Source organism: Roseicyclus salinarum, assembly GCF_029624655.1.
Lineage (GTDB): Bacteria > Pseudomonadota > Alphaproteobacteria > Rhodobacterales > Rhodobacteraceae > Roseibacterium > Roseibacterium salinarum.
The window spans coordinates 1-57,671 of the sequence record NZ_JARRSA010000020.1; the positions used below are offsets into that span (position 1 = coordinate 1).

General features: G+C 67.0%; 46 protein-coding genes and 1 tRNA gene. 26 read left to right on the forward strand and 21 right to left on the reverse strand.

Annotation, left to right across the window (positions count from 1 at the left end; all coding sequences use genetic code 11):
- The 7 genes from P6F26_RS13355 to P6F26_RS13385 all read right to left on the reverse strand — a co-directional run bounded on the left by P6F26_RS13355 (position 1) and on the right by P6F26_RS13385 (position 6,034).
- Positions 1–77: transfer RNA gene (locus P6F26_RS13355), tRNA-Pro, on the reverse strand.
- A gap of 46 nt (positions 78–123) precedes the next feature.
- Positions 124–1,128 (reverse strand): DMT family transporter, encoded by a 1,005-nt coding sequence (locus tag P6F26_RS13360; protein WP_278029188.1) that lies wholly within the window; start codon positions 1,126–1,128, stop codon positions 124–126.
- Positions 1,129–1,229: 101 nt separating this feature from the next.
- The gene (leuB, locus tag P6F26_RS13365; RefSeq protein WP_278029189.1) at positions 1,230–2,330 is read right to left on the reverse strand and encodes a 3-isopropylmalate dehydrogenase; all 1,101 of its coding nucleotides are present in this window, start codon (positions 2,328–2,330) and stop codon (positions 1,230–1,232) included.
- Positions 2,331–2,394: 64 nt separating this feature from the next.
- On the reverse strand, positions 2,395–3,333 hold the full coding sequence (locus P6F26_RS13370) for an endonuclease/exonuclease/phosphatase family protein (protein ID WP_278029190.1): 939 nt from the start codon (positions 3,331–3,333) through the stop codon (positions 2,395–2,397).
- Between the two features lie 98 nt (positions 3,334–3,431).
- A complete protein-coding gene (locus P6F26_RS13375) occupies positions 3,432–4,286 on the reverse strand; it encodes a hypothetical protein (protein WP_278029191.1) in 855 nt (284 codons plus the stop codon).
- Positions 4,287–4,542: 256 nt separating this feature from the next.
- Positions 4,543–5,148: a 3-isopropylmalate dehydratase small subunit gene (leuD, locus tag P6F26_RS13380; protein ID WP_278029192.1), complete on the reverse strand. Its 606-nt coding sequence runs from the start codon at positions 5,146–5,148 to the stop codon at positions 4,543–4,545.
- Between the two features lie 58 nt (positions 5,149–5,206).
- Positions 5,207–6,034 carry a DUF4198 domain-containing protein gene (locus tag P6F26_RS13385; protein WP_278029193.1) on the reverse strand — a complete coding sequence of 276 codons (828 nt, stop codon included), beginning with the start codon at positions 6,032–6,034 and terminating at the stop codon, positions 5,207–5,209.
- A 189-nt stretch (positions 6,035–6,223) separates the two neighbouring features.
- Between P6F26_RS13385 and P6F26_RS13390 the strand changes: the two genes are divergently transcribed.
- A complete protein-coding gene (locus tag P6F26_RS13390; RefSeq protein WP_278029194.1) occupies positions 6,224–7,432 on the forward strand; it encodes an MFS transporter in 1,209 nt (402 codons plus the stop codon).
- Between the two features lie 32 nt (positions 7,433–7,464).
- Here the strand turns inward: P6F26_RS13390 and P6F26_RS13395 are convergent, their stop codons facing one another.
- The 3 genes from P6F26_RS13395 to P6F26_RS13405 form a co-directional block, all read right to left on the reverse strand.
- Complete coding sequence (locus P6F26_RS13395; protein ID WP_278029195.1) at positions 7,465–8,157, reverse strand: THxN family PEP-CTERM protein; 693 nt, start codon at positions 8,155–8,157, stop codon at positions 7,465–7,467.
- Between the two features lie 244 nt (positions 8,158–8,401).
- A complete protein-coding gene (gene leuC / locus P6F26_RS13400; protein ID WP_278029196.1) occupies positions 8,402–9,808 on the reverse strand; it encodes a 3-isopropylmalate dehydratase large subunit in 1,407 nt (468 codons plus the stop codon).
- Between the two features lie 185 nt (positions 9,809–9,993).
- Positions 9,994–11,616, reverse strand: coding sequence for a thiamine pyrophosphate-dependent enzyme (locus P6F26_RS13405; protein ID WP_278029197.1), 1,623 nt, complete (start codon positions 11,614–11,616; stop codon positions 9,994–9,996).
- Positions 11,617–11,669: 53 nt separating this feature from the next.
- On the opposite strand from P6F26_RS13405, the gene P6F26_RS13410 reads away from it, so the two are divergent.
- A complete protein-coding gene (locus P6F26_RS13410) occupies positions 11,670–12,212 on the forward strand; it encodes an NADPH-dependent FMN reductase (RefSeq protein ID WP_278029198.1) in 543 nt (180 codons plus the stop codon).
- On the opposite strand, the gene P6F26_RS13415 is transcribed toward P6F26_RS13410, so the two are convergent.
- Positions 12,209–13,243: an NAD(P)/FAD-dependent oxidoreductase gene (locus P6F26_RS13415; protein WP_278029199.1), complete on the reverse strand. Its 1,035-nt coding sequence runs from the start codon at positions 13,241–13,243 to the stop codon at positions 12,209–12,211. The two genes, P6F26_RS13410 and P6F26_RS13415, sit on opposite strands and share 4 nt — an antisense overlap.
- Before the next feature lie 69 nt (positions 13,244–13,312).
- Here P6F26_RS13415 and mnmC2 point away from each other — a divergent pair, with 69 nt between their 5' ends.
- On the forward strand, positions 13,313–13,990 hold the full coding sequence (gene mnmC2, locus P6F26_RS13420; RefSeq protein ID WP_278029200.1) for a tRNA (5-methylaminomethyl-2-thiouridine)(34)-methyltransferase MnmC2: 678 nt from the start codon (positions 13,313–13,315) through the stop codon (positions 13,988–13,990).
- A complete protein-coding gene (locus P6F26_RS13425) occupies positions 13,987–14,862 on the forward strand; it encodes a DMT family transporter (protein WP_278029201.1) in 876 nt (291 codons plus the stop codon). The genes mnmC2 and P6F26_RS13425 overlap by 4 nt, the downstream gene beginning before the upstream one ends.
- Here the strand turns inward: P6F26_RS13425 and P6F26_RS13430 are convergent.
- On the reverse strand, positions 14,859–16,799 hold the full coding sequence (locus P6F26_RS13430; protein ID WP_278029202.1) for a lytic transglycosylase domain-containing protein: 1,941 nt from the start codon (positions 16,797–16,799) through the stop codon (positions 14,859–14,861). The genes P6F26_RS13425 and P6F26_RS13430 overlap by 4 nt on opposite strands.
- Before the next feature lie 138 nt (positions 16,800–16,937).
- On the opposite strand from P6F26_RS13430, the gene dapA reads away from it, so the two are divergent.
- The 9 genes from dapA to P6F26_RS13475 all read left to right on the forward strand — a co-directional run bounded on the left by dapA (position 16,938) and on the right by P6F26_RS13475 (position 24,734).
- Positions 16,938–17,810 carry a 4-hydroxy-tetrahydrodipicolinate synthase gene (gene dapA, locus P6F26_RS13435; RefSeq protein ID WP_278029203.1) on the forward strand — a complete coding sequence of 291 codons (873 nt, stop codon included), beginning with the start codon at positions 16,938–16,940 and terminating at the stop codon, positions 17,808–17,810.
- Positions 17,791–18,282: a TrmO family methyltransferase domain-containing protein gene (locus P6F26_RS13440; protein WP_278029204.1), complete on the forward strand. Its 492-nt coding sequence runs from the start codon at positions 17,791–17,793 to the stop codon at positions 18,280–18,282. Before dapA ends, P6F26_RS13440 begins: the two co-directional genes overlap by 20 nt.
- A 68-nt stretch (positions 18,283–18,350) precedes the next feature.
- Positions 18,351–18,827: an SsrA-binding protein SmpB gene (smpB, locus tag P6F26_RS13445; protein ID WP_278029205.1), complete on the forward strand. Its 477-nt coding sequence runs from the start codon at positions 18,351–18,353 to the stop codon at positions 18,825–18,827.
- An 86-nt stretch (positions 18,828–18,913) separates the two neighbouring features.
- Positions 18,914–19,777 carry a 3-mercaptopyruvate sulfurtransferase gene (gene sseA, locus P6F26_RS13450; protein WP_278029206.1) on the forward strand — a complete coding sequence of 288 codons (864 nt, stop codon included), beginning with the start codon at positions 18,914–18,916 and terminating at the stop codon, positions 19,775–19,777.
- On the forward strand, positions 19,774–20,343 hold the full coding sequence (locus P6F26_RS13455; protein ID WP_278029207.1) for a GNAT family N-acetyltransferase: 570 nt from the start codon (positions 19,774–19,776) through the stop codon (positions 20,341–20,343). Before sseA ends, P6F26_RS13455 begins: the two co-directional genes overlap by 4 nt.
- A gap of 5 nt (positions 20,344–20,348) precedes the next feature.
- A complete protein-coding gene (locus P6F26_RS13460; RefSeq protein ID WP_278029208.1) occupies positions 20,349–21,533 on the forward strand; it encodes an amino acid aminotransferase in 1,185 nt (394 codons plus the stop codon).
- Positions 21,534–21,612: 79 nt separating this feature from the next.
- Positions 21,613–22,233, forward strand: a complete 621-nt coding sequence (locus P6F26_RS13465; protein WP_278029209.1) for a queuosine precursor transporter — start codon at positions 21,613–21,615, stop codon at positions 22,231–22,233.
- Positions 22,234–22,471: 238 nt separating this feature from the next.
- Positions 22,472–22,885: an alternative ribosome rescue aminoacyl-tRNA hydrolase ArfB gene (arfB, locus tag P6F26_RS13470; RefSeq protein ID WP_278029210.1), complete on the forward strand. Its 414-nt coding sequence runs from the start codon at positions 22,472–22,474 to the stop codon at positions 22,883–22,885.
- Between the two features lie 73 nt (positions 22,886–22,958).
- On the forward strand, positions 22,959–24,734 hold the full coding sequence (locus tag P6F26_RS13475; protein WP_278029211.1) for an ATP-dependent nuclease: 1,776 nt from the start codon (positions 22,959–22,961) through the stop codon (positions 24,732–24,734).
- Here the strand turns inward: P6F26_RS13475 and pncB are convergent.
- Together pncB and epmA are read right to left on the reverse strand one after the other, a co-directional pair.
- Positions 24,731–26,023 carry a nicotinate phosphoribosyltransferase gene (gene pncB / locus P6F26_RS13480; protein WP_278029212.1) on the reverse strand — a complete coding sequence of 431 codons (1,293 nt, stop codon included), beginning with the start codon at positions 26,021–26,023 and terminating at the stop codon, positions 24,731–24,733. The genes P6F26_RS13475 and pncB overlap by 4 nt on opposite strands.
- A gap of 68 nt (positions 26,024–26,091) precedes the next feature.
- On the reverse strand, positions 26,092–27,111 hold the full coding sequence (gene epmA / locus P6F26_RS13485; protein ID WP_278029213.1) for an EF-P lysine aminoacylase EpmA: 1,020 nt from the start codon (positions 27,109–27,111) through the stop codon (positions 26,092–26,094).
- Between the two features lie 89 nt (positions 27,112–27,200).
- On the opposite strand from epmA, the gene efp reads away from it, so the two are divergent.
- Genes efp through P6F26_RS13500 form a run of 3 tightly spaced genes read left to right on the forward strand, consistent with a single transcriptional unit; the run spans position 27,201 to position 29,960 of the window.
- On the forward strand, positions 27,201–27,767 hold the full coding sequence (gene efp / locus P6F26_RS13490) for an elongation factor P (RefSeq protein ID WP_278029214.1): 567 nt from the start codon (positions 27,201–27,203) through the stop codon (positions 27,765–27,767).
- Between the two features lie 12 nt (positions 27,768–27,779).
- On the forward strand, positions 27,780–28,916 hold the full coding sequence (locus P6F26_RS13495) for a THUMP domain-containing class I SAM-dependent RNA methyltransferase (RefSeq protein ID WP_278029215.1): 1,137 nt from the start codon (positions 27,780–27,782) through the stop codon (positions 28,914–28,916).
- A 60-nt stretch (positions 28,917–28,976) separates the two neighbouring features.
- Positions 28,977–29,960 (forward strand): NAD(P)H-binding protein, encoded by a 984-nt coding sequence (locus P6F26_RS13500; RefSeq protein ID WP_278029216.1) that lies wholly within the window; start codon positions 28,977–28,979, stop codon positions 29,958–29,960.
- A 74-nt stretch (positions 29,961–30,034) separates the two neighbouring features.
- Here the strand turns inward: P6F26_RS13500 and pncA are convergent, their stop codons facing one another.
- Positions 30,035–30,640 carry a bifunctional nicotinamidase/pyrazinamidase gene (gene pncA / locus P6F26_RS13505; protein WP_278029217.1) on the reverse strand — a complete coding sequence of 202 codons (606 nt, stop codon included), beginning with the start codon at positions 30,638–30,640 and terminating at the stop codon, positions 30,035–30,037.
- A 79-nt stretch (positions 30,641–30,719) separates the two neighbouring features.
- Here pncA and trhO point away from each other — a divergent pair, with 79 nt between their 5' ends.
- Positions 30,720–31,622, forward strand: coding sequence for an oxygen-dependent tRNA uridine(34) hydroxylase TrhO (gene trhO, locus P6F26_RS13510; protein ID WP_278029218.1), 903 nt, complete (start codon positions 30,720–30,722; stop codon positions 31,620–31,622).
- A 40-nt stretch (positions 31,623–31,662) separates the two neighbouring features.
- Complete coding sequence (locus tag P6F26_RS13515; protein WP_278029219.1) at positions 31,663–32,229, forward strand: hemerythrin domain-containing protein; 567 nt, start codon at positions 31,663–31,665, stop codon at positions 32,227–32,229.
- A 128-nt stretch (positions 32,230–32,357) separates the two neighbouring features.
- Here the strand turns inward: P6F26_RS13515 and P6F26_RS13520 are convergent, their stop codons facing one another.
- On the reverse strand, positions 32,358–33,248 hold the full coding sequence (locus P6F26_RS13520; protein WP_278029220.1) for a hypothetical protein: 891 nt from the start codon (positions 33,246–33,248) through the stop codon (positions 32,358–32,360).
- Between the two features lie 210 nt (positions 33,249–33,458).
- Between P6F26_RS13520 and P6F26_RS13525 the strand changes: the two genes are divergently transcribed.
- Positions 33,459–34,379: a peptidoglycan-binding domain-containing protein gene (locus P6F26_RS13525; RefSeq protein WP_278029221.1), complete on the forward strand. Its 921-nt coding sequence runs from the start codon at positions 33,459–33,461 to the stop codon at positions 34,377–34,379.
- A 36-nt stretch (positions 34,380–34,415) separates the two neighbouring features.
- On the opposite strand, the gene ppk2 is transcribed toward P6F26_RS13525, so the two are convergent.
- From ppk2 to P6F26_RS13545, 4 genes are all read right to left on the reverse strand, one after another.
- Positions 34,416–35,390, reverse strand: coding sequence for a polyphosphate kinase 2 (ppk2, locus tag P6F26_RS13530; protein ID WP_278029222.1), 975 nt, complete (start codon positions 35,388–35,390; stop codon positions 34,416–34,418).
- 109 nt (positions 35,391–35,499) lie between these two features.
- Positions 35,500–36,213 (reverse strand): DUF5765 domain-containing protein, encoded by a 714-nt coding sequence (locus tag P6F26_RS13535; protein WP_278029223.1) that lies wholly within the window; start codon positions 36,211–36,213, stop codon positions 35,500–35,502.
- A 190-nt stretch (positions 36,214–36,403) separates the two neighbouring features.
- Complete coding sequence (locus P6F26_RS13540) at positions 36,404–38,065, reverse strand: alpha/beta hydrolase (RefSeq protein ID WP_278029224.1); 1,662 nt, start codon at positions 38,063–38,065, stop codon at positions 36,404–36,406.
- Positions 38,066–38,246: 181 nt separating this feature from the next.
- On the reverse strand, positions 38,247–39,302 hold the full coding sequence (locus P6F26_RS13545; RefSeq protein ID WP_278029225.1) for an alpha/beta hydrolase: 1,056 nt from the start codon (positions 39,300–39,302) through the stop codon (positions 38,247–38,249).
- Between the two features lie 357 nt (positions 39,303–39,659).
- Here P6F26_RS13545 and P6F26_RS13550 point away from each other — a divergent pair, with 357 nt between their 5' ends.
- From P6F26_RS13550 to P6F26_RS13565, 4 genes are all read left to right on the forward strand, one after another.
- Positions 39,660–40,460, forward strand: a complete 801-nt coding sequence (locus tag P6F26_RS13550) for a bifunctional DNA primase/polymerase (protein ID WP_278029226.1) — start codon at positions 39,660–39,662, stop codon at positions 40,458–40,460.
- Complete coding sequence (locus P6F26_RS13555; RefSeq protein WP_278029227.1) at positions 40,457–41,524, forward strand: AAA family ATPase; 1,068 nt, start codon at positions 40,457–40,459, stop codon at positions 41,522–41,524. Before P6F26_RS13550 ends, P6F26_RS13555 begins: the two co-directional genes overlap by 4 nt.
- Before the next feature lie 177 nt (positions 41,525–41,701).
- Positions 41,702–42,358 (forward strand): hypothetical protein, encoded by a 657-nt coding sequence (locus tag P6F26_RS13560; protein ID WP_278029239.1) that lies wholly within the window; start codon positions 41,702–41,704, stop codon positions 42,356–42,358.
- A complete protein-coding gene (locus tag P6F26_RS13565; RefSeq protein ID WP_278029228.1) occupies positions 42,258–42,467 on the forward strand; it encodes an HGGxSTG domain-containing protein in 210 nt (69 codons plus the stop codon). The genes P6F26_RS13560 and P6F26_RS13565 overlap by 101 nt, the downstream gene beginning before the upstream one ends.
- A gap of 42 nt (positions 42,468–42,509) precedes the next feature.
- On the opposite strand, the gene P6F26_RS19700 is transcribed toward P6F26_RS13565, so the two are convergent.
- Positions 42,510–42,749 (reverse strand): HNH endonuclease, encoded by a 240-nt coding sequence (locus P6F26_RS19700; RefSeq protein WP_430736748.1) that lies wholly within the window; start codon positions 42,747–42,749, stop codon positions 42,510–42,512.
- A gap of 503 nt (positions 42,750–43,252) precedes the next feature.
- Here P6F26_RS19700 and P6F26_RS13570 point away from each other — a divergent pair.
- The 3 genes from P6F26_RS13570 to P6F26_RS13580 are packed head-to-tail and all read left to right on the forward strand — an operon-like array spanning position 43,253 to position 57,590.
- A complete protein-coding gene (locus P6F26_RS13570; RefSeq protein WP_278029229.1) occupies positions 43,253–46,354 on the forward strand; it encodes a hypothetical protein in 3,102 nt (1,033 codons plus the stop codon).
- Positions 46,351–51,291 carry a DEAD/DEAH box helicase gene (locus P6F26_RS13575; protein ID WP_278029230.1) on the forward strand — a complete coding sequence of 1,647 codons (4,941 nt, stop codon included), beginning with the start codon at positions 46,351–46,353 and terminating at the stop codon, positions 51,289–51,291. The genes P6F26_RS13570 and P6F26_RS13575 overlap by 4 nt, the downstream gene beginning before the upstream one ends.
- 23 nt (positions 51,292–51,314) lie before the next feature.
- Entirely contained in the window at positions 51,315–57,590 is a 6,276-nt protein-coding gene (locus tag P6F26_RS13580) for a hypothetical protein (RefSeq protein ID WP_278029231.1), read from the forward strand.
- Positions 57,591–57,671: the final 81 nt, after the last annotated feature.

Genomic DNA, 57,671 nt, shown 5'->3' on the forward strand with positions numbered 1-57,671 from the left:
TGGTCGGAGTGAGAGGATTCGAACCTCCGGCCCCTGCCTCCCGAAGACAGTGCTCTACCAGGCTGAGCTACACTCCGACCGTGCCGCGCGGGATAGCGCCGGTTGCGCGGCAATGCAAGAGCGTCAATGGGCCGGATGCGTTGCGTCCGGGGCGCTTCGGTGCTGCGCTCCGCGCTGGCTGTCCGGGAGGAAGGGGGCGACCCTCGGCGCTGACGGGGATCCGATCCGCGACCGGGTGCGAAGGACGGGCGTGGTGCGCGACCGGCCGCCGCGATCCTCGCGAATGACGATGTAGATCCCCGAGGCGACGATGATCGCGGTCCCGATCACGGTCGGCGTGGAAAGCCCTTCGTCGAAGAAGACGATCCCGAAGACCGACGCCCAGATGATCTGCGAATACTGCATGGGGGCCACGGTCGCGGCGGCGGCCGCACGATAGGCGAAGATCAGGAGGTTCGTGGCCACAAGCGCGAGCGCCGCGATGACCGCCAGAAGCGCGAGGTCCTGCCCGGACATCGGCCGGTAGACGAAGGGCAACGCGAGGCCCATGACCACGAAATTCGCCATCATCGGATAGAGGATGAGGACGACCGTCCGTTCCTCCCGCCCGATCCGGCGCATGATGACGGCCCCGAATGCGCCACAGACCGCCGCCACCAGCGCCGCGACATGCCCGGGCGTGAGGGCGGTCGCGCCGGGCTGCAGAACGACGAGGACGCCGCCCAGCCCCACGAGGACCGCACCGGCGCGGCGGATGCCGACGCGCTCGCCGAGGACGGGAACGGCGATCACCGTGATCAGGAGCGGGGCGGCGAAGAGGATCGCGTAGACCTGCGCCAGGGGCAGCGCGCTGAAGGCATAGAAGGCGGAGGCGCCCGTGACGACGACCAGCGCCGTTCGGAACGCGGTCCACCACGGATGGACCGGCCGAAGGTTGCCGTGCGACGGGTCGCGCATCAGGGTGAACGTGACCATCGGAAAGCCGAAGAGAACGCTGAAGAACACGATCTGGAACGGCGACAGGCTGCCGCCCAGATACTTGATGATCACGTCATGCGTCGCGAACACGCCGAAGGCTGCAAGCGCAAGCAGGACGCCGCGAAGGTTCGCGTTCTCTCTGAGGGGCATCGGCTTTCCGGTCCTTCGAGTGTGGGCCGTTCCGGTTTCGCGGCGAAGTTAGCCGAGAATTCCTTGAGCGAACACGTCGCGCGGGCGTCCCGTGGCGCGGCTCAGCCCGCGGCGAGCTTGGCCACGATCGCGTCTCCCATCTCGGCGGTCGAGACCGGGGTCATGCCTTCCTCGCCGAGCAGGTCCGCGGTCCGCAGACCGTCGGCAAGCACCGCCTCCACCGCCTTCTCGAGGCGGTCGGCCTCGGCGCCGAGGTCGAAGGAATAGCGCAGCGCCATGGCGAAGGAGAGGATGCAGGCGATCGGGTTGGCCTTGCCCTGCCCCGCGATGTCGGGGGCCGAGCCGTGCACGGGCTCGTAGAGCGCCTTGGGGCGCCCGTTCTCCATCGGCGCGCCGAGCGAGGCCGAGGGCAGCATCCCGAGCGATCCGGTCAGCATCGCGGCGAGGTCCGAAAGCAGGTCCCCGAAGAGGTTGTCGGTCACGATCACGTCGAACTGCTTGGGCCAGCGCGTCAGCTGCATGGCGCCCGCGTCGGCATACATGTGGCTGAGTTCCACGTCGGGATACTCGGCGTCGTGCACCTCCTGGACCACCTCGCGCCAAAGGACGCCCGATTCCATGACATTGGCCTTCTCCATCGAGCAGACCTTGTTCGACCGCTTGCGCGCCAGCTCGAAAGCCGAGCGCGCGACCCGGGCGATCTCGCTTTCGGTGTAGCGCTGCGTGTTCACGCCCACGCGCTCGTTGCCTTCGGTATGGATGCCGCGCGGCTCGCCGAAGTAGACGCCCGAGGTCAGCTCGCGGATGATCATGATGTCGAGGCCGGCCACGACGTCCTTCTTCAGCGAGGAGAAATCGGCCAGCGCGTCGAAGCACTGCGCCGGGCGGAGGTTGGCATAGAGGTCCATCTCCTTGCGCAGGCGCAGAAGTCCGCGCTCGGGCTTCACCGAGAAATCGAGCACGTCGTATTTCGGGCCGCCCACGGCCCCGAGCAGGACGGCGTCGACGGCTTGCGCCCTGGCCATCGTCTCGTCCGTCAGCGGCGTGCCGTGCGCGTCGTAGGCGGCCCCGCCCACGAGGTCCTCGCTCACGTCGAAGGCGATCCCCTGCGTGCCGAACCAGTCGATGACCTTGCGCACCTCGGCCATGACCTCGGGGCCGATCCCGTCACCGGGCAGGATGAGCAGTGAACGATCGGTCATGGTCTTGGTCCCTCGCGTTGAACGGAATCTTCAACGGATCGCCTAGTCCGCCGCCCCGGAAGGGTCAAGGTCGCGTCGTTGCGCCATCCGCAAGCGACAGGTCCATCCAGACCAGCCGGTGATCCGACGCGGCGGCCGCGGTCGCCGGGGAGACGCCCATCAAGGTCCCGCCATCGGACGGCCACAGCACCCCGGAGGCGAGGACGCGCATCGTGCGAGAGGGCAGGATGTAGTCGACACGCAGATCGCCGGGCCACGGATCCTGCCAGTCGGCCGTGGCCGGGCTGCCCGACGCCCCGGCGGGGACGGCGTCCCGCAGCGCCGGGTGTCCCAGAAGCGCGCGCAGGGAGTCGCGCCGCCCCTCGCCGCGCGAGGGGTCCACGTTGAACGTCCCTGCGACCGCGAACCGCGCCGCGGTGAAAGGCGCTCCGCCCGGCGTCCAGCCGTCGAGGTAGAGCGTCCAGAACCGAAGCTCGTCCGCGTTGCGCCTGCCGTTGCGATCCTCGGGGCCGTCGAAGACCGGGGGCGAGGCGTGGCTGCCAAGCAGGTGGACCGGCCCACCCGGCGCCAGGATCTCGACATCCCACGCCCCGACCGAATGCAGCGCCAGCACGTCAAGGGCCTCGGGGGGCGTGACCTCGGCCGCAGAGGCTTCGGGAAGCGCCACCCACGGCAGGTCGGTGAAGTCCCGCACCGCGCCGACGGGATGCCGGGACAGAAGCGCCATGCCGCCGTCACCCCGGAACAGCCCGTAGCCCTGCGCGTCCCGTGCCCTGTAACTTCTTCCGTCGCCATCGAGGTCGATGCCCGTCGGACGCCCGGTGTTGGGCGCCGCCGCGAAACGGTGCGGGTAGTCGAGGCCCGCCTCAGCGAGCGCCCCGGCAAGAGCCTGCAGCGCGGCGAGGCCCACGTCGTGGTCCATGTCGAGCAGAAGGAGCACATCCGCCCTCGCCGCCACGATCACGTCGCGGGCCGCGAGCACCTGCGGATCGTCGCCCGACACGATGTCCGCCAGCAGCAGGCCGGGCCCGTCGCGGGAAAACGCGGTGTGATAGACGGCAAGGCGCAGGGTCTCTGCGAAGGCCGGGAAGGCTGGAAGCGTTACCGCGACAAGGCCGGCGAGGGCGGCCCGTCCGAGGCGATGCCGGCCGTCAGACGCGCGCGGCGCTGGCCGATCATGTCGGCGATCCGCCCCATTGCGAGGCCACGCATCAACATGCTCAGCGGGATGAACATCCACAGCGTGATTCCCCAGACCTGCGCATGTGGCGATGCAAGCAGCGCGATCTCGATGTGGTTCGCCGCCACGACGGCGACGACCGGAAGCACGAATGGCGCGAAAACCCCTAAGATCACGTTAACGAGGGAGTCGCGCCGCAACCTTTTGACGACATCTCCTCCGGTGGTCGGGTCGAAGGTCGGCAGGTTGATCCAGACGTTGAACGAGCTTCCCCGGTTCGGCCATTGGTGCAGACGGATCAGGAGCGCGAAGATGAAGATCGAGGCAAGCATCACGACGGTCGCGATGCCCGTCATGGCCTGGATCCTGTTCACGAGGGACGGGTCGAGGCCGGCCGGCAGGTGAACCTCGATCATCTGGACAGGGCTGAACGGGAAGTCGAGCGCCGTTGCCGCGAGGATGCCGAAGGCGCTGACGACGAGCGACAGGCTGGACCCGGAGGTGGGTTCGGCGTTGCCAACAAGGCTCAGCAGGAACAGCGTGACGAACAGGGTCAGGATGCGGACGCGGTTGAACGGTGGCGCGTCGCGGAATTCCACGAGACCGGGGTAGGTCGCCGCGTATTCGATGCCGACGAACAGGCCGAGTGCGAGCGCGACAAGCGTCACGACCTGCGTTCCCTCGGGACTGGTCCCTGGTATCAGAAGCGACGGCGTCGCGATCACCACGACGACGATCAGCGCACGCGCAATGGCACCTACGAGCTGGGTCAGCACAGACTCTACCTCAATCTCGAAGCCGGTTGTCCCGACTCCTTTAGTTTTTGAATCAGTCCGCCGAGTGTCCCGCTCGGTCCAAAATTACGAAAATTGGCACCGTTGCGGACGATCCGCGCCCGATTTTTGCCACAAAGCTGCCCAGATTGCCCCAGCCGCGCAAGCGTTGGGGCCGCGTGTCCGGGCACGGGGCAGCATATTGGGCACACAGGTGTGCCGCAATTGCATCAGTTGGTGAAGCCCGAGTGGAGGGCGGTCAGACCCAGGGACGCGCCTGGTCGGCCTGCGCCTCGAAACTGTCGATGGCGGCGGCCTTTTCCAGCGTCAGCCCGATATCGTCGAGCCCGTTCAGCAGGCAGTGCTTGCGGAACGGGTCGACGTCGAACGTGATCTCTCCGCCGTCCGGGCCGGTGATCATCTGGTTCTCGAGGTCGATGGTGACGACGGCGTTCGCCCCGCGCTCGGCATCGTCCATCAGCTTGTCCACGTCTTCCTGCGGGAGGACGATGGGCAGGATGCCGTTCTTGAAGCAATTGTTGAAGAAGATGTCGGCGAAGGACGGCGCGATCACGCAGCGGATGCCGAAGTCCAGAAGCGCCCACGGCGCGTGCTCGCGCGACGAGCCGCAGCCGAAGTTCTCGCCCGCCACGAGGATCTGCGCATCGCGATAGGCGGGCTTGTTCAGCACGAAATCGGCGATCTCGTTGCCATCGTCGTCATAGCGCATCTCGTCGAACAGGTTCTTGCCAAGTCCCGATCGCTTGATCGTCTTCAGGAACTGCTTGGGTATGATCATGTCGGTATCGACGTTGATCAGGGGCAGCGGCGCGGCGACGCCCGTAAGCCTGTTGAACTTTTCCATCGCGGCACTCCTTCGTCCGGCCTTCCGATAGCGCGGAGGCGCGCCGGGGGCAAGCCGCTCAGGGCGTGGTCTCGGGACGCGGGACCTCGAAGGTGAGACTGGCCCGAAGCGTGCGCCAGTGCGACCCCGGCGCTGCGCCCTCCGCCGCAGGCTCGAGGATGACGGAGGTCACGAGATACTCCATTCCCGCAGCCACCGGCAGCACGACGATGCCGTTGCCGTCGGTCTCGTAGCGCTCGAATACGGCGTCTCCGCCCTCGACCGGACGCGCGGTGACGTCGACCTGCACCGCGCGGCGCGGCGCGTCGTCCAGCCAGAACTGCACCGGAAGCACGCTGGCGAGACTGTCCGTATAGGGATTTGCGAGGGCGAGGAATTCCGCGCGCATCCCGACGCGCACGTCGGCGCCGCGCGCATGGCCGACAGCGACGAGCGACTTGGCGTAGCGCACGCAATCCTCGCGCACCGGGGCATCGGCGGGCTGCGCCGCCTCCGTCGTCTCGGCCAGGATCGCGGCCAGCCCGTTCTCCTCGGCGAAGGCGACGAAGCTCGGCCAGTCGTCCCATGTCAATCCGTATGACGTCGTCTCGTGGACGATCACCGCCAGGCCCTCGGGCAGACCCGTAGCGCTGAGCGCGGGGATGTCGCCGTTCTCGCCCTCGATATCGAACGCGCCCTCGGGGGTGATGATCTCGAAGCGCTCGATCTCCTGGCGGGCGAATTCCTGCGAGGCGCCCATGAAGCGCTGGCCCAGCCTCAGATCGGCGCGCAAGGTTTCTTCCGCCGGCCACCTGTAGGCGTGCGGCGAGATCCAGAATTCGTTCGCGAGGACGGGCCCCGCCGCAATGGACAGTGCGAGCGTCGCCGCGACCGCGAAACGAGGCATGAGACGTGTCCTTTTCCTTCCCTGAACACTCCTCTGTCCGATGGCTGGCCATGTCAATGGCATTGCGGCTCGGGTTCGCCCTTGTGCGGCCAGCGAAAAAAGCGGCCGGGCACCTGTCCGGGCGCACTGGCCAACGCCTTGAAGGGGGCATATGGGAGGGGTCAACGCGCGTCTTCGGTGGCTTCCGCAATGCTCCGTTTCCTTGCCGACAACCGGCGCTGGCTCGCCACGGGCCTGCTGCTCGCGTTCGGCTCCTCCTTCGGACAAACGTGGTTCATCTCGCTCTTCGCCGGCGAGATCCGGGCGGAATACGGCCTGAGCGACGGCGACTGGGGCCTGATCTACACCGTCGCGACACTGTCCTCGGCCGCCCTGCTGCTTGGGCGCGGCTCGTGGGCGGATACCGTGAAGCTGTCGCGCCTCGCCCCGCTGATCGCGGCCACCTTCGCGGGCGCCGCGCTGCTGATGGCGTTCGGAACCTCGGTCTGGATGCTCGGTGTCGCGGTGTTCCTGCTGCGCTTCTGCGGCCAGGGCATGTTCAGCCACATCAAGATGACGGCGATGGCGCGCTGGTTCGTCGCGACGCGTGGCCGTGCGATGGCTCTCACCAACCTCGGCTATCCGCTGGGCGAGGTGCTGCTGCCCCTGCCCGCGGTCCTCGTTCTCGGGGCGATCGGGTGGCGGGCGTCGTGGCTGGTGGTGGCGGCGGTGATCGCGCTGGTGGTGCTGCCGTCGCTGGTGCGCCTTCTGGCGCAGGACCGCGCGCCCCAGGGTACGACCGGGACCACGGGCGCGCCGGGGATCGGCGGGCTGCACTGGACCCGCCGCGAGGCCCTGCGGCACTGGCTGTTCTGGGCGTTGGCGCCGCTCATGCTGACGCCGGGTTTCATCGGAACGGTGATCTTCTTCCACCAGGTCCACATCGCCGAGGTGAAGGGCTGGAGCCTCGTGTCGATGGCGCCGGGATACCCGGCATATGCGGCCAGCACGGTCGGCATGGCCTTCGTGACGGGATGGGCGGCGGACCGGTTCGGCCCCGCCCGCCTCCTGCCGGTCATGGTCCTGCCGATGGCGCTTGGCATCGCTTTGATCGGCCCTGCGGAAACGCCGCTTGGCTGGATCGTGGCGCTGGCCATCATCGGCGTCACGCAGGGCATGAGCACGACCACATGGGGCACCTTGCTTCCGGCGATCTACGGCACGAACCACCTCGGGTCGGTGCGGTCGCTGGCCACGGCGCTGATGGTGGTCTCAACGGCGATCGGCCCGGGGCTGACCGGCGTGGCGATCGACTGGGGCATTCCGTTCCCCGATCAGGGCATCGTCATGGCGATATGGTGCGTCGCGCTCAGCGCGGGAATGGTCGCGGTCCTGCGCAAGCTGGCGCGCGAGGCGTAGCGGCGGCATCTAGCGAAGGCGATGTCGTGGGGTCAGTCGGCGCGCGACTGGCGGCGGCGCATCATCGCGAGGCCGCCGAGGCCGGCCAAGAGCATCCATCCGGCGGCAGGCAGCGGAACCGGCGTCATCGTGATCGACCCCAGAATGTCGATGCCGTTCCGCGTTCCTTCGGCCGAAAGAAACGACCCGTCCTCGAGCACGAACCCGTTGAGGATGTCGAAGTCGTCGACCGCGATCGTGTATCGCGTGTCGCCGACGCGGATCGTCTCGGTCAGGCCGCTCGCCGCGGTGACCGTGATCACGTCGGGGCAGCCAGGAGTGCAGAGGGAGTTGATCGTCTCGTCGTGGGTCAGGGAGAAGCGGGGCGCGAATGAAAAGCTGACACCGCCGATCTCGCCCGAAATCGAAATGCTGAGGTCGGTGGAGGAAAGGGCGTCGCCGCGAATGGGGGTGTTGTCGTGATAGAACGTGCCGACGCGGAACGTTCCCGGCGCCGTCGCGGTATCCCCGCCCTCGAACGCGTATCCGGCGCTGGTGTCGAATTCGCCCCAGGTGATCGTGTCGGTCCCGGCACCGGCGGCGACACTGCCGCCTTCCAGAGCCGGGTTCAGCCAGACGCCGTCCACCGTAAGGCCGTTGACCGTGATGGCGCTTGCAGCGCCTGCGCAGAACATTCCGGCCGCGACGGCGGCAGCTGCCGCGATGTTCCTCGATCTGATCGCCATCGGTTCTGCGCCCCCAATCGGTACTATACGCCCGGCACGGCACCGCCGTTCCGGTTGATTCCCGAGACGTAACACATATCCGACAAGATTTTGCCACGTTTTTCGAAGCCCGCGCCAATTGGCGGCTTCACTCCGAAACAGTTTCCGGCTCCATTCCGATCTGTTCGGAAATAGGCGACAAATGCGCGAACAGCCGCTCCGTGACGCCGGAAGCCTGCCCCGGCATCGCGGCGCGGCCGCCCGATCACATCAGTTCGCGCACATCGGTCAGGCGTCCGGTCACCGCCGCCGCCGCCGCCATCGCGGGGCTCATCAGGTGAGTGCGCCCGCCCCGTCCCTGCCGCCCCTCGAAGTTGCGGTTCGAGGTCGCCGCGCAGCGCTCGCCGGGGCTCAGCTGGTCGGGATTCATGGCGAGGCACATGGAACAACCCGCGAGGCGCCACTCGAAGCCCGCCTCCTTGAAGATGTCGGCCAGCCCCTCTTCCTCGGCCTGCGCGCGCACCAGGCCCGATCCCGGAACGACCATCGCGCGGAGGCCTTCCTTGATCTTGCGGCCCTTGAGGATCGCGGCCGCGGCGCGCAGGTCCTCGATCCGGCCGTTGGTGCAGGAACCGATGAAGACGGTGTCGATCTCGATCTCGCTGAGCGGGGTTCCCGGCTTCAGGCCCATGTAGTCGAGCGAGCGGGTCGCAGCCGAGACCTTGCCACCCTTGAAGTCCTCGGGCGCGGGCACGACCGCCGTGATCGGCAGGACGTCCTCGGGCGAGGTGCCCCAGGTCACGACCGGCGCGATGTCCTCGCCGCGAAGGGTCACGACCTTGTCCCAATGGGCGTCATCGTCGGATTGGAGCGTCTTCCACCAGTCCATCGCTGCCTCCCACTGCGCGCCCTTCGGCGCGTGGGGGCGGCCCTTGACGTAGTCGAAGGTCGTCTGGTCCGGCGCGATCAGGCCCGCGCGCGCGCCGCCCTCGATCGCCATGTTGCAGACCGTCATCCGGCCTTCCATGGACAGCGAGCGGATCGCCTCGCCGCAATACTCGATGACGTAGCCGGTTCCGCCGGCGGTGCCGGTGGCGCCGATCACCGAAAGCGTGATGTCCTTGGCGGTGACGCCGGGCGCGAGCTGGCCCGTGATCTCCACCTTCATGTTCTTCGACTTCTTCTGGATCAGCGTCTGGGTCGCCAGGACATGTTCGACCTCGGACGTGCCTATGCCGTGGGCCAGCGCCCCGAAGGCGCCGTGCGTGGCGGTGTGGCTGTCGCCGCAGACGACGGTCATGCCGGGCAGCGTCCAGCCCTGCTCGGGGCCGACGATGTGCACGATCCCCTGCCGAACGTCGCTGACCGGGTAGTAGTGGATGCCGAATTCCCGCGCGTTCGTGTCCAGCGCGGCGACCTGGATGCGGCTGTCCTCGGTCATGTTCGCGGGGTCCTCGCGGCCCGGCGTCGTCGGCACGTTGTGGTCGGGGACGGCGATCGTGCGATCCGGCGCGCGCACCGTGCGCCCGGCCATGCGCAGCCCCTCGAAGGCCTGCGGGCTTGTGACCTCGTGCACGAGATGGCGGTCGATGTAGAGAAGGCTGGTGCCGTCCTCGGCCTCGTGGACGAGGTGGGCGTCCCATATCTTGTCGTAGAGCGTCTTGCCGGTCATGGGGGTCTCTTTCGGTTCGGTCGTGTTCGGGAAACGGGACTGGTCGCGCCGCCTAGCCGAGCGGCGGCGCTGCGCGCAGCCGCCCATGGAACCTCCAGGGCAGGCGCGCGGGATCCCCGATGTCGAAAACGCCGGTCATGCCCGTGCCATATATCAACGCGGCAGGCCTTGCCAAGAAGGTGCGGCTAGAGGCTGCGGGTGGTCGAGAGCATATGCGGGTCGAGCACCAGCTCGATCAGGTGCAGGCCGCCCCTGCGCGCGGCCTCGAAGGCCTCCGCGAATTGCGCGGTCCCTGTGACGCGGTGCCCGGTGCCGCCATAGGCCGCCGCAAGCTGGACATAGTCGGGATTGAACAGGTCGGTCCCCGACACCCGGCCCGGATACTCGCGTTCCTGGTGCATCCGGATGGTGCCGTAGCGTCCGTTGTTGGCGATCACCACGCAGATGTCCGCGCCATGCTGCCGGGCGGTCGAAAGCTCCTGCAGGGTCATCTGCAGGCAGCCGTCGCCGGCAAGACAGACGACCATGCGGTCGGGGTGGCGCAGCTTCGCGGCCACGGCGGCGGGAAGGCCATAGCCCATGGAGCCCGAGGTGGGCGCAAGCTGCGTGCCGTGGCGGTGCCAGCGAAAGTAGCGGTGCAGGAAGGCCGCGTAGTTCCCGGCGCCGTTGGTCACGATCGTGTCGGGCCCGGCATTCTCGCGCATCCACGCCACGACCTGTTCCAGCTTCACCGCGCCCGGCGTTTCCTGCGGGATCTGCCATCGTTCGTAGTCGGCCCGCGCCTCGCGGGCGCCACGGTCCGGCCAGTCCTCCTCGGGGAGGACGTCGAGCAGGCGGCGCAGCACCTTGGACGGGCGCGCGGTCAGTGCGAGCGTCGCGGGATAGACCCGCGAGGCGTCGTCGTGATCGGGTCCGACCTGAACGATCGCGGGCGGACGCGCGGTATCCACCAGCGCGAAGTCCTGCGTTGTGATGTCGTTCAGCTCGGCGCCCAGAAGCAGGATGGCGTCGGCCTGCGACAGCCGGCGGCCCAGCGCGGGGTTCATGCCCACGCCAAGATCGCCCGCGTAGTTCGGGTGGTCGTTGTCCACGAAGTCCTGCCGCCGGAACGTGACGGCAAGCGGCGCGCCGAGCGCGTGGGCAAGCTCGCCCGCCCGCGCACCGTCCTCCGCTCCCCAGAGGGACCCGCCTGCCACGATCATCGGGCGCTCGGCCTCGGCCATGATGTCGAGGATGCGCGACAGCGCGGTGTCGTCGACGCCGGCCTCGGCGATGGCGGCGACGGCCGGCCCCGGCTCGGGCGCCTCGGCCGACAGCACGTCCTCGGGCAGCGCAAGCACCACGGGACCGGGCCGCCCGCTCCGCGCGAGTAGAAAGGCGCGGTCGACGTATTCCGCGATCCTGTCGGTGCGCTCGACCTCGGCGACCCACTTCACCAGCGGCCCGAACAGCGCGCGATAGTCCACTTCCTGGAACACGCCACGGTCGCGGTGCCGGAGCGGCACCTGTCCCACGAAGACGACCATGGGCGTCGCATCGTGCATCGCGACGTGCAGCCCCGAGCTTGCGTTCGTGGCCCCCGGCCCGCGCGTCACGAACAGGACGCCTGGGCGGCCCGTCAGCTTGCCATCGGCCTCGGCCATCATCGCCGCGCCGCCTTCCTGCCTGCAGACGACGTTCTGGATGTCGTGGTCATAAAGACCGTCCAGCGCGGCGAGGAAACTTTCCCCCGGAACCGAGAACACACGGTCCACGCCATGCAGCGCCAGCCTGTCCGCCAGGATTTTTCCACCATGCCGTGTGGCCATCCGATCCTCCCGCCTTACGTCCGCGTGGACGGTTTTGCTTGGAGGCTAGGGACATGTCCAGCGGAAGGCTACTTGGGATCTGCGGTTCGCTGAGGCGCGGGTCGTTCAACCGCAAGCTCATGCACGAGGCCGCGCGTCTCTACGATCCCGAGGATTTCGCCGAGGCCGACCTGAGGCTTCCCCTCTATGACGGGGACCTCGAGACCGAGCACGGCATCCCGCCCGAGGTGCAGGTGCTGGCCGACCGGATCGCAGCGGCCGACGCCGTCGTGATCGCGGGACCGGAATACAACAAGGCGCTGTCGGGCGTCCTGAAGAACGCGCTCGACTGGGTCAGCCGCACTGCGGGCAATCCCTGGCGCGACAAGCCCGTGGCGATCATGGCCGCGACGGGAGGGCGCGCGGGCGGCGAGCGCACGCAGTTCTCACTGCGGCTCGCGATGGTCCCGTTCCGCCCGCTGCTCCTGTCCGGGCCGGAGGTGCTCGTGGGGCAGGCCTCGGGCCAGTTCGACGAGGACGGGCGGCTGACGAACGAGCGCAACCTCGCCGCGCTGCGCGAGCTGATGGACGAGTTGCGCAAGGCCGCAAGCCGCTAGACGAGGCTCGCCTCGGGCCGGAACTCGGCCGGGATGCCATCGCGGCCCTCGAGAACGAGGTCGGCCATCATCTCGGCCGCGAGCGGCGCCATGCCGAAGCCGATCTTGAAGCCGCCGTTGGCGATGAACTCTCCGTCCCGCGCGGGGTGGCGCCCGAGCATCGGCGCGCGCGACCGGGTGCGCGGGCGCAGACCGGCCCAACGCTCGATCACCGGCGCGCCGCGCAACGCCGGGCAGGCCGCACATGCGCGGACAAGGACATCGTCCAGCTGCGCGTCCGTCGCCTGCGGATCGTCCCATTCGCGCTCCGAGGTGGAGCCCACGGCAACCGTTCCGTCAGCGTGCGGAACGATGTGAAGCCCGTCGGCATAGACCTGCGGCTCGTCGCCGAGGTCGAGGTCCAGAAGGGCGGCCTGCCCCTTCACGCCCGCGCCCACGATCTTCGCGCCAGCCATGCCGTTGAGCTCAAGAAGTCCCGCGACGCCGGTCGCATGTATGACGGCATCGCCGCCGCGCGTCTCCGCCGCGATCTCGACGCCCCGACCCTCCAGCGCGCGGACAAGGGCCCTCAGCGCCTGACGTGGATGCAGCCGGGCCGAAAGCGTATCGCGCACCACCAGGCCCGTCGGGCTTACGACGAGGTGGGCGAACGCGTCGGCCGGAAGCACCTCCCATGCGTGGCGACCGCCCCAAAGCTCCATCGCCGTCTCCGTGCGCGCCCTCGCAAGCTCGACCGCGCGGGCGTCGGGAAGGGGCTGAACACGCCCAGACCGCGCATAGCCGGGATCGAGGCCGGAAACCTCGGCGACGCCGCTCCAGAAGGTCTCGGCCATGACGAGGCTGCGGAACTGCATCGCCTTCTTGGTGTTCCAGTTTTCCGGAACATGCGGGGCGAGCGCCCCCACGAGGCCGCCCGACGCGCCGGCGCCCGGCCCGAAGGGATCGACCACGGCCACCTTCGCGCCCCGCGACGCACAGGCCCACGCGATGCTCAACCCGAAGATGCCCGCGCCCAGGACGACGATCCGCATTGCAACTCCCGGCGGTCTGGATGAGTGTCTCGCCGATCAGCATCCGGCCCGCGTGACCTAGACCAGACCATGACCGAAAACCAGTCGTTCCCGGATCATCCGCTGGACTGGCGCGGCGGCGTGCCGGTGTCGGGACGCTTCGACGATCCCTTCTATTCGCTCGAGGACGGGCTGGCCGAGACGCGGCACGTCTTTCTGGCAGGAAACGGCCTGCCCGGACGCTTCCGCGACGGATTTTCCATCGCCGAGCTGGGCTTCGGCACCGGTCTCAACTTCGTCGCCGCGGTGGCCGCATGGGCCGGGGCGCGCATCGACGGATGCCTTCGGTTCACCAGTTTCGAGGCCTATCCCCTGTCGCCCGAGGATGCGCGGCGCGCGCTCGACGCCTTCCCCGAGGCCGCGCCCCATGCGCCGCTGGTCGAGGCCGCCCTCGCCGGGTCCGGCCGCGCAAGCGCCGGCGGCGTGACCCTCGAGATCGTCCGGGGCGACGCGCGGGAGACCGTTCCGCGATGGACCGACATGGCCGATGCCTGGTTCCTCGACGGCTTCGCGCCCGCGCGCAACCCCGAGCTCTGGGAGGAGGGCTTGCTTTCATCCGTGGCCCGGCACACGGCGCCGGGCGGGACATGCGCCACATATTCCGCGGCGGGCGCGGTGCGGCGCGCCCTTGCCGAGGCGGGCTTCGCGGTCGAGCGCGTGCCCGGCTACGGACGCAAGCGGCACATGACGACGGGACGCCTCGGATGACCGAACAGAACCCGCGCCTCGGCATCCTGCTGATGATCGCGACCACGTTCGTCTTCGCGATGCAGGACGGGATCAGCCGCCACCTCGCGGGAGAATACAACGTCCTGATGGTCGTGATGATCCGCTACTGGTTCTTCGCCGCCTTCGTCGTCGCGGTCGCCTCCAGAAGCCGGGGCGGCCTGAGGCGGGCGGCGGCGACCGCTCAGCCCGTCCTGCAGATCGCGCGCGGCGTGCTTCTGGCCGTGGAGGTCTGCGTCATGGTGCTGGCCTTCACGCTTCTCGGCCTCGTGGAAAGCCATGCGGTCTTCGCCTGCTACCCGCTGCTTGTCGCGGCCCTGTCCGGCCCGTTCCTAGGCGAGCGGGTGGGCTGGCGCAGGTGGGCGGCCATCGCGATGGGCTTCGTCGGGGTGCTCGTGATCCTTCAGCCGGGCTTCCGCGTGTTCGAGGTCGAGGCGCTGGTGGCCCTCGCCTCGGCCTTCATGTTCGCGCTCTATGGCCTTCTGACGCGCTATGCCGCCCGCAGGGACGGCGCGGCCACAAGCTTCTTCTGGACGGGCACCGCCGGCGCGGTCGTCATGACGGCGGTGGGCGTCTGGTTCTGGGAGCCGATGATCGCGAGCGACTGGGCGTGGATGGCGCTTCTGTGCGTCACGGGCGCCCTCGGCCACTGGCTCCTGATCAAGACCTACGACGTGGCGGAGGCCAGCATCGTGCAGCCCTTCGCCTATTTCCAGCTGGTCTTCGCATCGGGCCTCGGTCTCGTGGTCTTCGGCGAGACGCTAGAGACCAACGTGGCGGCGGGCGCGGCGATCGTGGTCGCGGCCGGCCTCTTCACGTTGTGGCGCGCGCGTGTGAAGGCGGTGGCCGGCTAGCGCAGAAGCCGCTCGGTCAGGCCGATCACGGGCAGCTCTCCGGTCAGCTGGGCCTCGTAGATCGCGAGGCTTTCGGTCACACGCATGATGTAGTTGCGCGTCTCGCTGAAGGGGATGGCCTCGATCCAGTGGATGATCCCGTCGGCATCCTCGCTGCGGGGATCTCCGAAGCGCTCGATCCATTCCATCGCGCGACTGGGCCCCGCGTTGTATCCCGCTGAGACCAGCACGACGTTGCCCCCGAAGCTTTCGTTCAGCCCCGCGAGGTAGGTCGACCCCAGAAGGAGGTTGTACGCGGGATCGGCGAGAACGCGGTCCTCGTCGTAGTCGATGCCGAGCGCGGCGGCGGTGTCGCGCGCCGTCCCAGGCATCACCTGCATCAACCCCATCGCACCGGCATGGCTGACGACGGCGGGGTTGAATTCGGACTCGCGGCGCGCGATCGACAGGGCCAGCGCCGCATCCACGGGCAGTTCCCCGCGCGCAAGGTCGGTGATCGGGTAGTAGGCGCGCATGATCTCGTGCCCGCTCTGGGCCGCGCGCTTGGCGATGCCCAGGGCGATGTGCGGGCTGTCGAGGTCGAGGGCGAAATCCCCCAGCATCCCGGCTTCCTGCCGCGACAGGCTTTCCGTCAGGTGGGTCAGGAAGCGCTCGGCCAGATCGCGATCCCCGGCTTCGTATAGAAGAAGCGCGGCGTGAAAGACCCTCGACGCGGTGAACGGGGCCTGCCTCCAGTCGCCGTGATCCTCGTCGGCGAGAAAAGCGGGATCGACGGGCAGGCCACCGCGCTCGGCGGCAAGCTGGCCGTAGAAGCTCGACTGGTAGCGCGCGCCCATCGCATAGGCCTCGGCGGCGGCGTCGGGATCGCCCCGTGCCTCGTGCGCGCGGCCCAGCCAGTAGCCCGCCCGGCCCAGGGAAATCGGGCTGAGCACGGTGTCGCGGAATGCCTCGAAATGGGCCACCGCGACCTCGGGACGCCCGATGCGCAGGGCGCAGTAGCCCGCGATCCACTCAAGTTCGGCCAGGGCGGTGTCGTCTTCCCCGCGCTCCAGGAAGTGGTTCGAGGCGTAGTCGTGGCAGGTCTCGAACGCTCCCTCGCGCATCACGTCGCGGGCGAGGTCGGCACGCCGGTCGGCCCATGCGGCCGGACGGCCCAGCGCCTGCGCCGAGGTGGAGCGTTCGGCCATCAGTTCGCCCGCGGTTTCCCAGAACCCCGACCGGATGCGCCAGATGAACCGCTCGAACGCGAGGCCGGGATCGCCGGCAAGCGCCTCCGGCACCGCCGCGATCAGGTCGTCCACGCCCGAGCGCCGTTCGCGCAGGGCGAGCCGCGCCTCGGCAAGCGCGTGCCATCCCTCGGGAACAAGCGGGAACATCGCGCGCGCGCGGTCCTCGGCTCCCTCCCACAACAGGTGGTCCAGCCGCCGGACGTGGTGGTCGCCCTCGTTGAGAAGCGTCTGGAACCCCGTCCGAAGCGCCGACGCGGCCTCGCCCGACATCGTCATGCCGGTCCATGCCGCGATCGCGACCTCGTTGGCGGCCTGCGCGTTCCCGTTGGCAAGATGCGCCTGCGCCAGCGCAAGCGCGCCCATGCCCGTGCTGGGCGGCTGGTCCGCGAAATAGGCGACGATCCGGTCCGGATCCGCCCCGCGCGGGATCGAAGGTTCGCCCTGCGCGCGAAGGTAGGGCAGCCCGGGCCACTCGGGATTGCGCGCGAGAAAGTCCTCGTAATCGTCGAAATCCGCGCCGCCGCGGCGCAGGCGCGTCCATTCCACGATGTCGCGGGCGATGGGATCGTCGAGCTCGGCCTGCGCCTCGGCCGCGAGCTCGGTGTCCCCGCGCGCAAGCGCGCCCAGCGCGAGGCCGAGCGCGTCGGCGTCCGCAAGCGCGGCCGGAGGCGGCAAGACGAGGCATAGGGCAAGGCAGAGACGGCGCATCCGGACCCTCCGGGCGAGTGTTGCATCCGCCGAGGATATAGCGCACCCGGCGCCGCGCAACTCACGAACTTGGCAATTCCCGAGCCGGGGAGTAGGGTCCCGCGAAACTCCGCTCAAGGACAGGAAAGACCCCTCGCGATGTTGAAAGGTTCGATGCCAGCGCTCGTCACTCCCTTCGCCGACGGCGCCGTGGATTACGACGCGCTGAAGGCGCTGGTCGAATGGCAGATCGCGGAAGGATCGCATGGCATGGTGCCCGTCGGCACCACCGGCGAAAGCCCGACCCTGACCCATCACGAGCACGAGAGCGTGATCGAGGCCGTGGTCGCCGCGGCGGCAGGCCGCGTGCCCGTCATCGCCGGTGCGGGATCGAACAACACGGTCGAGGCGATCCGTTTCGTGGAGCACGCGAAGTCCGTCGGCGCGGACGCCGCGCTGGTCGTGACGCCCTATTACAACAAGCCGACGCAGAAGGGCATGATCGCGCATTTCAGCGCGCTGAACGAGATCGGCCTGCCGATCATCATCTACAACATCCCGCCGCGCTCGGTGGTCGACATGATCCCCTCGACGATGGGCGAGCTTGCGAAGCTTCCCAACATCGTCGGCGTCAAGGACGCGACCGGCGACCTCGCGCGGGTGCCCAAGCAGCGCATGAGCTGCGGCACGGATTTCATCCAGCTTTCGGGCGAGGACGCGACCGCCGTGGGCTTCAACGCGCAGGGCGGAACCGGCTGCATCAGCGTGACCGCGAACGTCGCGCCCCGGCTCTGCGCCGAGATGCAGGAGGCGACGCTGGCCGGCGACTTTGCGACGGCGCTGGAATATCAGGACCGCCTGATGCCGCTGCACGAGGCGATCTTCGCCGAGCCCGGCGTTTCGGGGGCGAAATACGGTCTCTCGGTGCTGGGCAAGATCTCGGACGAGGTGCGCCTTCCGCTGACCGGCCTCGAGGACACGACCAAGCAGAAGATCCAGGCCGCGATGCGTCATGCCGGGCTCATCTCCTGAGGGCGATCCGCGTCCGGGCGAAGTTGCGCTCGGCTTCGATCCGGGCGGGCGCGCCGAGGCGGGCCTGTGCTTCATCGGCCGGATCCGCTCGACCTGGGAACGGGGCACGGCGCCCAGGAACCTGCGTGCGGCGCGCGAGACCGGCGAAGGCGCCCGGATCGAGCTTCTGCCCGACTACGTGCCCGGCCTCGCGGGCCTGTCCGAGGGACAGGCGATCCAGGTGCTCTACTGGGTCGGCGGCGGCCGCCGCGACCTGATCGTGCAAAGCCCGCGCCACACCGGCGGGCCGCGCGGCGTGTTCTCGCTCAGATCGCCGGTCCGCCCCAATCCCATCGCCCTCGGCACCGTGGTGATCACGTCCCTCGACCCGGTGACGGGCGTGATCGGGATCGACGCGACGGACGCCTTCGACGGGACGCCGGTCCTCGACATCAAGCCGTGGCTCGAGACCGTGGACACGCCTCCGCGCTGACGGTCGCCAGCGCCGGCACGAATGCCGGGCCCCTCGACACTTGGCCGCCGCCCCATTATCTGCCGCTCATGTCCAAGACCGACGAGAACAGGAACTACAAGGTCGTCGCCGAGAACCGGCGCGCCCGCTTCGACTATGCCATCGAGGACGATCTCGAGGTCGGGATCGTGCTGCAGGGGTCGGAGGTGAAGTCCCTGCGCGAGGGGCAGGCCAACATCGCCGAAAGCTACGCCACCGTCGACGAGGGCGAGTTGTGGCTGGTGAACAGCTACATCGCCCCCTACGTCCAGGCCAAGACGTTCGGGCACGAGGAAAAGCGCCGCCGCAAGCTGCTCGTGTCGCGGAAGGAGCTTTCGCGGCTCTGGAACGCGACGCAGCGGCAGGGGATGACGCTCGTGCCGCTGGTGCTCTACTTCAACCACAAGGGCGTGGCGAAGATGAAGATCGGCGTCGCGAAGGGCAAGAAGGTCGCCGACAAGCGCGAGACTTCGGCCAAGCGCGACTGGAACCGCCAGAAGCAGCGCCTGCTGAAGCAGAACGGCTGAGGTCCGGCGGCAGCCACACCCTTGCGCCGCCGCGGGCAGGATCGTAGGCCTATGCGGACCGGGAACGCAGTGCGGAGAGTGGGACGATGGCAAGGCCGATCACAGGCGACGATCCGAAGACGCTCGTCTCGACCGAATGGCTCGCCGCGCATCTCGACGATCCCGACCTCCGGGTGATCGACGCCTCCTATTACCTTCCCGGCGTCGAGCGCGATGCGAAGGCGGAATACGCGAAAGCCCACGTCCCCGGCGCGCGCCATTTCGACATCGACGAGATCGCCGATGCGCGAAGCGAGCTTCCCCACATGGTCGCCCCCGCCGAGAAGTTCATGAGCCGGATGCGCGCGATGGGCATCGGCGACGGCCACCAGGTCGTGGTCTACGACTGCACCGGCATCTTCTCGGCCGCGCGCGTTTGGTGGAACTTCCGGCTCATGGGCAAGACCGACATCGCCGTTCTGGATGGCGGCTTTCCCAAGTGGCAGGCCGAGGGGCGCCCCGTCGAGGACATGCCCCCGATTCTGCGCGACCGGCACATCACCGTCCAGCGGCAGGCGCACCTCGTGAAGGACGTCACGCAGGTCGCCGCGGCCTCCAAGCTCGGCGACTGGCAGATCCTCGATGCGCGCAGCCCCGGCCGGTTCAGGGGCGAGGAGCCCGAAGTGCGGCCCGGCCTGCGGTCAGGACACATTCCCGGATCGCTCAACGTCCACTACGCGACGCTTCTGAACCCGGACGGCACCATGAAGGAGGGCGACGCCCTTCGCGCGGTCTTCGAGGCCGCGGGCGCCGATGTCGGGCGGCGCACCATCACCACCTGCGGCTCGGGCGTGACGGCGGCGATCGTGATGCTGGCGCTGGCGCGTCTCGGAAATGAGGACGTGTCGCTCTATGACGGGTCGTGGTCGGAATGGGGCCGCTTCGAACAGCTGCAGGTCGAGACCGGATGACCCTCGTTCCCGCCGGGACCGAGGTCGCGTTCCGGATCACCTATCTCGAGATGCCGGAACGCCCGGACCTGACGGCGCCGGACCTGCCCGAGGGCGTCCGGCTGGATCACGCGGCCACTCCGCCCGTCTGGTTCTTCCTCGCCATGTATGACGCCGTCGGCCGCGACTACGAATGGCGCGACCGCTTCGAACAGGCCGAGCGGAACCCCGCCGCCCTGCGCGCCTTCGTCGAAGATCCGCTGGTCGAGATGTGGGTGGCCTATGGCACGGGATGGCCGCGCGGCTTTTTCCAGCTCGACTTCCGGCAGAAGGGGACGTGCGACCTAGCCTATTTCGGCCTCGTGCCCGAGGCTGTCGGGACGGGCCTCGGCGGCGCGCTTCTGAAGACCGCGATCGCGAAGGGCTGGGCGCGAAAGGGCGTTCGCCGCATGACGGTCAATACCTGCACGCTCGATCATCCCCGTGCGCTCGCCCTCTACCAGCGCGTGGGCTTTCGCCCGATCCGCACCGAGGACCGCACCCGCGTCCTCGCCCGCGACCGCGACACATCCCTGCATCCGGATTGACCCGCATGTTCGAGACGATGCTCCCCCCTGAGCCCGACAAGATCCTGCGCCTGATGGCGATGTTCGCGGGCGATCCCCGGCCCGACAAGGTCGATCTGGGCGTCGGCGTCTACCGCTCGCCCGAGGGCAGGACGCCGGTCATGGCCGCCGTGAAGCAGGCCGAGCGGCGCATCTGGGAGGAACAGGACACCAAGGGTTACGTCGGCCTTTCGGGCGATCCTGCCTTTCTCGACGCGATGCGCACGCTGATCCTCGGCGATGCCGTTCCGCCGGCCCGCGTCGCCGCCTGCGGGACGCCCGGCGGTACCGGCGCCGTGCGGCAGGTGCTGGAAATGACGCGGCGCCTGTCGCCCGAGGCGACGGTCTGGATCTCCGATCCGACATGGCCGAACCACCCCGCGATCATCGACCACCTGAAGCAGAAGCGCCGGACCTATCGCTATTACGACGCCGCGACGGGGGGGCTCGACGGCGCCGGGATGCTGGAGGACCTCGCCGGTGCGCAGTCCGGCGACCTTGTCTTGCTGCACGCCTGCTGCCACAACCCGACCGGCGCGGACCTGACGGCAGCGGACTGGGCCGAGATCGCGGCGATCTGCGAGCGGACGGGGGCCATTCCCTTCGTGGACATGGCCTATCTCGGCTTCGGCGACAGCCTCGAGGAGGACGCCGAGGGCACGCGCCTGCTCGCCTCGCGCCTGCCCGAGGTCTTCATCGCCGCCAGCTGTTCCAAGAACTTCGGCCTCTACCGCGAACGGGTTGGCATCGTCCTGGTCGTCACCGGCGAGGGTGGGCCGCAGCTTGCCGCGACCGGGACGCTCGCCAATCTCAACCGGCAGAACTACGCGTTTCCGCCCGATCACGGCGCAAGGATCGTGCAGACCGTGCTGCAGGACGACGCCCTCCGCGAGGCGTGGCGGACCGAGCTTCGCGCCATGCGCGAGACGATGCTCGCCAACCGTGCCGCGCTCGCCAGCGCACTCCGGGCCGAGACCGGGTCGGACCGCTTCGGTTTCCTCGCCTCGCACCGGGGCATGTTCTCGCTGATCGGGGCCACGCCCGCGCAGGTGGACAGGCTGAGGGAAACCCACGGCGTCTACCTCGTCGGCGATGGCCGGATGAACGTCGCGGGCCTGACCTCGGCGACCATCCCGCAGGTCGCCCGCGCACTGGCCGAGGTGCTTGCATAGACGTTGCGCAAGGCGTAAGGCGCGGACCTGCCGGTCACGGCCAAGTCTCCGACCACCTTGTAAAAACGGAACGCACATCATGACCAAGTATATGCCGGGTATCCTGGCGATGGCGGCGATCGTCGTCGCCTCGAACATCCTCGTCCAGTTCCTGTTCGGCCAATGGCTGACCTGGGGCGCGTTCACCTACCCGCTGGCCTTCCTCGTGACGGATGTCATGAACCGCGTCTACGGGCCCGCCGCCGCGCGCCGCGTCGTCTTCGCGGGCTTCGCCGTGGGCGTCGTCTGCTCGCTGATCGGCACCCAGATCATGGGCGAGTTCGGGCCGCTCGTGACGCTCAGGATCGCAATGGGCTCGGGGATCGCCTTCCTCACGGCGCAATTGCTCGACGTGGCCATCTTCGACCGCATCCGCGACCGGGGCTGGTGGAAGGCGCCGGTCGTCTCGTCGCTGATCGGCTCCAGCGTCGATACCGCGCTGTTCTTCACCATCGCCTTCTCCGGCGCGCTCGTCTTCCTCGAGCCGGGCAACGACGTGTCGTGGGCGAACGAGGCGCTTCCGCTTCTCGGCACGGGGCCCCAGGCGCCGCTCTGGGTGTCGCTGGCGGTCGCGGACTGGCTCGTGAAGCTGGCGCTCGCGTTGATCGCGCTGATCCCGTTCCGCCTCATCACGCGAAAGTTGACGGCACAGGTTGCGTAAAAAGTTTTGACAACCGCAAAATCTGTGGCAGGCTACCTCCAACGGCAACCAAATCGAAAGGAGGTGATCCAGTGTCTAGAGAAGCATTGGAGAAAGGCGTCGGGACAGCTTGGGAGGTGCGCCTCTAGGGCAGCCCCAGGGGGTAGACCCCCTCCCAGGTGGGATTTCCTAACCGATACCCGCCTCCTGATTTCTCGAAAGGGTCGCCTCTGGCGGCCCTTTTTCGTAGGGAGAAGCGATGCTGAGGATCACCGACCAGATAACGCTTCAGGACTGGGAGATCACCGAACAGTTCGTCCGCGCCTCCGGTCCCGGCGGGCAGAACGTGAACAAGGTGTCCTCGGCGGTCGAGCTACGCTTCGAGGCCGAGCGTTCGCCATCCCTGCCCGACGCGGTGAAGCGGCGGCTCCGGCACCTTGCCGGGCGTCGCTGGACGAAGGAGGGCGCGGTGGTGATCCAGGTCTCCGAGGAGCGGAGCCAGGCCCGCAATCGCGAGATCGCGCGCGAGCGGCTGGCGGAGCTGGTCCGGCGGGCGACGGTCGCCCCGAAGAAGCGCCGCCCGACGAAGCCCACGCGCGGGTCGGTGGAACGGCGGATCAAGGCGAAGAAGGCGCGGGGGGAGGTGAAGAGCCTGCGGGGGCGGGTGGAGTGATTGAATAACATGGACATGGCGGGAGCTAGTGCGCAATGGTGCAAACGTTCCAGTCAGGCGATATGAGGTAGTCTTGCAGCTCATCAAGAAGATCGAGGTACATTATCTTCGCTCCCTCTATCGCCTCGAAATAAAAGACGTAGGCGATCTGAACGTAGTGTTTGGGCGCAACGATAGCGGAAAATCGAATCTACTTCGTGCACTTAATCTTTTCTTCAATGGTCAGACTGAGCCTGGGCGGCGCTTTGATTTTTCACTCGATATGTCAGACATCAGGAAGCAGGAAGCACGTGAGGCTAAGGGGAAGCAGTTTATTTGGATTAAAATCACCTTTGACATACCCGAAAACTACCAAAACAGTCTTGGTCCTCAGATCGAAGTCAAACGGCAGTGGAATCGCGATGGTGAGATGAACCAAACAGTTTGGCCGAAGGAGCTGCGTGAGGGCAATCCTGCTTCACGCCTTACGCGCTTTCTCAATGATATCGACTTCACATATATACCGGCTATTAAGGACATAACGCTATACTCTGATCTGGTTGAAAGGCTTTATGGTGCTGCGTCTCAAAGTGTTGCAGTCGCTGCGGCTACTAAGGACTTCGTAGAAAGGATTGGAGCCGCAAATGAGAGCTTAACGAAGAGTCTCCAAGAGTTGTTTGGCTCTAAATCGTCGTTATCGGCGCCAACAGAACTTAGTCAACTTTACCGCAGTCTCGACTTCTCATTTGGCGAAGAGGGTCACTCGCTTATTCGACAGAAGGGTGATGGGATTAAAGCTCGACATATTCCAGAGATACTCAGAAGTATCAACGATGGAGAGCAGAGAACGAAGTTATATATCTGGGGATTTGAGGAGCCTGAGAATAGCCTCGACCTTTCCGCTGCTAAAGCGGAAGCTGCGCGCTTCGCGCAGATTTCTTCAAGAGCGGACACTCAGGTCTTTCTGAGCAGTCACTCGCCAGCCTTTTATCTCGCGGAGGCAGAGAGCGCTAGCGTCAAAAGATTCTTTATTTCAAAGCAAACCAAGCAAGATGAGGCCATCCGCCCAGAAGATGCATCTCGACCGATAAATTCTCTAGATGAGGCTGAGCGTGAGATGGAAGCCGCTGGCCTCTTGCATCTTCCATATGTAATTCGCAGCCTTCAAGAAATGCCGAAAAAGCTTGAAGTCCTAGAGGCTGAGAACAGAGTGCTCGAAGAGAAGCTTCTCAACTTGACAGAGCCAACGGTCTTTTTTGAGGGCAAGCACGATCTTGAAATTTTGGAAGAGAGGCTTTCATGTGTCGCAGGAGTTCAACTGCGCGAACTTGGTGGAACGCCGAATACAATTCCCGCTCTGCTTGCGGCAATTCTGCGTGATGACATGCTCAGCATTGGGAATCGGGCGCTAATCGTTTTTGATAACGATCAAGCTGGCCGTTCCGCTGTCAACAAGATATTGGGTACGGCACCAATAGACTATGCCAAACCAAACTCAGTCGCCGGTCCATTGTCGGTCATGTGCCTTCCCTACCAACACTGCGGGCACTTCAGAGACTTCATGAATGATGTAGGCTTGACGGAGCGCGACATTATTTTCGAAGGAGAGTTCCTCCTCGACGCTTGCTTGGTTGCAGAGGAATTGTCGAAGAAGAGCTTTGATCGAGAAAGAATACACGAGACATATTATTCCAAGCCCCAAGGCATATACCTCAAAATGCAAAAGTATGAAGAGGGCACACCCGGTTGGCTTTTTTCTCGAACGGTCCCAGATGAACACAAGAAAGAAGTAATTGATGCAGTGAAGGGGTGCGGGCAAACACCCTCACTCGACGCGCTTATTCAAACCATTACGGACTTCATGGCCTAAACCACCACCTCCATCGGCTCCTGCTCGCCAACGCCAAAAACCCGCTTGTAGCGCTCGATCTCGGGTTTCGGGCCCATTGCCTTCTCCGGGTTGTCCGACAGCTTCACCGTCGGCCGCCCGTTCGCCGCGACAGCCTTGCACACCAGCGAAAACGGGGCCAGCGCGTCGTCCGCGACCAGTCCGCGGAAGTCGTTCGTCAGAAGCGTCCCCCAGCCGAAGGACACCCGCACCCGGCCGGCGAATTGCTTGTGGAGGCGCTCGATCACGTCCACGTCCAGCCCGTCGGAGAAGATCACCAGCTTCTCCCTCGGATCCTCACCGCGCGACTTCCACCACGCGATGGCCGTCTCCGCCCCCTGCGCCGGATCGCCTGAATCGATGCGGATGCCCGTCCATTGCGTCAGCCAGTCGGGCGCATGGGCCAGGAAGCCGCGCGTGCCGAACGTGTCGGGCAGGATGATGCGCAGGTTGCCCGAATGCTCCTCGTGCCAGTCCGACAGCACGTCGTAGGGCGCGCGGGCCAGCGCCTCGTCGCTGTCGGCCAGCGCGGCGTAGACCATGGGCAGTTCGTGCGCGTTGGTGCCGATCGCCTCGAGGTCGCGGTTCTTGGCGATGAGGCAGTTCGAGGTGCCGGTGAAGGCCTGCCCCAGCCCCTCCTGCATCGCCTGCACGGCCCAGTCCTGCCACAGGAAGGAATGCCGCCGCCGGGTGCCGAAATCCGCGATCCTCAGGCCGTCCAGCTTCCGGAGGCGCTGCACCTTCTCCCACAGCTTGGTCATGGCGCGCGCATAGAGGACCTGGAGCTCGAACCGGCCCATGTGCGCCAGCGTCGCACGGCCGCGCAGTTCCATTAGGACGGCGAGGGCGGGGATCTCCCACAGCATGACCTCGGGCCACTTGCCCTCGAACGTCAGCTCGTACTGATCGCCGACCCGCTCGAGATGGTAGGGCGGAAGCTGCAGGTTCTCGAACCAGTCCATGAAGTCGGGGCGGAACATCTGCCGCTTGCCGTAGAAGGTGTTGCCGCGCATCCAGGTGCTTTCGCCCCGGCGAAGGCGCAAGGTGCGGATGTGGTCCAGCTGCTCGCGCAGCTCGCCCTCGTCGATCAGGTGGGCCAGCGGGATGCGCGTGGTCCGGTTGATCAGGCTGAAGGTGACGTGCGTGTCGGGCCGGTTGCGGAATACCGACTGGCACATCAGCAGCTTGTAGAAGTCCGTGTCGATGAGCGAGCGGACGATCGGATCGATCTTCCACTTGTGATTGTAGACGCGGGTGGCGATGTCGACCATGGGCTCCGGGCTCCTCTCTGCCCCCGGCTTAGAGCAAGCGAGGGGCCATGGTTCAAGCCTGACGGCGTTCAGGCGGGCGGGGTCCACATGACGTCGGTCAGGCGCGGCGCGTGGGTGGCGAGCATCACCAGCCTGTCGAAGCCCAACGCGCAACCCGACGCGGGTGGCATGTGGGCCAGCGCCGCCAGCAGGTCCTCGTCGAGCGGATAGCGCGTGCCGTAAAGGCGTTCTCGCAGGTCCATGTCGGCCTCGAAGCGGGCGCGCTGTTCGTCCGGGTCGGTCAGCTCGCCGAACGCGTTGGCCAGTTCCACCCCGCAGGCGAAAAGCTCGAACCGTTCGGCAAGGCGCGGATCGTCCGGCTTGCGGCGGGCAAGCGCGGCCTCGGGCGACGGGTAGGCGTCGAGGATGACAGGGCCGGGGCCGAGGCCGGGCTCGACACGGGCATTCAGGGCCCGCGAAAAGAGGTCAGACCAGCTGTCGCCGGGGCCGTGCGCGATCCCCGCCGCGGAAAGCTGCGCGGCGAGCGCCCCGGCATCCGCCCTTCCGTCGCCCAGCGTCGAGAGAAGGTCCATGCCATGCCGCGCGAATTCGGCCGCGACGGTCGTGCGGACTGGCGGCTTCAGCGCATTGCAGGCCGCATCTCGATGCCGGAATGCCGTCGTCCCGGCGGCCTCGGCGGCGATCGCGAGGATCGCCGCGCAATCCTCCATCAGCGTCTCGTACCCTTCGCCGGCGCGATACCATTCGAGCATGGTGAACTCGGGCGTGTGGCGCGGGCCGCCCTCCCGGTTCCGCCAGACGCGGGCGAAGGTGAAGATCCGCTCCTCTCCCGCCGCGAGAAGCTTCTTCATCGCGAACTCGGGCGACGTGTGCAGGTAGCGCCGCCGCGTGCGCAGCGCGTCGTCCGTCACCTCCGTCTCCAGGGCGTGCAGGTGCGTCTCGTTGCCCGGCGATGCGACCACGTAGGCTGGATCGACCTCGACGAAGCCTTGATCCGCGAACCACGCCCTCAGCGCGGCCTGAATCCGGTTGCGGGCCATGAGGACAGGCCTGCGGTCGGCATGGGTGTCACGGTCCCACCATGTCATCTCTGGCCCTCGCGTCCGCGATGCGGTAACGGCTGCTGGTAACGCGAGGGGCGCCGCCCCTCAAGCGCACGTCAGTTCTGGAGGAACCCATGAAGGTCATCGCGTCCCAGCTGCGCAAGGGCAATGTCGTGGACATCGACGAAAAGCTCTACGTCATCCTGAAGGCCGAGAACTTCCACCCCGGCAAGGGCACGCCCGTCACCCAAGTCGACATGCGCCGGATCTCGGACGGCACCAAGGTCAGCGAGCGGTGGAAGACAACCGACAGCGTCGAGCGCGCCCATGTCGAGGAGAAGTCCTACCAGTTCCTCTACGAGGATGGAGAAGGCTTCCACTTCATGGAGCCCGAGACGTTCGAGCAGGTGATCGCGACGCCCGATGTCGTCGGCGACGCGAAGGTCTGGCTTCAGGATGGAATGTCGGTCCACCTGTCGATCCACAACGAAGTGGCGATCGCGCTGGAGCTGCCGCAGAAGGTCACCGTCGAGGTCATGGAGACCGAGCCGGTGGTGAAGGGGCAGACCGCGTCGTCCTCCTACAAGCCCGCGATGGCCGACAACGGCGTTCGCGTGATGGTGCCGCCCCATATCGGCCCCGGCACGCGGATCGTGGTGAACACCGAGGACGCCTCCTACGTCGAGCGGGCGAAGGACTGAGGGATCGCCCGCATGGCCGATGACGCGCCCGGCACCGCTTCGGCGCCGGGTCCCGTCTCGCAGCCCGGTATCGTCTTCCTTGTCGGATTGCCCGGCCTTGAGGACGCGCTTGAGGCCGAGGCGCGCGCGGCCGGTTTCGATGGCGTGAAGCGCGTTCAGGGCGGCGTCGAGATCGCCGGGGGACTGCCCGAGGCCGCCCGCGCCAACCTCGTGCTGCGGACGGCGGTTCGCGTCCTGTGGCGCGTGGCGGAGTTTCGCGCCATGCACCTCGCCCAGCTCGACAAGCGCAGCCGCAAGGTGGGCTGGACGGACTGGCTGCGGCCCGGCGTTCCGGTCCGCGTCGAGGCCGTGTGCCGCAACTCGAAGATCTACCACGACAAGGCCGCGGCGCAGCGCGTCGCGCGCGCGATCTCGGAGGCGGGCATCCCCGTGGCCCCGGAGGCCGAGATCGTCGTCAAGGTCCGGATCGAGGACGACCTCTGCACCGTCTCGCTCGACACGACGGGCGAGGCCCTGCACCGGCGCGGCCACAAGCAATACGTCGGAAAGGCCCCCCTGCGCGAGACGATGGCGGCGGGCTTCCTGTGGCGCATGGGTTTCGACGGGACACAGGCGGTGGTCGATCCCATGTGCGGGTCGGGCACGATCGTGCTGGAGGCAGCCGAGATCGCCGCCGCCCTCGTGCCGGGACGCAGCCGCAGCTTCGCCTTCGAGAAGATGGCGGGCAGCGAGCGGCCGATGGTGGCATCCGCCCCGGCGACCGCGCCCGTCCCGCGCTTTTTCGGCTACGACCGCGATGCGGGTGCGATCCGCGGAGCCGGCGAGAACGCCGCGCGCGCCGGCGTCTCGGACTGGTGCCGGTTCGCCTGCCAGCCGCTGAGCGACCTGACACCCCCCGAGGGGCCGCCGGGCCTCGTGCTGGCGAACCCGCCCTACGGCGCGCGCATCGGCAGCCGCAAGCCTCTTTTCGGGCTCTATGCAGCACTCGGCGAGGTTCTGGCCGAGCGTTTCCCCGGCTGGCGCGTCGGCATCGTCACCAGCGACGACGGCCTCGCGAAGACCATCGGCCTGCCCCTCGTCCCCTCCGCCCCGATCGCGCATGGCGGGCTTAAAGTGCGCCTCTGGCAGGGCGACGTCCCGGCGCGATGACCTCGTGACAGCCGGGGCCGTTTCGCTAGGCTGACACCGAGTGCCAACCGGAGCCGCAAGATGCCCGCCGATCCCGTGACCGACATGCCCCTCGGCGTCCTGCTTCTGGGCGGAAGCGGAACGGCTGGACAGGCCACGGCGCGCGCGCTGGTCGCTTCCGGTCACAGGGTGACATGCGTCCTGCGCGACCCGGCATCGGCGCGCGTGCTGCCCGCCGGCGTCACGACGATCGCGGCGGACGTCACCGACGCGGCCGCGTTGCACGGGATCATGAAGGATGCCGGCCTCGACGCCGTGGTCTCGTGCCTTGCGTCGCGCAGCGGATCGCCTCGGGACGCATGGACCATCGACCACGGCGCGCATGGCGGCGCGCTGGCGGCCGCGAAGGCCGCGGGCATCGGCCGGTTCGTCCTTCTGTCCGCGATCTGCGTGCAGAAGCCCCTTCTGGAATTCCAGCGCGCCAAGCTGGCCTTCGAGGCCGAGCTTCAGGCCTCGGGTCTGACATGGTCGATCGTCCGCCCCACCGCCTTCTTCAAGTCGCTCTCGGGCCAGATCGGCCGCCTGCGCGCTGGAAAGCCCTTTCTCCTCTTCGGCGACGGGACGCTGACCGCGTGCAAGCCGATCGGCGACGACGACCTCGGCCGGTTCGTCGCGGACTGCCTGACGGATCCCGAGCGCGAGCGGCGCGTCCTGCCCGTGGGCGGCCCCGGCCCCGCGCTGACGCCCCGCCAGCAGGGCGAGGCGCTGTTCGCCGCGCTGGGGCGCGCGCCGAAATTCCGGCAGGTCCCGGTGGCGCTGATGGACGCCATCATCGGGACGAGCGGCCTTCTGGGCCGGGTCAGCGCGACATGGGCAGACCGCGCCGAATTCGCGCGGATCGGGCGCTATTACGCGACGGAATCGATGCTGGTCTGGGACGCCGCCGCCGGCCGCTACGACGCCGACGCCACGCCCGAATTCGGGACCGAGACGCTGGCCGACCATTACCGCAAGCTTGTCGCCGGGGGCGCGGATGCCGGCCTCGGCGATCATGCGGTGTTCTGAGGGCGTCGCCCCCTGCCGGCCGCGCCCGTTTCGCCATCCGCGATCGCGATGCCCGTGACCGGGGCGGCCGCGCCTCAGGCCAGCGTCACGCCCGCCGCACGCATTCCGTCACGCGCCGCGGCAAGCGATCCGTCGAGGTCGATGGCCCGCGACAGGTCCTCCCGCACGTCGGTCTCGAAGCCGAGCTTCGCGGCGTCCACGGCCGAGAAGTTCACGCAGAAGTCCGTGGCGAGGCCCACCAGCGTCAGACGCGAGATCCCCCGCGTGCGCAGGTAGCCTTCCAGTCCCGTGGGCGTCCTGCGGTCGTTCTCGAAGAAGGCGGAATAGCTGTCGATGTCGCGGCGGAACCCCTTGCGGATGATCAGGTCGGCGCGGTCCACGTTCAGACCGGCATGGAACGCGGCACCCGCGCTGCCCTGCACGCAATGGTCCGGCCAAAGCACCTGCGGGCCGTAGGGCATTTCCGTCATTTCCATCGGCGCGCGGCCCTCGTGCTGGCTGGCGAAGCTGGAATGGTTCGCGGGGTGCCAGTCCTGCGTCAGGATGACGGCAGGGAATTCCTCCATCAGCGCGTTGATGCCGGGCACGATCGCGTCGCCGCCGGGCACGGCAAGCGCGCCTCCGGGGCAGAAATCGTTCTGCACGTCGATGACGATAAGGGCGTGGGTCGCGTCGCGCATGGGGGCCTCTCCGGTCGGGGCGTTGGCCGTGCAACCCTAAGTCTTGAGCGCCGCTGTGCAACCTTGTAGGGCAAGGCCCATGCTGATCGTGGCCGCCCTCTACAAGTTCACAAGGTTCGAAGACCCCGACGCGCTTCGCGCACCGCTGAAGGCCGCCTGCGAGGCGGGCGGTGTCAGGGGCTCGCTTCTGCTCGCGTCCGAGGGGATCAACGGCACCATCGCGGGGCCGCGCGACGGCATCGATGCGGCGCTCGCGCATATCCGGGGGCTGCCGGGCTGCGCCGACCTCGAGTGGAAGGAATCGACCGCCGACGAGATGCCGTTCGGCCGGATGAAGGTGCGCCTGAAGCGCGAAATCGTGACGATGGGCGTGCCCGGCACCGATCCGAACGACATCGTGGGCACCTATGTCCCCCCGGCGGAGTGGAACGACCTGATCTCGGCGCCCGATGTGGCCGTGATCGACACGCGCAACGAATACGAGACGGCCATCGGCAGTTTCGAGGGCGCGATCGACCCCGGCACCGAAAGCTTCCGCGATTTTCCCGTATGGTGGGAGGCGAACCGCGACCGCTTCCACAACAAGCGCGTCGCGATGTTCTGCACCGGCGGCATCCGCTGCGAGAAATCGACCGCCTACCTGAAGTCGCAGGGCGTCGAGGAGGTCTATCACCTTCAGGGCGGCATCCTGAAATACCTCGAGGAGGTGCCGCAGGAGCGAAGCCTGTGGCGTGGCGGCTGCTTCGTCTTCGACGAGCGCGTGGCGGTGGGGCACGGACTGAGCGAACTTCCGTTCCTGCTGTGCCGGGCGTGCCGGAGGCCGCTGGCGCAAGGAGATACGCAGCGCCCCGAATACGAGGAGGGCGTCGCCTGCCACAGGTGCGCGCACGAATACACCGAGGGCGACCGCGCCCGGTTCCGCGAGCGGCAACGCCAGGTCGCGCTGGCCGAGCGGCGCGGACTGGCGCATCTGGGCGGCTGAACGCCTTGCGCGCGCGGCTGGACGGGTTATCTCGCCTGCCATGACACAGAACGCACTCGACACGCGCACCGGCCTTCCGGAACCCCTTCGCCTGCTGCTCGAGGCGCACCCGCGCGAATCGTGGCAGGCCCATCCGCAATTCCACGGCCTCGTCAGCTTCTGGCTGGAGCGGCACATGATGTTCCGCCAGCTCATGGCGCACATGTCCCGCGACACAGAGGCGTTCCTTGACGGGAACCGCGACGCGCGGGCCTTTTCGCAGGGGATCGCGCGCTATGGCGGGCTGTTCGTGAACCAGCTTCACGGACACCACCAGATCGAGGATCACCATTACTTTCCCCTGCTCCGAAGCCGCGATGCGCGGATCGAACCGGGCTTCGACCTGCTCGACGCCGACCACCATGCGCTCGACGCGATCCTCGAGCGTTTCGTGCAGCAGGCGAACGCCGCGATCCAGGCGCGGGACGCCGCCGCGTCGCGGAACGCGGCGGGTGTCCTGCGGTCAGGCCTTGCGGATCTGGAGCGCCTGATAGGACGTCACCTCGAGGACGAGGAGGACCTGATCGTGCCGGTCATCCTCGCACATGGCGCCGACGGGCTCGCCTGACGCCGGGCGTCCCGCCGCATGAACGAAAGAAGGCCCGGCCTCCACGAGGACGCCGGGCCTTGTCTTGATGATTTCCAGCCGCCCCGAGCCCAGCCCAGAACGCGGAAGGTGATTGTTCCGGCGCAGCGTCAGGTCTCGTCGGCGGGCGCGTCCACAGGATCGGCGTTCGGATCGCCCAGCCGGTCATACAGCCTGTTGCGAAGCTCTTCGCGCGCCTCGTCCGAAAGCTCGAAATTCGGGTTCGTGACCTCCGCAAGCGCCGCGTCCTCGGTCGCGAGCGCCTCCGAATATTCGCCGACCGCCGTTTCGAGTTCGTCCTCGGCGCCGCCGAGCTCGGTCTCGTAGACGCTGAGCTCGTCGGTATAGCCGAGGCGCTCCTGCTCCAGTTCGTCGAGCAGCGCGTCGTAATTCTCCGGCGCCGGGTCCAGCGCGTTGAGCTCCGTGATCCGCTGGTCGACGTCGGTGATCGAAGCCTCGATCGCATCTCGAAGCCTGCGGTCGGGATTTTCCAGAAGATACTCGGCGACCGCGTCCTCGAAGACCGTCTGCGCGTCGGTGATGCCCGTCTGCGCGGCGTCGGTCTCGGCCATCACCTCGTAGACGTCGCGCAGCCGGCCTATCATCGAGTTGTCGGAGGCGTTGGCGAAGGCTTGGGCACTGGCGTTCGATGCGTTGGCCCCGCCAAGCTCGCGCGCGATCCGGCCCTGCATGCCGCCCGCGCTGGCGTGCGCCGGCGGACCGGTCCGGCGCTGGGTTGCACTGGCTGCGTCGATGTTGCGGCGTCCGCCCGCATTGGCGTGATCGGGCGGGCCGCCACGGCTGCCGCGCTCCTCGCCGCCACGATTGCCGCCGCCGTTTCCGCCGCCATTCCCGCCGCCGTTTCCGCCGCCGTTTCCGTTACCCCGGCCATCAGCCGCGGCCTGATCGAAGGGAATGACGCTCATCACGCTGGCAGGCGCAATGACAGGCAGCGCCGCGATGGCGATGGCCGCGATCCGCGTTGGCAATGTCTTGAACATGGGGCCGTCTCCGATTGGTCTGATTTCGCGCATATAAAATGGGTCTTTGTGGCACAGCTAGGGCATTCGCGCCTCGTTTTCGCCATCGTCGCGCCGTCATGCTCGAACAGGCGAAACGCCGCCGTTTTCCCAAGGGCGGTCGGGCGGAATGGCGCACGTCATGTCCGCGCCCTATCCTGCCCGCTGCAGACGAAGGAGGGTCGAACCCGGATGAAGATCAACGCCATCGCGCTCGCCACGGTCGCAAGCCTTGCCGCCGCCGCCCCGGCCCCGGCCGACGTGGGCGCGGCCGACATCGTGCCCGACGCCATGGTGCCGGGCATCGCCGCGTGCATGGAGGAGGCTGCCTCCGAAACCGCGGCGCTCGCCTGCCTCGAGGGCGAGGGCGTGCCGGATGCCGCAAGGGACTTCGCCTCGACCCTCACCGGCACCACGGCGCTCGGCGTTCCGGGCATCCTCGTGGAGGTGATCGAGCTCGGCCCCGTCGATCTTGCGCAGGCGGTCCTGCCCGCGCTTTCGACCGACGCGCCGCAGCCTGTCCTCGTCAACGGCGTTCGGGACGTCGCGCTCGCGCTCGAGCTTGCCTTCGCGGCGTCTCCGACCGAAACGCCTGGCACCCGCGCGATCCTGAACGCGCATCCGGACGCGACCGAGGCCAGCCGCGTCGAGATCCTCGCGCATCGGGTGATGCCAAGCGGGGCGCAGCGCTTCGTTCTGGGCGATCGCGTGACGGCCAGCTGCGCGACCTGCGAGGAGGTCGGCCTCTCGCTGACCTATCTCGACTTCGTGCGCGGCGCGCTGGTGAACGTGGACAGGCTGGGGTGGTTTCCGCCAGCTTCGCCTTCCGTGGAGATCGCAGCACGGCTTGAGGCCGCCGACATATCGGTGGTCCAGGCCCGCCTGAACGCGCTCGGCTACGAGGCGGGGCCCGTGGACGGCGTCGCAGGGCGGCGCACGCTCGGCGCTTTCTATGCCCTCAAGCGGGACCATTGCCTGCCGGAGGATCCGAGGATCCGCCCGGTCATCCCGATCCTCGCGGCGCCGGAGGCCGCGCTTGCGGCGGCGCCCTGCGCGGCCGAGATCTTCGCCAGGCCGCCCGCGCAGGCCGAACCGATGCTGACCGCGCCCTGAGCCGGACTGTGCCCCAGTCCGGGGCGCGGCACCGCCTCATCCCTGGCGGTGCGCCGGGTGAAGCGACGTGCCGAGGATATGGTCGGCGCGGTGGACCACATGCCCCGCCGACCCCACGATCAGCGGATCGGGCGGCGTCACGACCGTCTCGTCCTTGCCCGGATAATCCAGCGAGTTCAGGAAATGGCGCATGCAGTTCAGCCGCGCGCGTTTCTTGTCGTTGGACTTCACGATGGTCCACGGCGCATCGGCGGTGTCCGTGTAGAAGAACATCGCCTCCTTCGCCTCGGTGTAATCGTCCCACTTGTCGAGGCTGGCCTTGTCGATCGGCGACAGCTTCCACCGCTTGAGCGGATCGGTCTCGCGGGAGGCGAAGCGCCTGCGCTGCTCGGCCTGCGTCACCGAGAACCAGTACTTGTAAAGCCGCGTGCCGCTGCGCACGAGCATCCGTTCAAGCTCGGGGGTCTGGCGCATGAACTCGAGGTATTCGCTGGGCTCGCAGAACCCCATCACCCGCTCGACGCCGGCGCGGTTGTACCACGAGCGGTCGTAGAAGACGATCTCGCCCACGGTGGGCAGCTCGGCGATGTAGCGCTGGAAGAACCACTGGCCCTTTTCCTCCCACGTCGGCTTGTTCAGGGCGACGACGCGGGCGGTTCGCGGGTTAAGATGTTCGGTGAAGCGCTTGATGGTGCCGCCCTTGCCGGCGGCATCGCGACCCTCGAAGAGGATGACGATCTTCTGCTCCGTCTCCTGCACCCAGAGCTGCACCTTGAGAAGCTCGGCCTGAAGCGCGGCCTTCTCCTTCTCGTAGGCGCGCCGGCCCATGTTGCGGCGATAGGGGTAGGCGCCGGTCTCGAAAAGCTCTTGCGGCGAAAGTGGGCGTCGGACGGTCCGTGGCGTCCGCCGCGCTGTGCCGCCGCCCTGGGCCTCGGCGTCCGGCACCGCCGCGCCAAGCGCGGGTGCGCTGTCTTCAGGGACCTCGGGGTCGAGCGTGGCGGCCTTGTCCATGGGCGTGTCTCCGGGTCCCGTTGCGTCATCCCGATCATAGGACACCGGTGACGGCCGGAACCTTGATCCCAATCAAACCCGGTTCAGGGCGAAAGGCGGCGCCACGGGCTCAGCCGGGGGCGGGGTCGCTCCGATGCGCCGCGAAGACGCGATGCCGGATGGCGGGGCTCAGGCCGATCAGCAGGATCCCGATGGAGAACAGGCACCAGATCGCGGGCATCTCGTTCGGGTTCGACGTGAGGTTGTATGCGACGAGCGGCCCGACGGCGAGATGGAACAGGACGAAGCGCCACGCGCCGTAGCACAGCGGCAGCAGGAACACCGCGAGGAAATACTCGGGAAACTGGAGCCATCCGCCAAGGAACCGCCCGGTCGGGGCGAGGATCCCGTTCAAGGGCAACTCCCACGCGATGTGCCACTCGCCGGACGTCAGGCACAGCCTTTCGCTGCACATCGAGGTTCCCGGCACACAGGTCCCGAGACTTTCGAAGGGCAGGAGGCGGGCGGCGATCAGGGCGGTCGCGAGGGCGGCGACAAGCACGACCCGGCGCTGCGTCCGCGCGGGAATCCGGCGCGGCGCGATCGCCATCGCGAAGGCGTTGATCACGATCGGCTGAAGCGAGATGTGTATGTAGGACAGAAGCGTGACCGCCTCGTTGGAGGGCGTCCCGCAGGCATCCCTGACACCGTAACCCCAGAGCTGAAGCGCCTCCATCACGGCGAAGTAGCCAAGCGTCCCCGAAATGGCGAGCGGCTCTCCACGCCGCGCCGTGACCACCGTGGCCACGGCCCCGAGGCCCAGCATCGCAGTCGTGGCGGTCACTCCCCAGCACATCCCGGCACACCTTCCCGACACTCGCGCGGCCGCCTGCCCCTGTCCGCGATGCAATCGGGCGCGGGCGCCTGCCGGATCGACAATAGAGGCGGAAAGGCTGCCGTCACAACCATTGCAGGTCGCAACCGAAATTCCGCCGCGTGGGACCTCGGGAACGGCGCGTCATGCGCAGGCGCGTTCAGTCGTTCGTGCATCCCTGCTGGAAGCCGTTGTCGCAATGCGCCTGGAGGCGCTCGGTGTCCCGCTGGGTCCACCCCTCGGGGGCCGTCACCTCGACCCAGGGGCCGATGTAGTCCCGGGCGTAGTAGGAATGCCCGTACCCCGGAGGCGCCGTCGTCGAGACCGCCATGTCGATGGCAAGCTGGAACTGCGTGACGATAGGCAGGAACCGCAGGTTCGGCGAGACGCCGTGCCCAGGCGGCTCGGTCATCCAGACCGGCGGGCGCCAGACCGAAAACGGCTCGTAGAAGACGATCGGATCGCTCGGATACTGAAGGAACATCAGGCGCATGTCGCCCCACGGCGCCCCTTGGGACCCGTCGGCCACGTGGGACGCGTATCGCACGAGCGAGCCGTCCCCGACCTCGGGCAGAACCCACGGACTGCCCTCGTTCCGCGCCCGCTGGACGTAGTTCCAGAAGGCCGACGGGAACGGCGGCCCGGCCCAGAACGCGCCGTCGATGCCGTCGTTGAGAAGCCTGAACAGGTTCGTGGCATGCATCGAGGACCACGCCCCGAGGCTGAGGCCGTGGATGTAGAGCCGGGGACGATCGTCCCGGGGCAGGGTCTTCCAGTAGTCGTGTATCGTGGCGATGGTCGCCGTCGCCTGCTCGAGGCCGGTCTGCGTCTCGAAGACCAGCGCCAGTGGCGACTGCATGTAGGAATACTGCACCGCGACCGTCGCGATATCGCCGCCATGCATGTATTCGACCGGATCGTGCGACCCCGGATCGAGCCAGCCCGTGCCGGTCGGACTGGCCACGATCAGCACCTCGCGCTCGAATGCGCCCAGCCGCAGCAGTTCCCCCAGCGCAAGCTGCGCACGGGCTTCGGGGGTCGCCGCGTTCGCGCGCCCGACGTAGACGCGGATCGGATCGAGCGCGGGCGCGCCGGTGAAGGCCGCAATCGCCCCGGCGTCGGGACCGGTCATCACGAAGTCGCGGCCGGGTTGACCCATCGCACGCCACTCCACGAGGGATTGCGGGCTTCCCGGAAGCCGCGGATCGGTCGGGGCCGCAGGCGCGCGGTCGAAGAGGTCCTGGGCGGTTTCGTAGCTTTCGTCGAGCATCTCGAAGACGGTCGGGACCAGCCGGTCGCGCGTCAGCAGGAAGAGCAGAAGCGCGACCGCCACGAGGCCAAGCACGTTGGCCCGGCGCGGCGGCATCACGCGGTAGAGACCGGCACGCACCACCCGGAACAGAAGGGAGATGGCGACGCCGAACGCGTAGAGGATCGCGAAGACGGCAAGGACGATTACGACGACCTGCACCCAGTGGACTTCCTCGGCGGGCTCGAGGCCCATGCGGATGCGCAGATCGGCCTGCCAGCGCACGCTCGCCACGGCCGACAGGGCCAGAACGCCAAGGACGATCGCGGCCGCCACGGCCGTCGCGGCCGTCGCCGCGCGACCGCGGAGACGGGGCATGTCCGCGACGTCCCACACCAGCTCGACGATGCGCCCGCACAGGTAGCCAAGCGCCATCGAGAGCCCCCCGAGCGCCCCCTGCACGGCGGAACCGCGCGGGATCAGCGACGGCGAAAGCGACGCCGCGAGGAAGAAGACGCCCAGCAGGAGCGCGGGGATCGAGACTCTCGTCACCAGGGCATGGATGAACCGCATACGCGCGCTCCTTCGGTCGACCGGCACGCCGCGGGCGAGGCGCGTCCGCCAGAGGCGCCGTCTCCGGGGCCGGGTTCCAGCTTGCCCGGAGCCTGCGCCTTCGCCAGCGCGCCGTGGTCCCGATCAGTGAATTCGCGCGGAAGTGTGACCTCGCTGCGATTGCCGCCCGCGCCCATCGCGGTCAATTCGCGCCGGCCTGCTGCAGCCGCCAGAGATTGGGACCGGCCTGCAGGAGGTTCGGGCGTTCCGCCGCATGGCGCCCCTCGCCAAGCAGGCGCCCGAGATCGTCCCCCACGTGATCGCTGTAGATATGGTAGAGATGACCCGTCGGGCTTTCGGAGGGCAGGTCGCTCAAATCGATCACCTCGACGCCCGCAAGGGTCGAGACATCGTTTCCGGCCTCGCCCAGACGGGGGTAGCCATGAAGCTGCGCCGAGAGCGCAAGGGGCCGGTCTCCGCTGGTGACGTAGACGGTGACGTTCTCCACGATCGGCAGGATGCGCGGCAGGATGCGCTGGAAGATCGCGAAATCCATGTCGGGGGCCAGCAGCACGACCTCGTCGATGCGAGTGCCGGGCGCGCGGTTCGCAACATCGTAGAGCGCAAGCACGACGCCCCGCGCCCCGAGGCTGTGGCCCATGACATCCACGACGCCGCCGCCGAAGCGGCGCTCCGCCTCGATGATCGCCTCGGCGAGATCCGGCACGCTCCAGTAGAGGTCGGCCTCGTCGTGGGTATAGTAGGCGATCGCCCCGTCCGACGGCCAGCTGAACCACAGGAAGCGGCCTGAAAGCCCCGCGTTTTCCTGCAGAAGGACCGCGCGCCTGCACCCTTTCTCGAAACCGATGTAGTAGCCGTGTACATATATCGCGGGGGCGTCGTCCCCTGCAGTGTCCTGCAGGTCGTCGAGGACCGCCGCGCTGTCGGTGGCCATGATCCGGTCCACCCTGAGGAATTCCTCGCGGATGAAGGACGGCGCGGCCCCGGCGAGCGGCGCCAGTCCTCCGAGTTCCAGCTCGCGCACACGGCACCATCCGGCCGAAAGGACGCTGCGCTCGTCGCCGTAGAACTCTCCGGGATCGTCGGCCCCCGTCACGTTCCGGAGCGTCAGGAAAGGCACCTCGAGGTCCGTGATCGCGGGCTGCGCGGCAGACGGCGCGGCAAGGCCTGCGATCGCCGCGAAAAGCGCAAAGGAGGCGCATGGGATCGGCCAAGGATTGTCGTCGGATGATCGCATCTCATGCTCCACGGATGCCCGCCGGGTGACGGCCGCGACACTAGCCGCGAATGGCCGCATCGGGAATTCGAAATCCGAGGGTCTGACGTGGGGATGGCGACCCCGGCAGAATTGCCAACTGGAGCACATTTTCCAACGACTTCAAAGATCCCGTTGGGACACCATCGCTGTTTTCGGCCTCAATCGGAACAATGGGTTAGATGCGCTCGCGGGACACACCATAGTCGACCCCAATACAAGTAACCCCGGTGCGACGGCAATCGCATCCGGGGTTGAAGACGTTGTGGAAGGCGTCTCTTCGCAAATCGAGAATACTGCAGAGCTCCCCTCTCTGGCAATCCACTGGGGGGCCCTGGCATGAAGTATCCGTTCAGAATCTTCCCTGTCGGGCCTAATAAGGCCCCGCTGATTTCGGATTGGCGGCAGAAGGCGACGCGAGACACCCATACCATAGCGCAATGGAAGGCCAACGGCGCAGCAGCATGGGGTATTCCCTGCGGAGCGGACAATGGTTTGTTCGTCATCGATCTGGACGTGGACAAGTCCAGCGGTGAAGCGGTGGGCGAAGCTAGCCTGAAGGCCTTGCCGCGCTATGCCCGACTTCTGGAGAAGGCCAATGTGAACACGCCATCAGGCGGGCGTCACATCTATTGCCGGCACTTCGATGGTGCGCGCAACACCACGTCCAAGATCGGTCGGAAGATCGACACGCGAGGCGAGGGCGGCTACGTCGTTGCCCCCGGTTCGATAACCGAGGGCGGTGCATACCGTGGCTTTGTTCCTAGTGTTCTTCCTGCCGTCCCGCCGGGCCTCCGCGCGATGTTCTTGCAGGTGCCGGTTGCCCCGCCGCCCCGCGCGCCCGCGCGCCAGACGCCCAAAGGCGAAGTTGAGGAACTCCTAAGCCATATTCCCGCAGATTTGCCCTACTTGGACTGGGTAACCGTCCTGATGGCCCTCCACGACCGTTTCGCCGGGTCTGATGAGGGGCTTGCCCTGGCGGATCAATGGAGTGCGGCCGGAGTCAAATACCGTCCCGGGGAGGTCGCCGCCAAGTGGCGTAGCTTCAAGCGCAGCGGCATCACTTGGGCAACGGTTCCGGCAATGGCGCGCCAGCATGGCGCTGATCTCTCCGAGATTGCGCGGAGGTGGGCGGCATGACCGTAGTAAACCTGAACACCAACGCCACGCGTGCGTCTGAAATCGAGAGCCGACTTGTTCGTCTGTCCGACATCCAGCCGGTCCTTACCAACAACTACCTGGTCAAGGGCTGGTTGGATCGGAATTGCCTTTCCATGCTCTACGGTCCGTCCAACGCCGGCAAGACATTTGTGGCGTTGGACATCGCGATGCACATTGCGGCCGATCAAGTTTGGCGCGGGTTGAGGGTGAATGGTGGGCCGGTTCTCTATATCGCTGCCGAAGGTGGTGCAGGTATTCGCAACCGTCTTGCCGCCATAAAACAAGATCGTCCCGAAATGGCCGAGGCTCCCTTCTCACTGCTACCCATTGGATTGGACCTTCACGGACAGGGTGATGCTTTAGCCGTCTGCGAAATCATGCCGGATGACGACCCGGCATTGATAGTCGTTGACACATTGGCACGCTCGATGGGGACGGGCGATGAGAATACCGCCAAAGATGCGGCCATGTTCATCAAGAACTGCGACTTGATCAGGCAGGCGACTGGCGCGCACGTCATGATCATCCATCACACGGGCAAAGAAGAGGAGCGCGGCGCTCGCGGCTCCTCAGCTTGGCGCGCCGCCGTGGATAACGAGATACAGGTTTCCGCCGATTGCCGAATACTATCAAGAAAGCAGCGAGACCAAGAGCCGCCAGACGCGCTGAGTTTCAGGTTGCGCTCCGTGGTGCTTGGAACTGACGAGGATGGCGAGCCAGTGACCAGCGCCGTGGTGGATGCTGCGGCGCCACCCAAGCCAGCACGAAGGCCGTTATCTGGAAAGAACGCGGTAGCGATGCAGGCGTTGCGCGATGCCTTGGCGGCCCATGGCGAGGTGAAGAGCGGGGTCGGTTATCCCGTCAACCGATCCGTTGTTGCTCTGGACCATTGGCGCGCTGCGTGCGGCACCCACGGACTCACCTCAGGGGTAAGTGAAAGCGCAGCTCGCACCGCGTTCAAACGTGCCAAAGACAAGCTGATGGATATGGATGAGGTCCGAGAGTGGGGCGGCCACGTTTGGAAGGTCCACGAAGATGACTGAGGCGCTCCGTTACATTCGTCACATTCCGTCACAGTGCGTCACAAATACCGGCGATCGAGGCCGTCACGATCGTCACACACCCCAAAGGGGTGTGACGGGTGTGACGCTACTACGAGAAGTGACCAATCCAATTGACATCCAGCACAAGAACGAAGTTCCAACAGAGGAAGCGAACAATTGACCGAGACAGAACTCAAATCGACGGCTTTCGAAGACGAACCGAAGAACGACAATCCATCAAAGGACTTCGGGGGTTCCCCTATAGAAGCATGGAACCATGTGCTCATCGATCAGGCCATTAACTCGCTCTGGATCGGGAATTCTCCTGCTGACAAGCAGGACAGTCAGGTTCAAGCCGCTATGACTGCACTCTTGGGCGTTCGACCAAGAGACGAACTAGAAGGCATGATGGCAGCCCAACTGTTCGCGGCCCACAGCGCTGCCATGGAGTGCTATCGCCGAGCCATGATACCTGGACTCCCGATCGAGAGCAGGCGTTCGGAACTCAACCAAGCGACTAAGCTGTCGCGCACACATGCAGCCCTAGTCGGCGCTTTGGACAAGCGTCGCGGCAAGGGCCAACAGAAGGTGACTGTCGAACATGTCCACGTCCATGCTGGCGGACAAGCGGTGGTAGGAGTGATCGGCCATGGCGGGGGGGCAAACACGTTCTTGGAGGAACAACCCTATGCACAGCAGATTACCTATGCACCTGAGCCCACGCTGTGGAGCGATGACAAGAAGGGAGACAGCCTGCCAATCCCCTGCGATGAGGAATGGTCGCTGCCGGATGCATGGTGGGAAGTCACCGGGGGCCCCAAGGGGAAATTCTAACGCGCTCAAACACGGCCGCTACACTTCTGCAGCGATTTCTACACGCCAGGAGTTGTCTTCACTCATCCGCTCGATGAAAGAACTCATAGAGACGACCGACATCGAATAGCAAGAAATGTGAACTCAAGTTCACTGGCCGGACCGCCGGGAGTCAGTCGGCTTCAACCGAGGCAACGTAGTCGAGCATCGCCTTGTTAGTGTCGCTCGCATCATGCCCGTAGTGGGCCCTCCGATGGCAGGTGGGACAGACCGCCACGACGAAGCGTGGATCATCCGGGCCCCCAGCGGTCATCTGTCGAATGTGATGGGCTTCTAGGTATGGATTGCCCCCTTTCGTGGTGAACGGCGCCGGTTCCGCACAGTGCTCGCACAGACCGCCAGACCGCGGCATGACTTAGTCACGGACCGCCCGGCTTCGCTCAAATAGGGTGGCCGTTTCTTTCCGATCGACTCGGAGCGGCTCTGGTAGCGTCTAGGGGGCGCCCACGGAGCTCTGCTAGAGGTGCGGTAGGTAGAGGGCCGTCATTCGCCTCAGCGGCTTCTGTGACGACGCTCACAGGCCGGAGCTCAAACACGATCGCTGACCGCGAGTTTCCCTTGGTGTCTGGAACTTCCTCGGTGTGGCACCCCACGGACGGATGTGACCGCCTCCTAGTCCAGACCAAGTCGACTACTGAAGTATACTCGGCACCGGAAGGACGTGATCTCGCCGCCGATGGAGAATCCCGCGTTCTGAAGGGGTTTTTGGGCGGAGTGTCCTTGGGAGACCGCGGTGCGGCACGCGCGGTTCGCAGCATTGCGATAGTGACAGTTTTCCGCCCATACTCTTGAAATGATTGGTTTCGTCCATTCCTTGTAAATGACGGGGCGGAGACGCGGACGAAAAGGACTTCGATGACCAACGCAACGGTAAGCGGCCATGGTCTTCTCAAAGATCGTCTCGCACAGATCGAGGCGATCTTTCACGCGGCGTGGACCGGCCCGAGATCGACGCCCTTCCTGCCAGATCTGGCTCTGCCGGACCGCATCCTTGAAGAGGCGACAGATATTGCGCGGAGTTTTCCGCTTTTCGTCCTGTTTCAGAACAGCCCGACCCTTGCGGTCTGGTCCGTTCTCCGGCCGCTGGCGCTGAACTACGGCGCCGACACGAAGGACGTCTACGCCCACATCGATGAGTTCCTCGGCAAGAGTTTTCCGCCAGGCTTCGCGCGCGACGACCTTAAGAGGCGCTTCCGGAGCGCTGCGCGCTCGATTGGTCTTCCCGTCTCCGGCACCACGCCCACCGATCTCTTCTTCGCGCCCCTCGGCCCTGCCCGGCACCAGGTGGGCGATCTCGCCCATGCCTTCGTGGCGATGACCCTCGTCAACGGGCCGCCGGCGATCGAGGACACCGCCGCCGCCCGTTCCTGGCAGCGCCGCGCGGTTGCCGCGCGATGCCCCGGGATGACTCGGCTTCTCGCCACGATCAGGTTCGACGCCTCCGCCTGGTGCGCGCGTCGCTTTGAGGCCTGGCGCCAGGGCCAGGAGCCTGTCGGCGATGGCGAGGCGCATCTCTTCGACGCCTACGGAAAGGCCGCCTCCACCTACGGCCGCAAACGGACCGACCTCATCGGGCCGCCGCGCCTCTTCTGGCAGACCGACCGGCTGGCGCTCGAGGCCGAGGTGTCGAAGAAACCCCAGACGCTGAAGCTCGGGGCCTTCCCGACCAACATTCCGAGCGGCGGGCGCGTCGCCCTACGCGCGCCCTGGCCGCGCGAGGTAGCGTGGCGCGCAGGGATCGTGGACCAGGATATCCAGGTAGCACCCGGGCCCGACGAGGTTCTCGTCTTCGATGCCGATACGGGCAGCCTCCTCGCCCGTGTGGGCGCAGAGACGACAGAAATCGAGGTCGCCGCGGCCCGGCTCGTGGTTCTCGGCCGCCAAAGCTTCGCGAGCCCTTCATTCGGGGCCTCGATCCCGGCCCAGGATCCCGCCTTCCAGGTCGCTTGGGTGGAGGCAGGAGAGGATCTGAACTTCTCGAACCGGGGCGCGCTCGGGCTCGTGGCACCCCGCGAGGACGCGATCTGGATCGACGCAACCGTCCTCGGCCGCGACGGCAACAGAGCGCTTCACGCCGCTGATGGCCGCCTCCACCTGAAGATCGATCCCGAGGTCGGCGGCAGAAGCCGGATCCTGCGCCTGCGGATAAACGGGACAAGCCGCTTCCACCCGATCGAGACCTCTGCCGATGGCACGGCCGAGATCCTGTTCGCCGAGATGCACCTCTCCGCCCCGGGTGATCCAGGTGAGGCCATCTTCGATGTCCTGGTGCCGGGCGCGGCCGGGGAGGTCGATGCGCGGGCCACGCTCTCGACCCGCTGCTGGATCTGGCCCGGGCTTCCGACACCCGCGGGCGATCTTGCCGATGTGCCTGTCCCTGCGAACCTGGACCTCGCCCGCTCGGCCGGGCTCCGGGTCCTGGACGGGACGCTATCGGTCGATGCGGAAGCGGAAGAGGAAGTACCGATCCTCGGTCTAAGGGGGGTGCAGCGCACGCACGAGTTCCACCTCGCGGCGAGGGGCGAAAAGCTCTGGCACTGCCGTGTCGGTGACGGATCCCGCAGCTTCGTCCCTAAGGGCACCACGCTCGTTCTCGGCCAAGACAACCGTCACGACACGCTCCGCTTGCGGGCGCCCGACCGTACCGCCGATCTCCTCGTGCTTGGCCGCCTGACGCGGCGCCCCTTCCATCAGCGCCAGGTCCTCGAGATTGGCGCGGGTCAGCTCCAGGATCCAGTCGACGGCGACGACCGGATCGCGCTCCGGCGAGCGGACGGACGCATCGAACTCCTCGCGCGCCTCCATCGCCGAGCGGACCCCACGGGGCTGACGCTCAGCGACGGGGACGGCGAGCTTCGCCTCTCCCTCAGGCTCGAGACACCCTGCGACGCGCTTCGCATCACCGTAGAGACCGTGACAGGCGAATCTTTCCTGGGGGACTGGAGCTTCGGCCGGCATCCCGTCGACATGCCGCCTCTCCGGGGAGTCTCCGCCTCCTATGACCGGGATAGCCGCACCCTGTCTGTCTCCCTGTCGCGGAGCGTCCTGCCCGCGCCCGCCCGCGTTCTCTTCGAGATCCGCGATCCCGAAGGCCGGGTCGAGAACCTTCGGGACATACGCGGCGCGCGGATCGCCCTCGGCCTGCCGGGTTTTCTGCCGCAGCCAGACATCAACCAGCTTGCCAATCTCGCTCGCTTCCTGGCCGAGCCGGAGCCCGAGAGCCTCGACGGACAGGTGTCAGGCGCGCTCACGCCCGTCTACGAGGCCGCCATCGACAGTGTTGCTGGCGGCGCGCGGCTCGTCGGCTCGGTGAAGCCGCTCCTCACTCTCACTTGCGCGGACGGGAGCCCTCCGCGCCACGACCTGGTCGCCGCGGCCCCCTGGATCTTCGAAGCCGGGTCCCACGCCTTCTCGGGGCTCGCACCTGATACCGGTCTCGCGGCGCTCGCTTCCATGGCCGGCTCCGTCGCGCCCGATCCGCGTCCATTGATCTCCGGGGACCACCCGCTCGAGGACTGGCTGACCCGCGTCTCATCGGCCACTGGGGTTCCGCGGGACTTCCAGGCCGATGCCCTCACGCAAGGCTTCCGTGTCCTGCGCTGGCGGCTCCGGGAGACCGATCTTCACGACCTTGTCCGCGACGGGCAGAGAGGCGCCGCCGTTCGCCTGATCTGCTCCGCCCATGCCGAGGGGCTCGAGCAGCTCCGCTCCTTCGACACAGGCGGCGGGGGGGATCCGCTCCCGGTCCGGATCGCGATCCAGCTCGAGCGGCACGCGCGCGCCTGCGCGATGCGGGAAGCTAGCGCCTTCGTGGAGGCCATCGCCTTCCGAACCGGGCTTCCCCGCTCCGAGATCGGCCGCACGCAGACCATGATGCTCCGGGCCGGCGTCGAGATCTTCGCCTACTTCCGCGCCCTCTGGGCTCATGCCGCGAAAGGGGGCCAGGGACAGTCATGACGATCCTCAATCCCAACAGCTTCCGCGACCAGCTGAACGATATCCTCGGCCGCTTCGTCTCGACCTCGTCGCCGATCAACGAGATCCGGGCGCCGCACCTGGCCGAAGCCCTGCGGCAGACGATCGGCCGCCTCGACTTCGTGAAAGGTCCCTTCGTCGAGACCCTGCCGGACTTCGAGAAGGGCAAGTCGCTCGAGGGCCTCTGGGCTGAAGGCCTTCTCGCCCCGGCATGGGAGGCCTTCGGTACGAACGCGCCCGCGGTCTGGCGCCGACCGCTTCACGCCCACCAGGAAGCGGCGCTCGGGCGGGATGAGAACTACCTCGTCGCCACCGGGACAGGTTCGGGCAAGACCGAGAGCTTCCTTTACCCGCTCGTCAACGACATTCTCTCGCAGGGCAACCTGGGGCGGCCCGGGGTGCGCGCGATTCTGGTCTATCCACTGAACGCGCTCGCCAACGACCAGCTGGGGCGGATCGCCCAGCTCCTCTTTCGCGATCTCGGCGATCCCGGCATCACGCTCGGGCGCTACACCGGACAGGTGAAGTCGCGCGCCTCGCGCGAGGAGGAGATCACGCGCCTGAGGTCGAGCCCGAGCTTCATGGACACCTTCGGCGAGGATGCCGATGTGCCCGACAACTGGCTCCTGTCGCGCAGCGAGATGCGCGATCGCCCGCCCCATATCCTGCTCACGAACTACGCGATGCTGGAGCACATCCTGCTCCTGCCGATGAACCGTCAGCTTCTCGGCGGCGCCGACCTGCGCTGGATCGTTCTCGACGAGATTCATACCTACGCAGGCGCCCAGGCGATCGAGGTCTCCTTCCTGCTGCGCCGCCTCAAAGCCCATCTCGGGATCCCCGAGGGCCGGATCCGCTGCGTCGGGACCTCCGCCTCGCTCGATCCCTCACGGAAGGCCGAGCTCTCCGACTTCGCCGAGCGGCTATTCGGAGAACGTTTCGCGAAGGCTGTCTCCGTCATTACCTCGGCGCGCAAAGCGCACCCGGCGCTTGCCCGGACGGCTGCCCCGAGCGGGCTCAGCCCGGCGCGCTGGGCCGGGGCCCGCGAACTTGCCGAAGCGGTCCGCGCGGCGATCCAGAACGGCACCCCGATGTCGATCGAGGATTGGAACCAGGAGGCCCGGCTTGCTGGTCTCGGTGAGCTCACCCTCGAGGAGGCATCATCCCTCGGCGACGCGCTCATTGCGCGGCTTGCGGGCTTCGAGGAGATCCACCGGATCGCGCACCGCCTCGAGGGTGGTGTCGTGGCGCTCGAGACCCTTGCGCGGGAGATCTTTCCCGGCGCGGAGGAAGAGGCTGTTCCGGCCCTGATTGGGCTCATCTCCGTCGGCGTCCTCGCCGTCAGCCAGGACAACGCGGTCTTCCCGCTGCTGCCCGCGCGCTACCACCTGATCTCGCGGGCGCCCGACCGGACTGGGATCACCCTCAAGGCGCGCGCGCCGGACAATCTCGGCGAGGTGATTATCGGCGCCGATCACGGGCCTGACGACGAGCCTGCCTACGAGCTCTACGTCTGCCGGAATTGCGGCGAGCCCTACATCGAGGCCTGGGACAACGGGGTGCGCCTCGATCCGTCTCCGGGCGGCGTCCGCCACCTCCTCCGCCTCACCCCGGGCGGCCGGGCCCTGGAAGAGGACCCTGAAGAGGATGCCGAGGACCCGCCGGTTCAGCTCGTCCATCTCGACCCGGCCACCGGCGAGCCGATGGATCCCGACGATTCGCGCGCGGTGGTCCTCGACTCCGTTCCCCTTCACGAGGATCCGGACGATGGCGGGCGCTACCTCCACCGCTGCGCCGCCTGCAACCATCGCTCGGCACGCTTCAACGAACCGGTCACCACCGTGCGGCCCGGCGACGAGGCCATCGCGGCCGTGGCCGCGCAGTCGCTCCTCGAGGCCATGCCGCCGCGCGATCTCGGTAGCGCGCCGCCGATGGGCGGACGGAACCTCTTGGTCTTCTCCGACAACCGCCAGGACGCGGCCTTCTTCGCCCCATTCTTCGAGCGCACCTCGCGCGAGCAGGCGTTGCGGAGCGCGATTCTGCGCGCGATCGAGGCGGGCGGGCCTATGGACATCGACAACCTGGTCGGCGCCGTCCTCCGCGAACTCAGGTTCGACGGCCTCAGGCTCTACCGGCCGGGGGTCGTGCCGGAGCTCGAGACCGGGGCGAACGAACAGTTGCGCCTTAAGGCGCTGATCGCAGCCGAGCTGACCGTCTTCGGACGGGGGCGTCTCAGCCTCGAAGGCTTCGGCCTCGTCGGTATCGACCACACCGCCATCGCGCGGCCGGTGGAGATGGTGCGGAGCGCGCTCCCCGCGCCGATGCAGTCCTATGCGGAAGCCTTCACACGCTATCTCCTCAAGATGATCCGCGAACACCGCGCGATCGCCGAGAAGGAGTCGGGGATGATCGACCTCTCCGACGAGTCGATCTGGACCCGCATCGCCGCCCAGACCGGTCGCTGCGTCACGCTCGAACGCAATCCCCGGGCGACGCTCGCGCTGAACCTGGTCCCTGCCGCGGGCAGGCAGAACCGTTTCACCGATCTCCTCGGACGCATGTCCGCCTCTTGCGGCACGGAGATCGATCCCAACACGATCCGCGATGTCCTAGCCGCGTTCTGGAAAGCGATCGAGCACCCGAAGTCGATGACCGCCAAGCACGGCGTCGGGCGGGCGATCCGGCTCGACCGTGACTTCCTCGTCGTGCCGGGAGATCAGGTCTCGCTCTTCCAGTGCCTCTCCTGCGGGGCGCGCACACAGTTCGACACGGCGGGCGTTTGCCAGTCGATGGGATGCGATGGCCGGCTCAAGGAGATCCTGCCCGGCGACCGCGCGGCGCTCGGCCGGATCAACCACTATGTGGCGCGCTACCGGGAGCATCCGCAGATGGGGATCGCCCGCGAGCACACGGCGGCCATTGCGGGCGAGATCCGGTCGGACATCGAGGAGCGGTTCAAGGCGGGTGAGGTGAACCTTCTCTCCTGCACGACGACGATGGAGATGGGTGTCGATCTCGGTGACCTCGAGGCCGTTCTGTGCAAGAATGTTCCGCCCTCGATCTCCAACTACCAGCAGCGTGCGGGCCGTGCCGGGCGGCGAGCCCAGGTGGCGCCGATCGTCCTCACCACTGCCCGCTCAGGGCGCTATGACCGGGCCGTCTACGAGCACTTCTCCGAGTATCTCGGCACCCAACCAATCGTCCCCTATCTCAGCCTCGACAATGCCGGGTTCTTCCAGCGCCACCAGGTCTCGATGCTGCTCGCCCGCTTCCTCGAGCATCGCCTCGCGGGCTATTCCCGGACCGGATCTCCGCGGCTACGGGACGTCTTCGCCGAAGCGCTGACGCGCGAGGCCCGGGCCGAGTTCGATGCGGACTTCGCCGACTGGCTGGTCCGGGCCGGACCGGATATCGCCGCCGCGGCAGCGCTCGGAACGCGGCTTCCTCCGCATCTCGCCGGCATCGCGCTCGACGCGGCGGGTCTCGAGGGCGTCATCACGGAACGGGTCCGGCATTTCGCCGACGTGACCTGGGGGCGCTTCTCGCTGATGCAGGAGGCGATCGACGATTTGGAAGAGCAGCGCAAGGCGCTCGGGGCGACGGAGTCCGAGAAGTTCATCCGGATCGACCGCGCCCTCAACGCCCTTCGAACTCAGCAGCGGCTCTACCTCAACCAGTTCCTAGTCGACCAGCTGTCCCGGCGGGCTATCATACCGACCTACTCATTCCCGGTCCACTCGGTCTCGCTCGAGGTCCTAAACGCGGCCGGGCAGACCGCCGACACGGCGGTCCTCGAGCTGGACCGCGACGGGTCCATCGGGATCTCCGAGTACGCCCCTGGCGCGGAGATCGTGGCCGGCGGCCGGGTCTGGACCAGCGCCGGCATCTCCAAGCGTTCGAAATTCACCGGCGACGATGCCTTCATCGACCGGGCACAATACCGGGTCTGCGACACCTGCCGCTCGCCGCAGATCACGCCCCAGGGGGCCGAGCCGGAAGAATTCTGCCCGCAATGCGGATCGACTTTTCAGAAGAAGAACCTCACACGCCATTTCATACGCCCGCACGGGTTCGTCACCTCTGTCGCTGACGGCCAGGGCCGTGATCCCGGGGCAACCCGGATTCGCTCCACGGTCTCCGACGAGGCGCTTCTACTGACCGAGGCGCCGCGGTCGAAATACGCGCCCACGGACCTGCCCGGCATCCTGACCTTCCACGCGCCCGGCTCGAACCGTCCGGACGCAGAACTCGGCCGCATCATCACCGTCAACCGAGGCCGCCACGGCGGTGGCTTCGCGTGGTGCAACGCCTGCGAACACGCAATCCCCGTGCGCGGCCATGGCCCGGAACTTGGCTGGCAGCAGCCCGCCTTCCTCTCCGCCCATACCAATCCGCGGTCGGGGCAGCCCTGCCGGTTCGATCCCACGAAACAGGTCCGGCCGATCGATCTCGCGCATGTCTTCGAGACGGACGTACGCGGGCTTCTCTTCGAGGGGTTCCCGCGCGATCCCGCGGGCGAGACGATCCAGCCCAACCCGTCGCTCAGCCGCACGCTCCAGGAGGCGCTCCGCCTCGGCGCGGCCGAGCTTTTGGAGACCGATCCCCGCGACCTCCGGGCGCTCATCCAGCATCTCGACGGGTGCCTCGTTGTTGCGCTGTACGACTCCGTCTCAGGCGGCGCAGGCTATGCCACGCGGCTCACCAACGAGACCGGCTACTTGGCCCGCGATCTTCTACTCGCCGCGCGCAAGATCCTCGACTGCCCCAACCCGGATTGCACCTCGAGCTGTACCCGTTGCCTCAACGATTACTCTAACCAGCGGCTCTGGCCGGATTTCGATCGACGTCCGGCGCTCGCCTGGATGGAAGCAATCCTGATCGATGCCGGCGTCGCGATAACGCCGGCATGGAACCGATGACCCCACGCGAAGGACATACCGACATGGCCAAGGAAGAGACGAGCTCCGAAACCCCACGGTTCCGGGTGAACGAGAATCTTCTGCCGCCGAAGGAAGACTGGAAGTCTTCCGCACCGACCGAAACGCCGGAGGCCCGATTGGTGATGGCCGGGTGGGTGCCCGAGGATTGGACGCCACCGGCGACCTGGGGACGCTTCCGGATCTTGGATATCTGCCCGGAGGCGCCCGCCTATTTCGCCAAGGCTGGCTTCTTCACGGTGCGCGACCTGCGCACGCTCGTCTCGATGTTCGATCTTCAACTCGATCCCCGGGATGGCACTGAGATCTGGAGGTACCTGCTCCAGAAGACGCAGGATGTCCCCTGGATCCTTCCCGTCCTCGAGGTTCTCGTGGCTCAGAAGCGGAGCCAGAAGAACGGGGCCAAGTCCCGGAAGAAGTCGACACTCGGCCTCACCATCGCAAAACTGCCAATCTCCAAGCTCCGGTTGAACTCGCATCCGGAACTCCAGCCTCGCGTCGGAGAGCTCTTATCGCCTCCTGTCGAACCGGACGTGGCCGTCGCTGCGTTCTGCGAATACGCGTTATCGGCCTACTTCAACAAGATCGAGGAGGAAGGCTCGGATTCGGTCTACGCTCTCGCCAAGTCTGTCTTCACCTACAAGAGCCCCGAACACGCTATCGGAAGCCTCCTTGGCGAGATCGAGGATGTAGAAGACTGGAACAATCAGGCCCATCTCATCACCGCCTTCTTGGACAACAATCCGGACTTCGTCTCCGAGACGATCCATGCGCATGCCATCGCAGCGGTCCAGGCACTCTCGCGCGACATCAAACTCACCTCTGATGCCGACGATCTCTCAATGCTCGGCGGGATCGCTGTTATCGCGGCCAACCAGCTCCAAAAGCTCCAGGCCCCCCGTAAGGACGCGCTCCTCGCCCAGCTTAAGCGCCTTGGCTTGGAGGTGCATCCCGATGACATCAACGACGACCAGGTCCCCACGCTCCTTGCAGCTCTCGAGACCGGTGTCGCAGGACGACTGCGGCAACTCGATCTCGAGATTTCAGATCTCGAGGAAAGCGTCATCGACGTGAAAGAGCAGATAGCGGCCGCGACGGCTGCCGAGAATTACGCACGCCTCGGAACTCTCGGGGCGCAGGCTGCCGCCGACAAAGCGGCGCTCGAAGAGGCGCAGTCCACGAAGGGCCAAATCTTCAAACTTCTCGAGGAGTTCATGGCCGGCCTGCGGGAGGACGATGATGCCTTCCTCGAGGAGATCCGGGCACTCGTAGCCCATGAAGACGCGGGGTTTCCAGAGGACTTCGAGGCGGGCGCCGCCGGAGTTCTATCCGCCAGCAGCGCAAGCGACAACTCTCCCATGGCGATCCTCGAAAACGACGAGGAGGCCGACGAAGACTGGGGTGGAGATGACAACCTCGAAAACGGTGCCGATGCATCCGACCAGACCTCTGCGCCGGATCCGGCCGCGAAAGCGGCCAGGGAACCGGCCAGCGGCACCCCTACTGGCACGGATGCGGAGCCGGGTGTTTCCCCTGCAACCAAGTCGGATACGGCCAGTCTTTCAACCAACCTGGAGGCGGCCAGGGGAACGGCATGCGAGGCTCCGGGCAACGCTGGCGTGGAAAGCGCCGCTTCTATTACGAAAGAGGCTCTTCCGGGGCGCTCTGCATCCAGAGATGGCTCCACCGGCGTAGTGGACAATGCGACGGCGGACACGACGGCCGGCATCTCGCCGGGCGTCAAGGGCGAGGCTCCAGCGGCGGCTCCTGCGACCGAGGTGACGCCGGCTCCTGGAACGGCCGTGGCACCGGTGCCGGTGGCTGAAGTCGAGACACAGGCGCCTGCGCCCGAGACACAACCCGAAGCGGAGCTCGATTTGGCAGGGCCCGAGGCGGCGTTCGTCGATCCGCCAGCCCCGGTCTCGAGCCTCGTGCGCCTCATCGAGCGCGACCTCCTTGGCGTGGCCGCGGATGCTGCCCAGAGCTTCGAAGCCGACCGTCGGCCCTGGCCAATCGAGGCCTCCGCGCTTCGCGTCGCCGCGGGCAGCCGTGCGACCCGGCGCGGCTATGGCGCCGATACCCAGCAGTTTCTTGGTCTCGCGACCAGGGCATCGGGCGAATCCCAGAGCGAGGCCGGATCTGCACTCCTTCTCGGCGCGCTCCTAAGGCCGGCTATTTTCGAGGCGGGCTCGGGCTTCCGCAATGTCCTCCCCGATCTCTGTCGCGGCGCCCTCGGCACCCACCTCCAGGAATCCGTCGATGCCATCTCGCGGCTCGAGTTCGATTTCCCCCCGGATGCCGACGAGCTCGCCCGGCTCTCCGGCGTCACGGCAACGCCGCAGAAGCAGCGCTTCGCTGAACAGATCGGCGAATGGTGCGACACCATCATGGCGCGCAGTTCGCGCTGGCCCTTCGCGACCGCAGTCATGCATCACGCGGCTTCGGATGCCGGACCCATCGGTGCGGCCCGCACCGCGATCGCGGAAGGACACCGCGATGCTGTCGACGTGGCGCACCAGGCGATCAAGGAACTCTCGTCCGCCGACGGTATCGAGGCCCTGGCTGAGGCCTTCTCGGTCCGGAGCGGGCGCTTCACCGCACGTCTCCACCCCAAGGGCATCGAGTATCTTGTCCGCCAATTCGACGAGCCCCTCGGCCTTCTCGACAGCTGGGTCCGTGCCGCGACCCGCGAGGGCAGCCACCGGCAGCAGCCGGAGGTGCGCGTCAGGACGGCGGTTGGCAACCTAGTCTCCCGCCTCGAGAAGGCGACCTCTGGCCTCTCCGGCGAAGCGCGCAGCCAGGCCGGAACGCTCCACGGCGCCGTCGCAGGATGGATCGCCGAACAAATCCAGGGCGTCATTCACGCCCTTCGCGGCGAGGCCGCGGGGCGCTTCGCCACACTCGAGGAGGCGCTGGTGGCTGAGCGGGACCTCTTGCCCGCCACGGCGCGGGCGGCACTGGACGCGTCCAGCCCTGCGGCCGGGATCCTCGGCGCGATCCTTACCGAAGGGGATGTTCCCGACCCCGAGGAGGCATTCCGCCATGCCATCGAGGAGGGCGCGTTCGAGACTGCGGGCCGGCTTGCTACACGCTTCGGCATCTCCACGCGTGGCGATTTCCACCGCGCGATGACTGCCTTCGCGGAAGCCTGGGAATCGAGGGTCGAAGAGCGCGAGCGCCGGCTCAAGACGCTCTCCAAGGTCGACTACATGCACCAGTCCGAGATCAACCGCTACCTGGAGTGGTGCCATATCACGCGGCAGCGGCTTGCGGCCCTGAAGAGCGTTACCGAGATTCACGATCTCTCGGACATCCCAGCCGAGATCGACGACCTCGACGAGGTGGCGGGCCAGATCGAGGAGAAAATCCGGCAGGACCAGGTGAGGCGGATTGGCGAGTATCGCACGGAGGGCAACACCCAGGACGCTGATGCCCTCGCCGCCGCCATCGACACACTGGCGGTGGAAACCATCGAGGACCGGATTGCCCAGCTCCGGGATGGGCGGTCCGTCGCCTTCTTCGAAACTGATCTCTCCGGACTGGTCGATGCCTTCACGGGCACCTTCCTGCCCGCGGCGAACGGGCCGGACTGGCCGGCAGGTGCCGCGGCCTGGGAGAATGCCGCGGCGGCGCCTGGCCCGCTTCACATCGAGGAGGATCGCCGGACGGCGGGCCTTGCGCTCATCGAGCTGTACCAGAACATCGTTGCCTCGATGACACTTCGCAAGCCCGAGGTCTCCCGCGTCCGCGCCTTTCTTGAGGATATCGGCTACGACGCAGTCAAGATCCACAATCTCCGCGCCCTTGGCCGGACTGGCGCCTGGGCTGCCGAAATGACAGGCACCATCCAGCCCGGTGCCGCGGATGACTGGTTCCTGCCACCGGTCTTTGGATCGCAGGCAAACGGGAGTACGCGCCTCCTCCTCATCGGTTCCGACACGCTTCCGGAGATGATCATCAAGACGCTCTCGCCCGATACCGCTACGATCCTGCTCTTTGCCGGCGCCGTCGATACCGCCAGGCGTCACGAGCTCTCCCAGCACCTGCGCGCCGGCGCCTTCCCCGCCCTCGTCATCGACGAGGCACTGGTCGCCTTCACTGCGACGCGGCGTGAGACCCGAGCCCAGACCATCTTCGAGTGCGGACTTCCTTACGGGCGCGTCGAGCCTTACGCAACCGATGCCGGGAAACTGCCGCCCGAGATGTTCTTTGGGCGCGCCGAGGAGATGCGACTCATCATGTCGAAGACGGCGAGCGGCTGTCTAGTCTATGGCGGCCGCCAGCTCGGCAAGTCGGCACTCCTCGGACACATCGCGCGCACTCAGCATGCGCCCGCGGAGGACCGCATCGTCGTGACGCGCGAGGTCCGGTCGGTCGGCCACTCCGAGAAGTCCGTAGAGATCTGGACCCACCTCGCCGCGATGCTGTCCCCCGAGGTGGTCAAGCCCACGAGCCGCACGGCCGATGCAGTCGAGAAGGACATCCGGGAATGGATCACAATGAGGCCCCATGGCCGCATCATCGCGATGTTCGACGAGGCCGACCATTTCATGGATGCTGACACCCGGGATGACTATCCCCAGGTGGCGCGCCTGAAGAAGCTGATGGAGGAGACCGGCCGCGCCTTCAAGGTCATCTTCGCCGGCCTTCACAACGTCCAGCGGATGCTGAAACAGCCGAATTCGCCGCTTGCCCATTTAGAGCAACCGATCTGCATCGGCCCGCTCAACCGGACCGAGGCCGACAAGCGTGCGGCCTACGATCTCGTAGTCAAGCCGATGCAGGCGGCAGGTTTCCGCTTCGAGACCCCTGAGGCGGTGGAGGAGATCCTAGCTTGGGCGAACTACTATCCCTCGCTGATCCAGGAATACATGAAAGGGCTCCTTTCCGCCCTACACGGCACCGGGAGTGGCCGGAAGTACCATCTCGGCGAAGATGGGCCGCTCTGGCCGATCGCCACAGGCATGCTCTTCTCGCACCGGACCTTTGGGCATATTGAGCACCGCATCCGCGAGAAGTTCCATTGGACGCTGAACCTCGACCCCCGCTACGCGCTAGTCGCCTACACGCTCGGTCGCCTGAATGCGGAAGGCCAGGAGCACAAGGCCCGGGTGGCGGGCTTCGAGCCCGCGGTTCTGCTCGAGGAAGCGAGCCTGTTCTGGCCGAAGGCCTCCGAGATCCCGTCGGCCTCCGCCTTCGAGGCCCTCCTCGACGAGCTTTTCGATCTCGGCGTACTGGGTCGCGTTCCCATCCCTGGGACCAAGCGCTTCCGCTACCTACTTGGCTCGCGCCAGGTCGCGACGATGCTTGGCTCAGAACACGACATCTACCACGCGCTCCAGGAGATCGAGGACAAGGATCCCACTGTCGCCTATGACCGGGCCATCCACCGGCGGCGCTACAAGAGCGGCAGCGTCCAGGACCAGAGCGAATGGCTTTACACCCCGCTCACCGACCTCCAAATCGAGCGGGTCGTCCTCAAGGAAGAGGCGGCAGTCCGTATCGTCTGCGGCCTCGAGACCCTCGGGCTCTCGAAGGTCGGACCCTCCCTGAAGCGTATCGCGGAGGAGGGCCGGATTCCGGGGAGCCCGTCCGAGGATATCATTGTCGAGATTTCTAGAACCCAGAAGGAGCTTCGGACCCTCGTGGATCGGGCGAAAGGCAGCAGGGGCGCGCCGGTGCTGGCCATCTACACGCCTGGAGATCCTGTCGACGCCCGGAAGGTCATCGACTGGCTCGAGACTCAGAAGCCTGTTCTCGATCGGCTTGTGCGCCCAATCATTGTCCTCGATGCCGCCAACACCGGGCTCCGCGACATCGCCAACCGCCTCGAGCAGAGCCAGTTCCTGTCGGCCTGGGGCGCCGAGATGGTGCGGATGCATCTCCACCAGCTCGAGAAGCCCGAACTCGACACCAAGACCCTCCGGGGCGCCATTCTCGACGCCACGGGGGGCATTCCCTCCGAGGTGGTAAAGCTCGTCGCAGCCATGCGAACGGCAAGCGATCCGCTCGCCACAGCCAAGGCCTGGACTGCCAACCCGAAGATTCCCAAGGTCCTGCTCGATGGCCCGCTCGGCGTGACGCTCCGGATGCTCGATGTCTATGACGACAAGGACTACGAGGCCTTTGACGACCTCGTGCTGGAGGCGACAGGGTTCGACCTCGTGTCTCTTGGGCCAGATCTCGTCGCCACCGGTCTTGTCTCGACCTGGAAGCCTAGGGAAGGCCATATCAGGCGCTCTGCGCTGGGATCGCTTCTCTGCCGAACCGTCTCAGGCTGATCGGACCCATCAGGAACCGCCTCGCGAAGCGCCGGGCAGTGCGTGATGGACGGGGTCTGGGATCAGAGCTGTCTGAGTGAA

Excerpts from the sequence above, each read along its gene's own strand:
- P6F26_RS13360 (WP_278029188.1), bottom strand. The coding sequence starts at position 1,128 with ATGCCCCTCAGAGAGAACGCGAACCTTCGCGGCGTCCTGCTTGCGCTT.
- leuB (WP_278029189.1), bottom strand. The coding sequence starts at position 2,330 with ATGACCGATCGTTCACTGCTCATCCTGCCCGGTGACGGGATCGGCCCC.
- leuD (WP_278029192.1), bottom strand. The coding sequence starts at position 5,148 with ATGGAAAAGTTCAACAGGCTTACGGGCGTCGCCGCGCCGCTGCCCCTG.
- P6F26_RS13385 (WP_278029193.1), bottom strand. The coding sequence starts at position 6,034 with ATGCCTCGTTTCGCGGTCGCGGCGACGCTCGCACTGTCCATTGCGGCG.
- P6F26_RS13390 (WP_278029194.1), top strand. The coding sequence starts at position 6,224 with ATGCTCCGTTTCCTTGCCGACAACCGGCGCTGGCTCGCCACGGGCCTG.
- P6F26_RS13395 (WP_278029195.1), bottom strand. The coding sequence starts at position 8,157 with ATGGCGATCAGATCGAGGAACATCGCGGCAGCTGCCGCCGTCGCGGCC.
- leuC (WP_278029196.1), bottom strand. The coding sequence starts at position 9,808 with ATGACCGGCAAGACGCTCTACGACAAGATATGGGACGCCCACCTCGTC.
- P6F26_RS13405 (WP_278029197.1), bottom strand. The coding sequence starts at position 11,616 with ATGGCCACACGGCATGGTGGAAAAATCCTGGCGGACAGGCTGGCGCTG.
- P6F26_RS13410 (WP_278029198.1), top strand. The coding sequence starts at position 11,670 with ATGTCCAGCGGAAGGCTACTTGGGATCTGCGGTTCGCTGAGGCGCGGG.
- P6F26_RS13415 (WP_278029199.1), bottom strand. The coding sequence starts at position 13,243 with ATGCGGATCGTCGTCCTGGGCGCGGGCATCTTCGGGTTGAGCATCGCG.
- mnmC2 (WP_278029200.1), top strand. The coding sequence starts at position 13,313 with ATGACCGAAAACCAGTCGTTCCCGGATCATCCGCTGGACTGGCGCGGC.
- P6F26_RS13425 (WP_278029201.1), top strand. The coding sequence starts at position 13,987 with ATGACCGAACAGAACCCGCGCCTCGGCATCCTGCTGATGATCGCGACC.
- P6F26_RS13430 (WP_278029202.1), bottom strand. The coding sequence starts at position 16,799 with ATGCGCCGTCTCTGCCTTGCCCTATGCCTCGTCTTGCCGCCTCCGGCC.
- dapA (WP_278029203.1), top strand. The coding sequence starts at position 16,938 with ATGTTGAAAGGTTCGATGCCAGCGCTCGTCACTCCCTTCGCCGACGGC.
- P6F26_RS13440 (WP_278029204.1), top strand. The coding sequence starts at position 17,791 with ATGCCGGGCTCATCTCCTGAGGGCGATCCGCGTCCGGGCGAAGTTGCG.
- smpB (WP_278029205.1), top strand. The coding sequence starts at position 18,351 with ATGTCCAAGACCGACGAGAACAGGAACTACAAGGTCGTCGCCGAGAAC.
- sseA (WP_278029206.1), top strand. The coding sequence starts at position 18,914 with ATGGCAAGGCCGATCACAGGCGACGATCCGAAGACGCTCGTCTCGACC.
- P6F26_RS13455 (WP_278029207.1), top strand. The coding sequence starts at position 19,774 with ATGACCCTCGTTCCCGCCGGGACCGAGGTCGCGTTCCGGATCACCTAT.
- P6F26_RS13460 (WP_278029208.1), top strand. The coding sequence starts at position 20,349 with ATGTTCGAGACGATGCTCCCCCCTGAGCCCGACAAGATCCTGCGCCTG.
- P6F26_RS13465 (WP_278029209.1), top strand. The coding sequence starts at position 21,613 with ATGACCAAGTATATGCCGGGTATCCTGGCGATGGCGGCGATCGTCGTC.
- arfB (WP_278029210.1), top strand. The coding sequence starts at position 22,472 with ATGCTGAGGATCACCGACCAGATAACGCTTCAGGACTGGGAGATCACC.
- pncB (WP_278029212.1), bottom strand. The coding sequence starts at position 26,023 with ATGGTCGACATCGCCACCCGCGTCTACAATCACAAGTGGAAGATCGAT.
- epmA (WP_278029213.1), bottom strand. The coding sequence starts at position 27,111 with ATGACATGGTGGGACCGTGACACCCATGCCGACCGCAGGCCTGTCCTC.
- efp (WP_278029214.1), top strand. The coding sequence starts at position 27,201 with ATGAAGGTCATCGCGTCCCAGCTGCGCAAGGGCAATGTCGTGGACATC.
- P6F26_RS13495 (WP_278029215.1), top strand. The coding sequence starts at position 27,780 with ATGGCCGATGACGCGCCCGGCACCGCTTCGGCGCCGGGTCCCGTCTCG.
- P6F26_RS13500 (WP_278029216.1), top strand. The coding sequence starts at position 28,977 with ATGCCCGCCGATCCCGTGACCGACATGCCCCTCGGCGTCCTGCTTCTG.
- pncA (WP_278029217.1), bottom strand. The coding sequence starts at position 30,640 with ATGCGCGACGCGACCCACGCCCTTATCGTCATCGACGTGCAGAACGAT.
- trhO (WP_278029218.1), top strand. The coding sequence starts at position 30,720 with ATGCTGATCGTGGCCGCCCTCTACAAGTTCACAAGGTTCGAAGACCCC.
- P6F26_RS13515 (WP_278029219.1), top strand. The coding sequence starts at position 31,663 with ATGACACAGAACGCACTCGACACGCGCACCGGCCTTCCGGAACCCCTT.
- P6F26_RS13520 (WP_278029220.1), bottom strand. The coding sequence starts at position 33,248 with ATGTTCAAGACATTGCCAACGCGGATCGCGGCCATCGCCATCGCGGCG.
- P6F26_RS13525 (WP_278029221.1), top strand. The coding sequence starts at position 33,459 with ATGAAGATCAACGCCATCGCGCTCGCCACGGTCGCAAGCCTTGCCGCC.
- ppk2 (WP_278029222.1), bottom strand. The coding sequence starts at position 35,390 with ATGGACAAGGCCGCCACGCTCGACCCCGAGGTCCCTGAAGACAGCGCA.
- P6F26_RS13540 (WP_278029224.1), bottom strand. The coding sequence starts at position 38,065 with ATGCGGTTCATCCATGCCCTGGTGACGAGAGTCTCGATCCCCGCGCTC.
- P6F26_RS13545 (WP_278029225.1), bottom strand. The coding sequence starts at position 39,302 with ATGCGATCATCCGACGACAATCCTTGGCCGATCCCATGCGCCTCCTTT.
- P6F26_RS13550 (WP_278029226.1), top strand. The coding sequence starts at position 39,660 with ATGAAGTATCCGTTCAGAATCTTCCCTGTCGGGCCTAATAAGGCCCCG.
- P6F26_RS13555 (WP_278029227.1), top strand. The coding sequence starts at position 40,457 with ATGACCGTAGTAAACCTGAACACCAACGCCACGCGTGCGTCTGAAATC.
- P6F26_RS13565 (WP_278029228.1), top strand. The coding sequence starts at position 42,258 with ATGACAAGAAGGGAGACAGCCTGCCAATCCCCTGCGATGAGGAATGGT.
- P6F26_RS19700 (WP_430736748.1), bottom strand. The coding sequence starts at position 42,749 with ATGCCGCGGTCTGGCGGTCTGTGCGAGCACTGTGCGGAACCGGCGCCG.
- P6F26_RS13570 (WP_278029229.1), top strand. The coding sequence starts at position 43,253 with ATGACCAACGCAACGGTAAGCGGCCATGGTCTTCTCAAAGATCGTCTC.
- P6F26_RS13575 (WP_278029230.1), top strand. The coding sequence starts at position 46,351 with ATGACGATCCTCAATCCCAACAGCTTCCGCGACCAGCTGAACGATATC.
- P6F26_RS13580 (WP_278029231.1), top strand. The coding sequence starts at position 51,315 with ATGGCCAAGGAAGAGACGAGCTCCGAAACCCCACGGTTCCGGGTGAAC.